Consider the following 57,671-nt stretch of genomic DNA (forward strand, 5'->3'; position numbering starts at 1 on the left):
ACACCTGATCCAAAGAATTGAATTGTAATATTATACAAAATCTATACAAATTACGCTAAATAAAAAACGCAATCACTTAATTATAAGTTGATTGCGTTTTTGTTTGGTGGAGAAGATGGGGCTCGAACCCACGACCTCTTGACTGCCAGTCAAGCACTCTAGCCAACTGAGCTACATCCCCGACCTTGTACTTTTTAGCGAGTTTTGCTTTCGATCAAAAGTTGCGCTAACATACTCATTTTTTTCTGATAAATCTCGGAAATTTCATTATTTATATAAAATTCCATATTGCTAATTGGGATGCTGTAAGGCAACGACCAGGCTCTTAGTGCTTTAGCCACATTATCCAAAGCTTGAATCCCTTGCATGGCTTGATTGCCACCCGACCAACACGTAAAACCAACTACTTTATTCGTTAAATACGCAGGTGTATCTCGGGCTGTTAGTTCCAACCAATCTAACGCATTTTTCATCACACCTGTCATACCCCCATGATATAAAGGTGTTAACCAAATCAAGACATCCGCAGAACGGAAGGTCTCTATAAAGCGGTTAACATCTTGAGGCGGGGTTTCCATGTGTTTGGCTTGGAATATAGGGATCTGATAATCAGATAAGTGTACTTGTTCTACCTCTAGGTCAGCCTTTGTGAATTCGTCCGCATAGAATTGAGCAATACGTCGAGACGTTCTAAAAGATTCTTCATCCAAAGAACCATTAAATATTAAAGCTTTCATAAAACTATTTCGTGTTTTTTTATGGCTTACAATTTACAATAAATATTTGGCACCTTGTATTTTTTAAAAGCCTAAAAAATAAGTGGTGTTATTCAGTTAGAAACTGTTTAGGAATAAACCCAAACATCAATAACAATGTATTGTCTTGGTATAAATTGAGCGTTTGTTCAGCTACATCAAAAGAAAAGGTCTGACCATCTAAGAGTTGAATGAATTCTTTTTCAATCTGTATTCTGTTGTCGTTGAAGGAACAATTTGTTTCTGCAACCTCTAAATTGACAAATTGAATCTTATTCAAAGCCGTATTAATGGCAATCTTACCCGTAAAATAGCCACATCCCGTATAGCCAGAAACTGTATTGTTTTTAAAGTCAAACGTGAGATAAGGATGATACACTCGATCGCTATTTCCTTTGAGTTGAATGAGCTTCCAAGCGTGTTTTTCAATGTAATTAAGCAGCGGATTTTGCGGTTGGATTGAAAAAATAAAAGTTTGTTTTTTTTCATTTACCACGGTTAAGACCGATTGATCCGTAGAAACACGCAGCCTCTGATCACTTATCCCTTCTAAAAATTCACGTTCAAAGTGATTTACATTTTTTGTACAGGACTTATCATTGGCGATAATCACCCCCGTTATAAGTTGGGTATCGTGTTTTCTTTCTTTGATTTGTTTAATAGGCAAAATGTAGTTGTTGCATCCTGAGAACCCTTTTATTTCATTTTTTACGGTGTTGATTTGTAGGGTTGTTTGCCTTTGAATAGGGAGGAACGTATGCGTCGTTTGGGTCAATACCCAAGTGGTATTCAGTATAGAATCTTGAGGTATTTGCGCCATGCCTGTAGCAATCCGAGTTAATATAAAGAGAAGTAAAAAGTAGTATTTATTCATCGAGGCAGTAGTTATGTGTTTTTAGGCATTTAAAGATAGTGAATTAACTCATGCTAAAGAAGATAAAATAATACTTAACAGCACCCTAACATTTAGACTACCCAAACGAGGAAAGCTGAGGTTTAGGATATAAAACGGTATTTTATCTTTTAATTTATCGGTTATAAATTGTGAGAGAAGCATAATTAATTGTAATTTTACCTCCCAAACACAACTCTTTTTATATGGATCCAAAAGTATTACTTACTTCAAAAGAGATTGATATTATTCTTCATCGTTTGGCCTGTCAGTTGGTAGAAAATCATTTAGACTTTTCTCGTACGTTACTGATTGGTATTCAACCCCGTGGTAAATATCTAGCAAAGCGCATACAAGCTATTTTAGAAGCGGAATACAATATTTCAGATATTCCCTTAGGCTATTTAGATATTACCTTTTTCCGCGATGATTTTAGGAGAAATCAAAAACCACTTGAAGCAAATCGAACTGAAATTGACTTTCTTGTTGAAGATAAGAAAGTAGTTTTTATAGATGATGTTTTATATACAGGACGAAGCATTCGTGCAGCGCTTACAGCGATTCAATCGTTTGGTCGACCTGCAGAAATAGAATTATTGGTGTTAATAGACCGAAGATTTAGCCGTCATTTGCCTATTCAACCAGATTATAGAGGAAGGCAAGTAGATGCTTTTGATGAGGAATCTGTACGCGTACATTGGTCGGAGGATGGACTAAGCGATTGTATCTATTTGGAGGAATTTGACAATAATTAAACGGAAAATCTAGTTGAAGTAATGAAAGAATTAAGTGTAAACCACCTATTAGGAATAAAATATATAAACCAATCCGATATTGATTTAATTTTTGAAACTGCCGATCATTTTAAAGAAGTAATCAATCGACCTATTAAAAAAGTACCTTCGTTAAGAGATATTACGATTGCCAATATCTTTTTTGAAAATAGTACGCGAACCAAACTGTCATTTGAATTAGCACAAAAGCGTTTATCCGCAGATGTCATCAGTTTTTCTTCCGCACAATCTTCCGTGAAAAAAGGAGAAACCTTAATCGATACCGTCAATAATATTTTAGCAATGAAAGTGGACATGGTAGTTATGCGTCATAGCCATCCTGGAGCCGCTTATTTTTTGTCTAAGAATGTAAAAGCAAGTATTGTCAATGCAGGAGATGGAGCCCATGAACACCCAACACAAGCCTTATTAGATAGTTATTCTATTCGCGAGCGATTAGGAGATGTAGCTGGAAAGAAGGTGGTAATTGTAGGCGATATTCTTCACTCACGTGTGGCCTTATCCAATATTTTTGCTTTGCAAATGCAAGGAGCAGAAGTAAAAGTATGCGGGCCGAAAACATTAATTCCAAAATACATCGAAAGTTTAGGCGTACAAGTAGAATCGAATTTGCGAAAAGCCTTAGAGTGGTGTGATGTAGCCAATATGTTACGCGTTCAAAATGAGCGTTTGGATTTTAGCTATTTTCCCAACACAAGAGAATATGCCCAACAATTCGGATTGACTAAAGAACTATTAGATTCATTAGATAAAGAAATTGTTGTCATGCACCCAGGTCCTATTAATAGAGGGGTAGAAATTACTTCCGATGTTGCGGATTCACAGCAATCGGTTATTTTAGATCAAGTAGAAAATGGCGTTGCTATTCGAATGGCTGTTATTTATCTTTTGGCATCCAAAATAAAATAGGTATTTTCGTCTATAAAAATAAAGAGAAAATGAAAGTTACAGAACAAGGACATACGAAAGTAATTCAGATTGGAACGGATACAATAGCTGGATTAATACAAAAAATAACAGCGCAATACAGTGTTTTTAGAACGTTTAATCTTGCGATTGATTTAACTACATCCCAAGAGGAAATAACGGAAGAAATGATAGAATTGATCGAAGAATTGGCTGTTGAGCACATGGAAACCGCTAATAAATCGTTTGTAATTATAACTTCAGAAGTCAATTTTAATGATTTTGACGGTGATTTGATTGTTGTACCTTCCAAACAAGAAGCTTTCGATTTAATTGAAATGGACGAAATTCAACGTGATTTAGAATTATAAAGAAGTAAAAAAGGCTTAAGTAATTAAGCCTTTTTCTTTTGTAGGCTGTAGGCTTTTTTGTAACTTACAAGCATAATTATAAAATTTTGACCCATTGAAACTTACTATATTAGGTTGTTATGCAGCAACACCAAGAACAATGACAAACCCAACATCACAAGTTTTAGAGCTGAATGGGCATATGTTTTTGATTGATGCAGGCGAAGGTACTCAAATCCAATTGCGCAAGAAAAAAATTAAGTTTCAGCGAATCAATCACGTTTTTATATCTCATTTACACGGCGATCATTTTTTTGGTTTGATCGGTTTAATATCGACGTTTTCTCTATTGAATAGACAAAGTGATTTGCATGTCTATGGTCCGAAGGGAATCAAGGAAATTATCTTATTACAGTTGCGATTGAGTAATTCCTATACGGGGTACAATCTCTATTTCCATGAATTGACAAGCAAAGAGAGTGAAGTAGTCTTTGAAGATGAGCAAGTTGTCGTTCGAACCATTCCTCTAGATCATCGCGTATATACCAATGGGTACTTATTTGAATCTAAACCAGGAGATCGAAAGTTGAGAATTGGTGCTATTGAAGATTTGGGGATTGAAAGGTGCTATTATTCAAAGATTAAACAAGGAGGAAATATTACCTTAGAGGATGGTACAGTTATTCAAAATGATGCGATTACGTATGACCCTGAACCAACCGAAAGTTATGCTTTTTGCTCTGATACCTACTATTCAGAAGCTATTGTTCCTATTATTCAAGGTGTTGATGTCTTGTATCACGAGAGTACTTTTCTAGAATCAGAAATTCACTATACCGAGCGAACCAAACACTGTACCGCTAAGCAAGCGGCTGCAATTGCAAAAATGGCACAAGCAAAAACCTTAGTTTTAGGACATTATTCTACGCGATATACCGATATAAGTCTCTTTAAAACAGAAGCAGAGGAAGTTTTTGATGGAGCAATTTTGAATGCAGATGATGGTGTTATTTTTGAATTTAATTCCTAAACCAAAACAATGAACGATTTAAGTAATTATAGAAAATCATACGAAAAACAAGTTTTACTCGAAAGTGAAGTTGATTCAAATCCACTCATGCAATTTCGCCAATGGTTCTGCGAAGTAGAAGACTTTGGCGGGGTAGAAGAAGTAAATGCAATGACGGTTTCTTCTTTGGGTTTAGACGGATTTCCAAAAGCGAGAATCGTCTTATTGAAATCCTACGATGAAAATGGATTTGTGTTTTTTACCAATTACCATTCTGAAAAAGGAAGAGCCATAGCGGCGAATCCACAGCTGTGTCTGTCTTTTTTTTGGCCTTCGATGGAACGTCAGGTGATTATTAAGGGAATAGCAAAAAAAGTAACAGAAAATCAATCCGATACTTATTTTGATAGCCGACCTTTAGGTAGTCGTTTAGGTGCTATTGTGTCCAACCAAAGTGAAGTGATTGAATCCTATGAGCAACTCGCTCAAGAGTTAAAAACGTTGGAGCAAATCACAACGGAAGATCAGGTTCATCGTCCCGAATACTGGGGGGGTTATTGCGTTGAACCTGTAAGCATTGAATTTTGGCAAGGTAGACCAAATCGCTTACATGATCGAATCCGCTATACCCTAACCGAAGATAAATTGGATTGGAACATAGAACGTTTAGCCCCTTAAAAAGAGAAATAAAATGAAAATACAAAAAATAATACTCCCACTTCTTGTCGTAGGCTTTATGATTTGGGCTTTAATGGAACAAGCGTCAACACATCCTCGACTATGGGTGCAAGTGATAGGCGTTGCTTTTTTCTTTTTGGCGATGGCTCGTCTGATGCAAAAAACACCAAGTAATGCCCCTAAACAAGCTTTAACTGTTCATTCAGACAAAAAAGCAACGCAAAGTGAAACAGAAGAAGAATATTCGATAACCGAGGTAAATAAAAAACCCTAATTGCAAGTAAGATGTTAAGTAAAGGAGATTTTGTACAAGTATTGGATGAAAACGAAGAAGGCGTTGTCATTAATTGTATTGGTGACCAAGTTACCATTGAAACAAAAGATGGTTTTGTATTGAATTACAAACCATCCGAATTGTTGAAAATAGCAAATGAAGATAAGGTAGATTTTAAATCTGCCAGCACAAGAGGATCTGTTTTAGAAGCTTTAGAAAGTAAAGTAGAATCCCCAAAGCGATCATTTACCAAAGAAAAAAAATCGCGTAAAGATGAGTTTATCTTAGAAGTTGATTTGCATATTGAAAAGTTAACCAAGGACTTTAAGCGCATGGAGAAGCACGATATGTTGACTTTGCAATTGGACACGGCAAGAGGGCAGGTTGAGTTTGCAATTCGCAATCGCATTCCTCGTATTGTATTTATACACGGCTTAGGAGAAGGGGTATTGAAAGCAGAATTAGAGTATTTGTTTAGTCGATATGCAGAAGTGATAGCCGAAGACGCCAATTACCAAAAATATGGCGGTGGAGCTACTCAAATTTATATCAAACAAAATCCGAATCGATAAAAAAAACCGCAAATATTTGCGGTTTTTTTAGGTAGGTATGGATATTTTTTATTTTATAAAATAGTACCAAAAGGCAATATTGTTTTATGAAAAGTCAAATTGTCATATAAAGCTTTGGTAAATACAATATTTCGCAATGTGATTTCGTGAACTAATTTAGGTTCAGCGCCTTCAGCAGGATTAGTCCATCTTGTTTTAATCACAATATCACCTGAGGTAGCTGTCCAATTCTCTACTAAACGATTGTTGTTTGCTGGTGTATTTCCCGGAATATCCCCATCGTTTTCACAAACTTCGGTTAAGTTAATTCCCGCACGGGCATATTGTCTGTAAACTAACGGATTTTCTGCGGTTAGAGGAATTGATTTCTCACCTGCATCCGTTGGAAAATCGGTTGAATTTAGCTGAACTAACATCGCTTCTTTGTCCGAAAGTGTTACCCACTGGGTTTGACACGAATTAATCGTTTTTAAGCTGTTATCGCTATTTAAAAACTTAAATCCTAAAGTGTTAGAATTGTAATTGTTGGTTCCAAAAGGCATGCGGTCGTATTTGATACTCGTTTCGCCATCTTGAAAATTGGCATTTAAAATAGTGAAATTGTATTGGTACGTCAAGCTCACGCTGTGATCGCTAATTAACTCTGTGTTGTCGTTATTTTTGATAGACACCATGCGTTGTGTACGCAGTGTAGCCCCTGGTGACGCAATGATTTCTTCCGTTACATTGGGAGTACTCGGTGCTGGAAAAGTACAAATGGAAGTGTTTTGAACCTTGCCATTGTATTTTCTATAGGTTAAACTGGTTGTGGTTCCATTTATTTCAGTATCTATGACTTGAATACTTTCATCACGCATAATATTATCCATATCTGCGATTAAAATAAAAGCTTCGGTATCTTTTAACTTGTAAAAAACTTTAGCCCCATCTCCTGTATCGGCACAACGGTTTACGGTTGTTACAGTAGAAAAATCAATATTAGTATAGGTCAGCTTGCCATCGTCGCAAGCACTTAATCCAAGTAAGAAAATAGCCGCAGTCAGGGTATAAACTTTTTTCATAAAGTAAATATATCAGTATCGTGAGTACAAAAATACTTTTTTTATCTTAAGTAAGGACATTTAAGAACAGATATAGGTTATTTAATTATCTTTGATAACGTTAAAGATAACTTAAAATAGCCGCGAGTCATGATGAATTCACCGATAACTAAAACAAATTATCCTGCTTTATATACTTTAGTAACTGTATTCTTTTTCTGGGGATTCTTTGCCGCAGGGAATAGTATTTTCATTCCTTTTTGCAAAGCTTTTTTTGATTTAGACCAGTTTCAATCGCAATTGATTGATTTTTCTTTTTATACCGCCTATTATTTCGGTGCACTCTTGCTTTTTTTAGCTAGTGCATGGAAAAAGAGAGATGTTGTAAGTAATTGGGGCTATAAGCGATCAATTGTGTACGGCTTATTGTTTTCAACTGGTGGTGCAATAGCGATGATTTGGGCCGTTCAAATCAGTGTATATGTAGCTTTACTAGTGGGGTTGTTTATTGTTGCTCTAGGTTTTTCACTCCAACAAATTGCGGCCAATCCATTTGCTATTTCACTAGGAGATCCTAAAACAGGTACGAGTCGGGTGAGTTTAGGAGGTGGAATTAATTCACTGGGAACAACGATTGGTCCGTTACTAATGGCTTATGCGCTATATGGTAGTGCAAAAACATTGACGGATGATCAAATCCAACATTTGAGTTTAGGTTCAATGACTTTTTTATATGGGGCTGTGGGAGGCTTATTTCTATTAGCAGCACTGATGTTTTTCTTTTCAAAAAAAATACCCGATAGTAGAAGTGCAACGGAAATAAAACCACCCAAAAAAGCGATGGGATTATTAGTAGGTATGACTATTTTATTAGTTGTTATTTTTATTCCTGTTTTTGGGACCTATAAAAGTGACGCGTATTTGAAGGTTACAACCTTACAAAAGCAACAAGAAGCATTGATTACTGCGATGACTGAGGAACAAAATCTCGAGATTAAAACGGCAAATGAAGCAACGGTAAATCAGCTGAAACACGAAATAAAAGAGACTTTAACGCCTATTGAAAATAAACGTATTTATTTATTAGGAGGGGCTTTAGTTGTGATTGTTGGTAGCATCTGTTTCGCGTATTTTACAAGTCAAAAAAACAAAGAAGGCTGGGGAGCGATGCAGTATCCACAATTGCTGTTGGGGATGCTTGCTATATTTGCTTATGTAGGCGTAGAGGTTGGTATAGGAAGTAATTTAGGTGAACTTTTGAAATTGGAAGAATTTGGTGCACTACAAGCGGTTGAAATTGCCCCTTATATATCGATGTATTGGGGAAGTTTAATGATTGGGAGATGGGCAGGTGCTGTAAGTGTTTTTCAGTTGAGTAAAAGAAACGAGTTATTAGCACTAATTACGGTTCCCTTTGTTGCTTATATCGTTATTTTAGTTGCAAATTATTTCGCCGGTAATGAGATTGAACACTTATATTACTATAGCTTATGTGTGGCAATTCAAGTAGTCTTCTCTTTTTGGAGCAAAAATAAATCAACGCGTACGATGGTGCTGTTTAGCTTATTAGGCTTATTAGCGATGATCGTCGGACTCTTCTCTACTGGAATGGTCGCTATTTATGCTTTTTTGGCTGGTGGGTTGGCTTGTAGCGTGCTTTGGCCTGCTATTTTTAATATTTCAATTATGGGCTTAGGAAAATACACCGCTCAAGGTTCTTCTTTTTTGATTATGATGATCTTAGGTGGTGGAATATTGCCACCAATACAGGGTAAATTAGCTGATATTATTGGAATTCATGAGTCGTATGTAGTTAATGCGGTCTGTTTTGCGTATTTACTGCTATTTGGTATGATTGCTAAAAAAGTTTTGCAAAAACAAAATATAGCCATTGATGATATTGATTAAAAAACGAAGAAAAAAGTATTTTTTTCATTGGTAAATTAGCAGATAGTATTGGAATTCATGAGTCGTATGTAGTTAATGCGGTCTGTTTTGCGTATTTACTGCTATTTGGTATGATTGCTAAAAAAGTTTTACAAAAACAAAATATAGCCATTGATGATATTGATTAAAATGTCAACTAGTTATTTCGTTAGCTTTTTGTACATACAATGTTGAGACCCTTTGATGCCTTGATAAATTCTACCTGAATCACAATACCCTGTTTTTAAGTACAGCTGATACGCATTGGTATTCTCGTAATTAACGCCAAAAACAATTTCCTCAAGGTTTGCGTACTGTTCTTTTATAAATTCAGGAAGTAAAAGCAGCATGGATTTGGCTATTCCTTTTCCTTGAAAATTGGGCATGATAGATAAAGCACGTAATAAGATAGACTCTTTTGTATGGGTGTAAATGAGTCGATCATCTGACAGATCCAGGGAGAAAAATCCAACGGGCTCTTCTTGGTATAGAATACAATATTGCTTGCGAAGCGTGTTTGCCATGATTTCTGGATTGGTCAAAATGTATTTAGGAGCTAGAGCAAAGCTTGACTGTTGCTCATCTAATTCATAAGATACTAAAGCGTCAAAATAGTTGACTTGATAAGGAACTAGCGTAATCATGTTGTTTAACAATTTGGTTTAAAATGTATGAGCCTTACTGATTAGGTTAAATGTGGAATATGAATAGGGTTTTCTTTGAATAATTTTTGAGACATCGTATCTGGAAAGATATCTAGTAATCCTTTTTCGAAGTCATCACCAATTGCACAAGCTAAATCAACAAGTGTAATTTTTTCCATTTGAACATCCGAAGACATGGTAGAATCTACATAGCCAGGATATACGCCAATTAAATCAATCGAAAGGGCATCCAATTCAGGGCGCAAAGATTGTGTAAGTAGATGAGTAGCCGATTTTGAGGCACAATACGTTGCTATTCGCTTGATTATTGTAGCGCTACCAATGGAAAGAATATTGAGAATATAGGTTCTGTCTTGCTTTTGTAAGACAGGCAAAAAAGCATTAATCATATGAATGACTCCAATATAGTTGATCTTCATTTCTACCAACGCTTTTTGTCCGGCTTGTTCACCTATAAAATCAGATTTTAATTCTACACCCGCATTATTGATTAAGATATCCACATCGTTGCATTGTTCCACTGCTTTATGTATGGATGTTTCATCTGTTACATCTAATAAAACAGGAATGATTTTAGTAGGGGAAATGGTGGCTAACTGTTGTAGTCTATCCAATGCTATTCCCGTAGCATAGATTTTATGCGCTTTTCGGTTTACCATTTCTTTGATCAGTGCTGTGCCTATTTCACCATCTGCACCTGTTAGTAAAATGACTTTATTTTCAAATGTTCTTTGGTTCATCTTTTGATCTTTAGCTCATAGTTAGTAATCCGTTTTATCAGTACGGGCTATGCCGTTGACTAGTTTAGATAGAAAATCAAGCTGCAAGGTAAAAATAAATTTAGAAGATTGATTCGCTAGTTACAATAAAAGAAGAAAGAGTAAGTTGAATGATTGATTATAATCAACACCAAAAAGAAAACTGGTATTCTGGAAATAAATAAGGAATCGAGTTTTTTATTGTTTTTTATTTTATAAGGAATGTGAAAATACTTGATTATTTTTAAATAATCTGAGTATGTTTTGAATGAGAAATAGTTGAAGAATTGAGAAAAATAATACTTTTGTTACCTGAAAACAAATCTATTTCGTTTAAAAGAACAATAAAAATGAACATAAAGCTAGTTATTTCAGGATTATTCCTGGTTTATTCTATCGTGGGGTATAGTCAAAAATCACAACCTAAGCCTTCTTATTCTATTACAGATTCTTTAGTTTTGAAAAATTTCACTACACCTACGGTTAGTTTTTGGGAAAAAGATGCGGTGAAAATTAGTTTTGTACCGACTTTGTTATTTGGAGCGTCTGCGGCAACTTGGAATAGTAGAGAAGACATAAGAGAAAAAAGAAATCGATATATTCCTTCGTTTAAATACCACTATGATGATTATATGCAGTATGCCCCAGCGGCAGTTACATTTGGTTTAAAAGCGGCGGGGGTAAAAGGACGAAATGAAGTAAAACGCTCTACTTTGACCTATGCAACGAGTGTTGCTTTTATGGTTCTTTTAGTTAATGGTATTAAATACACTGCTAAAGTAGAACGACCGGATGGTTCTTCCAAGAATTCCTTTCCCTCAGGGCATAGTGCTAATGCGTTTAACAATGCTGCTTTTTTGGATAAAGAATACGGATTGGTCAATCCGGCCTATTCCATTGGAGGATACAGTGTGGCTACCATGACTGCTGTAGGACGAGGATTGAACAATAAGCATTGGGTGTCAGATGTATTTGCGGGGGCTGGAATAGGAATTCTTTCCTCTCAGTTAGCATATTTCTTTGTCGATAAAATTTATGGAAATAAAGGAGATAACTTAAGTATACTTTCTCAGTTGGAAAGCAATGAAAATCCTTCCTTTTTAGCAATGAAATTGGGTGCGGCAAGTGCTTTTGAAAGTATTATCGAAGATGAAGAAGAGGAAACGCTAGCCAAAATGGGATGGGAGGCAGGTTTAGAAGGGGCCTATTTCTTTACCAAAAACTGGGGAGTTGGTGGACAATTTACAGTAGCGGGTTTCCCCTTTAATAAAAGCAGAGTGTCTGTTCCTGTAGATGAAAATACGCCCGAATATATTAAAGATGCAAACATAGTAACCGAATCTCTAGGGAATCTTAATCTAGGAATAGGTCCTTATTATGCCGTTCATTTTTCCGATCGTTGGAACTTGATGATTAAAGGACTAGTGGGATATAGCGTTGCAGCAAATGGACGTGTTGTTTTAAAAATTAATACAACTGATGAAAGCGTAACTCCAGAAGAACAGGAAGAAATTGTTTTGGCTTCCTATAAACCTAAAAATGCCATTCAATTTACTACTGGATTGGCTTTAACCTATAATTTTGCTTCTAATCTCGGCGCAACTATTTATTCTGATTTTAACCATAGTCAATCAAGATATACGTATCATATGAATAAAGATTTTATAGATTCTGATACACCAGAAGTTTTTGTAGAGCGCAGTCCATTTAACTACATGACTTTGGGAATTCGACTAACTGCTTATTTTTAGCGCTCAATGATTAAACTTAGGCTAATCTGCGTTTTCTTGATTTTTGATAATGTTTTGAGCTTGTATTATATGCCTTAAGTTGTGAAAAATAACAATTTTCAAGGTGTCTCCTAAGCGTAATTTAATCCATTTGCTAATAGAAATTGACGTTTTAGTTTTGTTTAAATTAACTGTCTTCGCTTGTTCCAAAAGGGCAATAAGACTGTCTTGTTGCTGAATGAAAACAGTTAAAACATCCCGATTTAAATGGCTATTGCTAGGATTCATTGTTTTAAATGTCTTCATTTTGTTGAGGTTGGCTTTTGGCAACATACTTTTAGCAAAGTAATTACCTAAATATCCGCTTTTGAAAATAGAGGATGGGGTTTGGTATTGTGATGTATTTATTTTGATGGTAATTTCGGGAATGTAAAAATAACCATAGCGATTGAGGTGCTCTATACATTCTAAAATACTCCAACTAGCAGGACGAGGCCTTGTGTGGAGCAGTTGGTCTGGAAGTTTTTGAAACGATATCGCTTCTTTTTTGATCTGATGGGTTAACTCGAGTAAGTTTGAAATGAATGCAGTCGTCTCCATGTTTTTTTTTACAAAATTCACTCTATTTTTCAACGTAACTATTGATTCAAGTCAAGATTTTTTTAATCGAGATAGCGTTTCTGCGGACATACCTAGGTATGCAGCAATGTATTTGTTGGGAATTTCTTGAAATAAAAGCGGACTTCTTTTTAAAACACGTTCGTATCGCGCTTTAGGTGATTTGATAAGTAAGTCTTTTTCGCGTTCCATTTGTTGTAAGATTAGATTTTGTAAAAGCATTTCCCATATCAGCTGATTGTTGCTGTTGCTGTTTATAAATTGAAGGTAATGTTCTTTGTGAATAACTCTTATTGTTGTTTTCTTTAGTGCTTGTATATAAAATTCTGTTGGCTTATTCGTGATAAAACTATCCAAAGCTGCGATAAAATTGTTGCGGTAACCAAATCGAATAAGATGTTCATGATCATCAAGTAGAATAGAAATTTTTAAACTACCAGTTTCAATATAATAGATATTTGTGTCAATACTATGGGCGAGTGTAAGGTATTCATTTCGCTTTAAAGTGATTGTCGCATCCCAGTAATTTCCCTGTTCGAGGTTGGTGTATAAAGAAGTAATGATGTCCATCAATAAAGGTGTTAGAGGAGGGGAAGATACGTTTTAAAGGATTAAAAATAAAAAGATATACGATATAGTATGATAATAGGGAATTGATTTTGACATTATCTTTTTTGTTTTCACTACATTTGTATATTAAATAAAAAAGAGAACTTTTTAAAGCTACTTTTTAAAGGAGAGTAGTAGTAATTGCTATAATTAAATTGCGTAATGAAACAAATATATCTGGATAATGCCGCGACTACTTCTGTTCGACCAGAAGTAATTGAAGAGATGGTGAAAGTATTGAGAAATGATTTTGGTAATCCCTCATCCACGTATTCAATTGGTCGGCATGCGAAAGCGTTAATTGAAGGAGCAAGAAAAACCATTGCGAAACAATTTAATGTAAATTCTTCCGAGATTATTTTTACTTCATGTGGAACAGAGGGAAACAACTGGATTTTGCTTTCTGCTGTACGCGATTTAGGAGTAAAGAGAATTATTACGACCAAACTAGAGCACCATGCCGTTTTAAATACAGTCAAACACTTAGAGAAAACCTATGGTATTGAGGTTGTATTTTTAAATATCAACCCAACCAGTGAGATTGACTATGTACAGTTAGAGGATCTTTTAAAAGATGAGATCAAAACACTAGTTAGTTTAATGCACGTGAATAATGAAGTTGGTACAGAGTTAGATTTGGAAAAAGTAGCGAATTTGTGTGTCGCACATGAAGCACTTTTTCACTGTGATACCGTACAATCCGTAGGGAAGAAAACATTAGATTTAGGGGTTTTACCGATTGATTTTATTGTTGCAAGTGCACATAAATTTCATGGACCTAAGGGAATCGGTTTTACTTTTATACGCAAAAAAAATGTGGTAAAACCAGTGATTTACGGTGGCGAACAAGAAAAAGGCTTACGCGCGGGAACTGAAGGGGTTCATCAAGTAGTTGGTATGGCAAAAGCCTTGGAGATGGCCTATGATTTATTAGAAGATGAAAGTGCGTATATCGCCAATATAAAAGCCTACTGTCAACAGCGTTTACAAGAAGTATATCCAGAAGTGAAGTTCAACGGAAATAAGATTGGATTTTACAATATTCTAAATGTATTATTGCCCATGACCCAAGAGAAAGCAGCGATGATGTTATTTCAATTGGATATGAAGGGAATTGCTGTGTCTAGAGGAAGTGCATGTCAATCAGGAAGTCAAAAGCCTTCCCATGTTTTGGCACAGTTCTTAGACGAAGAAGATTTAAAGAAACCAAGCTTAAGATTGTCATTCAGTCATGAAAATACTAAAGAAGATATCGATAGACTAATTGAGCTTCTACAAGAAATTTAAGAAAAAAATCTACTAATTCCAATTAGTAGATTTTTTTGTTTTCCATTTATTCAAAAAACAAACAAAAAAGAGGTAAAAAAATGTTAATGTAAAAAGCTTTGTTTTACAATAACATTCGCATTAAATTTGCACAAACAACACACTATTTATGAGTTCAAGTAATAGATACGCACTTCGCGGAGTTTCTGCTGAAAAAGAAGATGTACACAATGCAATCAAAAACATAGATAAAGGCTTGTTTCCGAAAGCATTTTGTAAAATTATTCCCGATTATTTAACAGGGGATGAGGCCTATTGTCTAATTATGCATGCCGATGGAGCAGGAACAAAATCATCATTAGCTTATATGTACTGGAAAGAAACAGGAGATATTTCTGTTTGGAAAGGGATTGCTCAAGATGCTTTAATCATGAATATTGATGATTTATTGTGTGTGGGTGCGACGGATAATATCTTGTTATCTAGTACAATTGGACGTAATAAAAACGTAATTCCAGGTGAAGTTATTTCAGCTATTATAAACGGAACAGAAGAATTAATTCAAGAATTAAAAACCTTTGGTGTTACGATTCATTCAACCGGTGGAGAAACCGCAGATGTAGGAGATTTAGTGCGTACCCTAATTGTAGATTCAACTGTTACAGCGAGAATGAAGCGCAGTGATGTTATTGACAATGCCAATATTCAAGCGGGAGATGTAATTGTTGGATTAGAATCTTTTGGACAAGCTACGTATGAAAAAGAATACAATGGCGGAATGGGAAGTAATGGACTTACTTCTGCGCGTCACGATGTATTTGATCATGCTTTAGCAACAAAATATCCAGAAAGTTATGATGCTTCTGTACCTGAAGAATTAGTGTATTCTGGCAAAGTAAACCTTACAGATGCAGTGGCTAATTCGCCAATCAATGCTGGAAAATTGGTCTTATCTCCAACGCGAACCTATGCCCCTATCATCAAGGCACTATTAGGTCAATACAAAGCCGAAGATGTGCATGGTATGATTCACTGTAGTGGAGGAGCACAAACTAAAGTTTTACACTTTGTAGATCAACTACATATTATCAAAGATAACTTATTTGAAGTTCCCCCTTTATTTCAATTGATACAAGAACAATCTCAAACAGATTGGAAAGAGATGTATCAAGTATTCAACTGTGGGCATCGTATGGAATTATATGTAAATCCTGCAATTGCAGAAGACATTATTGCCATCGCGAATAGCTTTAATGTGCGAGCACAAATCGTAGGTCGCGTAGAAGCTTCCGAAGATAAAAAATTAACGATTCAGTCAACATACGGAACATTTACTTATTAAAATGGGACGTTTATTAGCTATTGATTTTGGTCAAAAGAGAACAGGGATTGCGGTAACCGATGAGTTGCAACTGATTGCATCAGGCTTAACTACGGTGAATACAACGGAACTGCTGTCTTTTTTAAAAAACTACTTTCAAACCGAAAAAGTAGAAAAGGTAATTATTGGTGAACCCAAGCGATTGAATAACGAGCCCTCTGAGGTAACACCCGTTTTAAATGCCTTTGTTGAAGTTTTTAGAAAAACTTTTCCTACACTACCCGTGGAGCGGATTGATGAGCGTTTTACCTCTAAAATGGCCTTTCAGGCCATGATTGATAGTGGTTTGAAGAAGAAACAAAGACAAAATAAAGCCTTAATAGATGAAATTGCTGCTACAATAATCTTACAAGATTATATGACGCAAAATCGCTTTTAGAGCTTTTTTGTAAAAATTAAATAAAAAAAAACTGTTTTTCCTGTAGATAAAAATTAATTTTGTAAAAATAAATATTCGATATAATGTCAAGTATACAGAAATCTGAGGTTGATGTTGTTTTAGTAGGAGCTGGAATCATGAGTGCCACGCTAGGAATCTTACTAAAAGAATTAAATCCAAATCTAAAAATAGAAATCTTAGAACGTTTAGATCACGCCGCAGCTGAGAGTTCAGATGCCATGAATAATGCAGGTACAGGACACTCTGCATTTTGTGAATTAAACTACACACCAGAAAAACCCGACGGTTCTATTGATGCTACAAAAGCGATTAGTATTGTAGAGCAATTCGAAGTGTCAAGGCAGTTTTGGTCATACTTGGTAAATAAAAAAGTACTAAATGATCCGAATAAGTTTATCAATTCTGTTCCCCATATGAGTTTTGTTTGGGGGGAAGAAAATGTAAACTTTTTGGAAAATAGATATAAAGAACTTCAAAAATATCCTTTGTTTCAAGGGATGGAATTCTCAAAAGAGGAGGAACAAATTAAAACTTGGGCTCCCCTTTTAATGGAAGAAAGAAAACTGGACGATGTGTATGCAGCCACGTATATGCCGATCGGAACAGATGTGAATTTTGGTGAATTAACGCGTGAACTCTTTGCTTATATGACAAACGAAGAAGGCGTTTCTTTGCATTTCAATCATCAAGTAACGGATATTAAACGCAAAGGAAATAAATGGAAGGTTACTGCTAAAGATGAAATTACAGGTGATCACAAAGAAGTGAAAGCGAAGTTCGTTTTTGTTGGTGCTGGGGGTGGAGCGATTTTATTGTTGCAAAAAGCTGATATTCCTGAAAGTAAAGGGTATGGTGGTTTTCCAGTAGGTGGTGAGTGGTTGGTATGTAGCAACCCTGAAATTGTAGGAAAGCACATGGCAAAAGTATATGGAAAAGCATCTGTGGGTGCTCCTCCTATGTCGGTACCCCATTTAGATACGCGTTTTATTGATGGTAAACATTCACTTTTATTTGGGCCGTATGCGGGATTTTCAACTAAATTCTTGAAAAAAGGCTCTAATATGGACTTGTTCAAATCTTTGGAATTGAATAATATTGGTGCGATGTTAGGTGCAGGAATGAGAAACTTAGATTTGACTAAATATTTAATCGGTCAAGTTTTACAATCCGACAAATCCAGATACGAAGCTTTGCGTGAATATTTTCCAGATGCAAAAGAGGAAGATTGGACAGTAGAACATGCAGGACAACGCGTGCAGGTTATCAAAAGAGATAGAGACGGTAAGGGAATCTTGCAGTTTGGTACAGAAGTAGTAAACGCAGCAGATGGCTCAATTGCAGCTTTATTAGGTGCTTCTCCAGGAGCATCAACGGCTACAGCTATTATGTTGAAATTGGTGAAAAACTGTTTCCCAACAGAATTTAATTCACCTGCTTGGCAAGCAAAGTTTAAAGAAATGATTCCTTCTTTCGGACTTAAATTAAATGAACATCCAGAAATGGTTGCTGAAATAAGAGAAAATTGCTCTAAAGTTTTGAAGATATTTCCAAACAATTAAGCAAAAAATATAGATAAAAAAGCCCTTTTATTTGATAAAAGGGCTTTTTTATTTGTCAAAACTAATTGCTAAACCCTTGATAATCACTTGCTAGTAAGGTCTTTCAGATCAAGCGTACTAGTAGGGAATTAAAAAAATATCTTTTTTGCGATTTTACTTTTCGATTCATAATTCCCGCTTTTGTACTGGATTTTTGAGCCTCAAAAAAATAGGATTGTTGCCTAAAACAACAAGGTTTGGATTGAATTAACATACGAAATTAGCTCATCCCTTTCTTTTAGGTATTAATTTTATTTATTGTTTTTATAGTAATGATAGATTTTATTTATTTTGTTATAATATATAGATATCCCTATTTGAGTTGTAAGCGTTTGATAGTTAGTATATTTGAATTGAAGATAACAAGATAACACTACAACTATGGAAAAGAAAAAATTAACAACAGCATCAGGAAGACCTTACGTAGAACATGAAAATTCTATGACAGCAGGTGAAAGAGGACCTATATTATTGCAAGATTATATTTTGCATGAAAAAATGGCGCATTTCAATAGAGAGCGAATTCCCGAGCGTGTAGTTCATGCAAAAGGATCTGGAGCTTTTGGAACCTTTACTGTAACCAATGATATTACGTCATTTACCAAAGCAAAATTATTTGGTGAGATTGGAAAACAAACCAAAGTGTTTTTGCGATTTTCAACCGTTGGAGGAGAAAAGGGATCTGCGGATTCTGAAAGAGATCCCCGTGGATTTGCCGTGCGATTTTATACGGAAGATGGAAATTGGGATTTAGTAGGGAATAATACCCCCGTATTCTTCATTAAAGATGCTAAAAAATTTAGTGATTTTATTCACACACAAAAACGCCATCCACAGACGAATTTAAAATCGGCTACGATGATGTGGGACTTCTGGTCTTTAAATCCTGAAAGTTTACACCAAGTTTTGATTTTGATGTCTGATCGTGGTACACCCGCGGGCTATAGACATATGCATGGATTTGGTAGCCATACTTTTTCCATGATTAATGCGGCTAATAAACTAGTTTATGTAAAGTTTCATTTTAAAACCGTACAAGGGATTAAAAATTTATCTGGATTTGATGCGGATCGAATGAGAGCCATTGATATGGATTTCGCACAACGCGATTTGTTTGAACATATTGAAAAAGGCGATTTTCCACAATGGAACTTAAAAATTCAGGTGATGACAGAGGCGGAAAGCCGTACTGCAAAAGTAAATCCTTTTGATGTTACGAAAGTATGGCCTCATAAAGAGTACCCTTTACTAGATGTTGGCGTATTGGAACTAAATGAAAACCCACAAAACTATTTTCAAGACGTAGAACAAGCGGCTTTTGCACCTACTCATATTGTTGATGGAATCGGTTTTTCACCAGATAAAATGCTACAAGGACGCATTCTTTCTTATCCGGATGCACAGCGTTATCGCTTAGGTGCTAACTATGAGCAAATACCTGTAAATCGCTGCCCATTTGCAACGAATAATTATCAAAGAGATGGTGCTATGCGCATGGATGGAAATGGGGGAAGTGAACCCAACTATTACCCTAATAGTTTTGATTCGATGGTGATTGATGAAAACTATAAAGAGCTGCCTATGGAATTAGGGAAAAATGTTGTGGCGAATTATTACGATAGAAATGGAGTAAAAGAAGACGATCACTTTACACAGCCTGGAAACTTATATCGCCTTATGACTGAAGAAGCTAAAACAAGTACCGTCAATAATATCGTGGGGGCTATGGCTGGAATTGGCGGAGAAAAACGCGATGAGATTATCTTACGTCAATTGTGCCACTGGTTTAGAGCAGATGCCGAATTAGGGATGCGTATTGCAAAAGGATTAAATGTCGACATAAGTCAATTTATGTAAAATAAAATAAAGCCCCACTAATAATAAAGCGAATTACCTCAATGTAGTTCGCTTTTTTTGATTAAAATAATGTTTTATGGCGTAAATTCATGTTAATAAATGGGGTATAGTACGTTACAAAAATGTTGGAGTTCCTTTATTTACTGGATTTTCAACTTTAAAAGTAGATAATACTCAAATGAGTGGCAACGTTAAATCTTCTAGCAATTGAAAGTGGGAACTACGGTGTTTTATCAATGGAGTCCTACCGAAAAAAGCACCTTTAAATCTGAATTTGGCATTTATGGGTTAAATTTTAAATCATCTGCCAGTGGAATTAAGATTAGATCGATGTCTGGAACTAGGTATTTAACGGGCGTAGAATATCAATATAACGCGGCTAAAGGGTTTCGAGGTGTACTAGGGGTGCATTATCCCTGGAATTCCTAGGATGTAAATACGGTTCCACAGTATCAAAATTACTTTGAACAAGCTCGATTTATTCAATATCCCTTGGATTTAATTTCTAAGTAAAGCAAGACTATTTTAAAAATAAGCTTGCTTTACTCGTTGCCTTGTATCTTTTTTAGCGCTCTATTCAACGTTCTAGTAGTAATGCCTAAATAAGAGGCCATATCTTCTTTAGAAATAGCGACTTGATTTTTTTCTTGCAGTACGATTAACTTTTCTAAAGCGTGCTCAACCGTGTATAATTGTTGAAACGAAGCTCTTTCGCTGGTGTGATATACCCGTAGCGCTTCTACAGATAGTAGCACATTATTGAAGGTAATATCTGTTTTGAGTAAGTGATCAAAAATGGACAAAGGAATCACATAGGCTTCTACGTAAGAAAGAGCCTCCACAGAGCACAAACAAGGCATTTTGCCCAAATACTCAATTTCCCCCATTATTTCCCCTCTACTAAGAAACTCAGGGATATATTCTTTGCCATTCTCTTCCGTAATAAAACATTTGGTTATTCCTTCGCGAATAACGATTATTTTAGTAATTTGCTCGCCTTGGGTTAGAAGGATATCTTTGGGGTTATATTGTATTAATTGGATTTTATCAGCTATAATATCCTTATGCGCCATGGATTCTACATAGGATAAAAAATCAAGATTTATTCTTAACATATATTTATCATTAGAAGGACAAATGTCCTAGTATAGATTGAAAATAATAGGCAATTTTGCTCTGTTCAAATGTATGAATTAAATGTTAGCGATGTGTTGCGTTAAGATAGATTTAAATAAAATGAACGCAAAAACAAGATAGTAATACAAGTAGTAAAAACAGAAATGAAGTGTGTAAGTGATAATTAATATTCTGTTTTTACGTATACAATATCGTGTTGGGGTATAGTTAATATACCTATAACTTTGTGTTGGTTTTCTAACAATAGTTTGAAAACAAAAAGTGTGGTTAGATTAAAAAAAAGGAAGATTTTGAAAAAAGATCTTCCTTTTTTTGTTTTTGGCGATTACTGTGTAAGACGAGGCCTCCTTATTGCATGTTTCCACCATACTAACCGTCTCGTCTGTCATCTGAGTGTAGTGAAGCATCCCACCAGTTATTCATCGTTTGTTACTACTAGTAGATACCTTCTATCCAAATCAATCCATCAAATACAGAGACCAACTTTTTCACTTGATCCCCTAGTATTCAACAACCGGTCTAGGCACTTTTTTAGAACCGGATGAATTCGTTTTTTTAGGGGAATGATACTTTTGGCGCTTCATTAATAAAAACAGATGCAACGATGAAAGAGAGTAAAGCGACAACTAGAAACAATTGGACAAAAGAAGAAATTAGCAAAATTTTCAATTTACCTATTATGGAGCTAATCTATCAAGCAGCAACAATTCACAGGCAATACCACAATCCCAACGAAGTTCAAATTAGTACCTTATTATCCATTAAAACGGGAGGCTGTCCTGAGGATTGTTCCTATTGTGGACAAGCAGCCCGGTATCATACCGATATCAAAGTACAGCGCTTATTGGATGTTGATACAGTTGTAGCGCATGCAAAAAAAGCGAAAGCAAATGGTTCATCTCGATTTTGTATGGCCGCTGCTTGGAGAGAGGTTCGAGATAACCGAGATTTTGACCAAGTAATCGAAATGGTAAAAGCAGTGAATGCCTTGGATATGGAGGTTTGCTGTACCTTGGGTATGTTGACCGAGAACCAAGCCAAACGCTTGCAAGAAGCCGGTTTGTATGCGTATAATCACAATATCGATACCTCAGAATCCCACTACAAGGAAGTTATTTCAACCCGAACGTATGAACAACGATTAAATACAATCCAGGCTGTTCGAAAAGCAGGGTTGACCGTTTGCTCTGGAGGTATTATAGGATTAGGAGAAACCAATCAAGATCGAATTTCGCTCTTATGGACTTTAGCAACTATGGAAAAACACCCAGAATCAGTCCCTATCAATGCGTTGGCAAGGGTAAAAGGTACACCCCTAGAACAAATGCCTAAAACGGATAGTTGGGATATGGTTCGAATGATTGCTACGGCCCGTATTAGTATGCCTACAGCTAGGGTTCGTTTAAGCGCAGGCCGTTTAGAAATGAGTGAAGCGGAACAAGGATGGTGCTTTTTAGCAGGTGCGAATTCCATTTTTGCTGGCGAAGAGCAAACGCTATTGGTTACACCGAATCCCGCATGGAGTCAAGACCAACTCTTATTTCAAAAATTAGGGATTAATCCTTGCTTTTTTGCCGATAAATAGTAGTAGAAAAGGGTATAATTAAAATTGCTAAAAAAAAAGTTCCTGTTTTTATTAAATAGGAGCTTTTTTTTTATTTATCCTTAGTTTGGGTATTTTTAGTAAATAATCACAACTAATAGCCCCTTTAGTTTTGGTTTATTTTTACTAGGAATTACTTTATGTTATAAAATGTTTATTGATAGGTTAGCAAAAAGACAAGGCGAGTAATAAAAAACAATATGTTAATATAATGATAATATTTAGATTTGTTTTAAATAATAGGCTTGTAAATATTTGATTTTAAGTAGGCTGTATTTTGAGAAATTAATCTACTCTAATAGCTGTAAAGTATCGTAAATACTGATGATATTTGTCAGTTTTACACAATGATTTATCAAATACTTTTGTGAAATAATAATAACTAAGAAAGACGTCTTTTTGAAACTTAATTTATTGTTTTAACTATTGATTTTTAATATAAATACTTAATTAGGTTAAAATATGATTTATGTTGTAAAAATTAATAAAAAAATCGTTTGTTAACTTTTTTTTCTTAAATTTATATACAATAAAGTATTTAGTTTAAAACAAAAATTAAAAGTAACTATTGTTTAACCCCTTAATAGACTATGTTATGAAAAAAGTTTTAAAATGGACGTTGGCTGTCCTGATGGCGGCCAGTCTTGGATCGCTAGTAAGTAGTTGTAGTAGTGATGAAAACAACAATGAAATGGAGAACAAATCCATGAAAGTGGTAAAAGAGGACAATTTAGAGAAAAATTGGATTGTTGCTCATTTTGATTTCAATGAATCATGTAAAGGTGCTAAAAAGCTGGCCTATCAAGTTTCATCGGTACATATTTCACTAAGTGGAAATGCGTTTAATGCTGTAGATCAATACAGTTTAAAAGAAGACAAAGGATCATGGGTATTAGACAATAATGTAATTGTTGTATCTAGTGAAGCATTTGGTCCAAAATTTCAGTTTAAAATACGTGAATTAAAGCACAATTCTTTGATTGTAGATGTAATTGGCCATGAGGATTTAAGTGCTATTGAGTTAGTTTCTTTTGATAAGTAAAAAGCTTGAAAAGTAGTAGAAAAAGCTTAGAAAAAAGTTGGGAGGACACGAATGCTTTTGTAAGTTTACAGGAAGAATAAAGTACTATGGGAAAAAAATATTTCATTGCTAAAGACAATCAAAAGTTAGGTCCTTTTACGATAGCAGAAGTAGCAGAAGTGGGAATCACAATTCAAACCTTGGTTTGGTACGAAGGATTACCCAATTGGACAGAGGCAAGGTATATAGGAGAATTGCAATTAATTTTGCACTATGATGTATCCCATCAACCCATAAGATATCAGCCAAATGCGACAGAAGAAAGAATAGGTAATATAGTGTATCATGCCGATAATGCACGTGTTACACTCTTTACACCTGAAGGAGAAATTTATTATGAATATGCGGGTTTTGGAGATCGCTTAGCTGCTTTTTTACTCGACCGTTTAATTTGTTTCTTTTTGATTATTTTTCCTATTATCGGCGCTTGGTTGTATTATGCACTTTTACATTCAAGTGATGGACAAGCTACCGTTGGACAAAGAGCGATGAATATCAAATGCTTGAGTGACGAAGGAAATCGAATTGATTTTGGACAAGCTACCGGCCGATTTTTTATGTCAATTATTTCAGGCTTCATATTCGGAATTGGGTATTTCCTGTTTTTTGGAAGTGCTAAAAAACAAACCTTACACGATAGTGTTGCTAAAACAATCGTTGTGAAAGAAATTGGAAGAAGAAAATACAACTTTTAAATCTAAAAATAGAAGCTAGCCTTTTTGCTAGCTTTTTTTTTGCAATTTTTTTAAAGGCTTTTATATACCTTACCTAGTAAATTAAAGATACAGTAGTACATTTGTACAATTCAACGTGCGATTCTTCATTTTGAGTAAAAAATCCCAACAGAACAGCAATGCGGTTTTTATTTTTGACAAGATAACTAGAGAGAATGAAAAATAATAATACAGAACAGTCTTTATTTACAAAGCATTATCGGCTGATAGTAATTCCTGCTGTTTTTGGGTTATACCTTTTTTCTCATTTTCTGTTGAATCCTTATGATCCAGAATGGTATGACACAATTGATCAAGCTGGACTTTGGCAATCGGGTAGCATGATTTTGGTGTATTGTACGCTAATAAGTGAAATAAGCTTGCGATTGAGCCATGTTTTGAATAAGGCATTACCCTGGAATACATTCGCAGCATGGCGTGTGATTATTCAACTACTCTTATTGGTTCTGTTTATTTTTATTGTGTATTGCCTATTGAATATTGCCTATCTCGTTTGGCCTCCCTTCAAGACTGGAGAAGTATTGGATTTGGAAGCTAAGATTGATATTTGGCAATCCCTGTTGATTAGTATTAATACGGGAATTTTTATCAGTGTCATTCACACCGGATATTTCTTAATCAAAAATTGGAATAATTCAATGCTGGATGCAGCGGGTCTGAAATTGAAAGCCGAACAATTGGAGCGCATTGCCAGTCAAGCGGAATTGGAAGCCTTGAAAATGCAATTAGACCCCCATTTTCTCTTTAATAATTTTAGTACGTTATCTGAATTAGTTGTGGAAAACCAGCAAGTAGCGGTCAAGTTTATTGATCACTTAGCTTTGGTTTATCGCTATATGCTCTCCAATGCGCGTAAAAACTCGATTAGCTTAAAAGAGGAACTAAGTTTTGTAGAATCGTATTTTTATTTGATTAAAGAAAGGATGGGGCGTAAAGTTAATTTGAATATTGATATCCCAGACTCCGTTCAACATACCAATGCTGTAGCACCTATTGCTTTGCAACTCTTAGTTGAAAATGCCGTAAAACACAATACCGCTTCTAAAGATTCGCCTTTGTATATTCATATTCAAGTGGTTGATCAATATGTAATTGTTCGCAATAATTTGCAAAAATTGGTGGTAGAGTTACCTTCTTCCAAAGTGGGACTGACTAATATTATTGATCGGTATCGTTTGTTGAGTCAATTAGAGGTTCAAATAGAACACAATGAAATAGAATTTATTGTAAAATTGCCATTGTTAGCTGTAAGAGATATAATGTTCACAAATCAAATAAAATAAGGCAATGAAGGTATTAATTGTTGAAGACGAAGAAAGAAATGCAAATAAACTTAGGCGTCTTTTGTATCAAATTGAGCCTGATATTCAGGTTCTTGATGTAGTTGAAAGTGTACAAGCTTGTGTGAATTGGTTAAGGAATCATTCTTCTCCAGATTTAATCTTTATGGATATACGACTGGAGGATGGTCTTTGTTTTGAAATATTTGAGCAAATAGAAGTCACTATTCCTGTTGTTTTTACCACTTCCTATGATGAATATGCTTTAAAAGCGTTTAAAGTAAATAGCATAGATTATCTTATGAAACCCGTCCAAGAGCAAGATCTGATTCAAGCTTTAAAGAAATACAAGCGTTTAAATGCAATCGAACTCAATGCTTCGATTAAAAATATTTTAGGGAGTTTAAATCCAAAAGAGATTGCCTATCGATCTCGTTTTTTAATTCCTTATAGAGATGGCTTTAAAACGGTTAAAATTGAAGAAATTGACTATATCTATTCTGAATTGAAGATTACACATTTAGTATTGAAAGACAAAAGTGCTTTAATCCTTAGTCAAACCATGGAAGAAATAGAAGAAGAATTAGATCCCTTATCTTTTTTTAGAGTTAATAGACAACATATTTTAAATATTGACAGTATTTCCAATATCCAAAATTACTATAATGGCAAGCTTAAAGTTACCTTAGTACGCGACACACAACGTGAAATTATTATTAGTCGAGAAAAGGCACCCCTATTTAAAAATTGGTTGAATTCATAAGGCTGTTTCGATAGCTTTTTTTAAGTTTGGCCGATCCATTTGTTTTATTGGGAATTAAGTGCAAAGAGAAATAGTAGGCAAACATCCACACCCCAGGTTCTACTCCTTTATTGGAGCAGTAGAAAAATAAAAACAAACCTTATAGAAAAGAACTTTAAAATCGTTTGATTGTTATTTATATTTGTAGTTCTTAATTGGAATTGAGTTATGAAGAATACAAAAGTTAGAGCGCAACAAATACTAATGACAGTGGGCTGTATTGTTTTTTTGGTTTGGGTAGGAATTCGTGGGATGAATGAACGCAAAGGAGATACAAAAGAGACTGATACAGCGGTAGAAAAGTTGTCTTTGGCTTCTGAAGGGGTACAGGTCCAAAATACAACAGAAGAAATTGTAGTTGTTAATCAGGTTTATGCCACACAAATCGCTCAACTACCGTCTATGTATATTCGCGCAGATAAAGCGGGAGAATTAGTGCAATTAAAGGTAGATATTAATAGTCGCATTGAAATGGGACAAGAAATAGCCTTGCTACGAGTGGCTAAAGCAGATACAATTGGTTTAGGCAACGTAAATAGAAAAGTGAAAGTAGCCAAGCAAAATGTAAAAGATAAACTAGAGCAATTATTGGCCATTGATCGCGGTGAAGGAGGAGGAGATGCGAAGGAAAAATATGAAAAACAGTATGCTTTATACAATGAGGCAAAAAAGGAATTAGCTGAGTATGAAGGACAGGAGAATAAGTTAACCACATCTTCTCCAGTTAAATATATAGAAACTACAATCAAAGCACCTAAAGAAGGAATTGTAAAACAAGTTTTAGTAGGCGCGGGTAGACCCATTGAGCTCAACCAGCCTCTTTTGACTATTCAAAGTGGCGCGTCGAAGGTAGTTCAAATTGAAGTTACAAGTGAAAACTATTTGTTAGTTAGAAATCATCTTCCGCAAGTAAGAGCCAAAGTGATCTTTAAAGATAATTCATCGTATCAGCTGCCTGCTTCTGTCGTTGCTTCATTGAATCAAAAGTCAATTAGCGAAGACGGAAAAATTAGAATAACTTTTGATGTATCCGCTATTCCTAATATAACCGATATTCAAAAAATGGAACTCAGCATCTTGAATATTCCCACCAAAGTTTTGGATGAAAGAGCTCTTTTTATGCGTGGAGATACAGCGTATATTTGGACGTTAGGCGAAGAAAATCGCCTTGAAGCAACACCCGTTAATGTTGTAAAAAAGGAGAAGGGAAAAATCTATGTTCAAAATAGCAATGTAACTACTTGGAATCGCGTACTTGTAGGGGATTTAAGAGGAATAAAAGAAGGAGAGAAGTTTGTAGAGAAGAACTAAAATTATACAACATATTCCAAAAATTATGTAATATTCCTTTGAAGAGAAGTTGATACCTTCGCTGTATATATGAAGAGAATATTAGTCATACTACTTAGTTTGATGTACTTATTTTTAGCCTCAGGCTTTAGTACATATCAGCACATCTGTAAAGGGTTTGTGCAGCAAACAAGTATGACTTCTGTGCAAGGAGAAAAAGAGAAGTGCGCATTTTGCATAAAAGAAGGAAAAACAGTTAATGATCCTAAAAAGAACTGCTGTGAAGATAAAGTTGTACAAGTAAAAACAGAAGTACAGCAGTCCAATTTTAAAAATCTTACTTTTTCGTTTTATGTAGATGCGATTTTACATCGTTATTTTGGGGCAGTTTATGAATTTGTAACTGCACCTCAAAAGACGTTTATTCCCTATGCATACTACCTATACCAAACAAAGGAAATCCCTTTGTATATCAAGCATTGCGTCTATAGAATTTGATTAAAAACAATAGTAAACTTCTATCCTATCTATTTTGAGATAGCATAGAAAGAAAATATTGTATAATTAATCAGTTCCAATCACATGAAAATTAATAGGATAGCCCTGTTTGTCCTATTTGGTACAGTATCTATGCAAGGCCAAGAGCTAAAATTAGATGCTGCATTAAAACAGGCTATAGAACAATATGACCTTATAAAGGTTAAAGAAGCAATACTTTTTGCTTCTCAAGAAAATACAATGAATAAAAAGGGAAATTACTTTCCTGACTTAACTTTCGGCGCCCAACAAAGTTATGGTACGATAAATGCACAAAATGGGCCTTTATATGCGTATGGAGGATTAGGTTCGGCAGCTACCTCAATGCCTTTAGCTGAACAAAATTGGAACGCTACTTTTGGGTCTTTGTACTTTGCCAATATCAATTGGACTCTTTTCTCTTTTGGAAAGACAAAAGAGGGAGTAACAATGGCTAAACAACAGCAACAAGTTAGTCTTAAGGACTTAGAGCAAGAAATTTTTCAACAACAAGTAAAGGTAAGCGTAACCTATTTAAATCTTCTAGCCTCCCAACGTATTAAGTATGTACAACAAAAGAATTTAGAGCGTGCTCGAGTATTCCACGAAGTTACGGCTGCCAAAGCCAAAAGTGGTTTATTGGCCCAAGTTGATGAACGTTTAGCAAAGGCCGAAGTAGCCTATGCTGAAACACTGCATATTAAAGCATACGATAAAGAAATCGAATTTAATAAGCAATTAGCCGTTTTATTAGCTGAAGACACTAAAGAGTATGCCTTAGATCAAGTATTTGTCAACAATCAACCTCTTCTAAGGGATGAGAATCTTCTTACTAGGGAAAACCACCCTATCTTACAATGGCAAGAGAGCAAAATAGCGCAGAGTGAATCTATGGAGCGCTTAGTGACAAAAGGCAGTTTGCCAAGTTTAAATCTATTTGGCGTCTTACAAGGCAGAGGCTCTGGATTTGAATGGAATTACGTACAAGATAATACGGCCTATTCTTCCTCTTATAGCGAAGGAGTTGGGATTGATCGCAGTAATTATTTAGTTGGACTCCAATTAACTTGGAATATTTCTGATTTTTTTAGAACTTCTTATAAGCGTAAACAACAAGAATACATCACCAAGAGTTTTGAACATGAATTTGCTCAAATGGATAAAGAACTTGCAAATCAAGTGACTTTAACAAATGAAAAATACATCAATGCTCAAGCTGTCTGGACACACGCTAAAACCCAATTAGAAGCGGCAGATGTAGCTTTCAAACAGCAGAAAGCGCTGTATGATAATGGACTGAGCAATTTAGTAGATTTTACTCAAGCATTGTACACCTTACAACGTGCTGAGATTGACTATGAAATTGCCCAAAACAACGTATGGCAATCCGTATTGTTACAAGCATCTGCTTTTGGTGATATTCACTATTTTTTAAACGCTATTCCCCTAAAATAAGATCGTATGAATTTAATTCGATTTGCCTTGCGCAAACCAATAGCTATTATGGTATTGGTACTAGGACTATTGTTCTTTGGAATAAAGTCTTCTAAAGAAATTCCAGTAGATATACTTCCCGAAATGAACCTGCCTGTGGTTTATATTGCCCATTCTTTTAATGGGTATACACCACAACAAATGGAAGGGTATTTCACTAAAATGTATGTAAATATGATGCTTTTTGCCAATGGTATTAAAAGTATCGACACCAAAAATACACAAGGGTTAACCTTGATGAAAATAGAATTTTATGAAGGTACAGATATGGGAGAGGCGATTGCTTCAATCTCAGCTTTGTCTAACCGTTCCGTGATTTTCTTACCTCCGGGGGCACCACCTCCATTTATTATTCGTTTTGATGCTTCCTCTCAACCCGTTGGTCAGTTAGTATTCCGATCAGAAACAAAAACGAATAATGAACTACAAGATATTGCAAATTTTGCTGCTCGCCCGTTCTTAATTAAGATACCAGGCTTAACTACAGCACCACCATTTGGAGGTTCGCCTCGTACCATTGAGATTAATATTGATCCCAATAAATTGCGTACCCATCAAATGAGTCCTGAGCAAGTAGTAGAAGCCATTAGTAGACAAAATGTAACCATGCCTTCAGGGAATGTATATGTAGGAGATAAAAACTATTTAACACCCACCAACAATACCATAAAAACAGTGGAAGAGTTTGGTAGTATTCCCTTGTTTAAAGGACAAGTAGATAACGTGTTTTTAAGAGATGTAGCTACGGTAAAAGACGGAGCCGATATCACAACAGGATATGCTTTGGTAGATGGAAAACGCTCAGTGTATATCAATATTGCCAAATCGGGAAAAGCGTCTACCTATGATGTAGTTCAACAATTGAAAAAGTCAATCCCTCATATTCAGAATAACTTGCCTGATGATGTAAAGATATCCTATGAATTTGATCAATCTGTCAATGTAATTAATGCCGTAAAGAGTTTAATTGTTGAAGGGGTATTAGGAGCCTTATTAACTGGATTGATGGTATTGTTATTCTTAAGAGATCCTAGAGGTGCTTTAATCGTAATTACAACTATTCCGATTGCCATTATTTCAGCCGTGTTATTTTTAAAGCTGTTTGGGCAAACCATTAATATTATGACCTTATCTGGTTTGGCCTTAGCTATTGGTATATTGGTAGATGAAAGTACAGTGACGATTGAGAACATTCATCAACACTTTGCGCTGGGAAAAACCAAGGTTCAAGCCATTTGGGATGCGTGTAAAGAGATTGCCTTTCCAAAGTTATTGATCTTATTCAGCATTTTGGCTGTTTTTGCACCCGCTTTTATGATGACGGGAATTCCTGGTGCCTTATTTATGCCGTTAGCGATGGCCATCGGATTTGCGATGACCGTATCGTTCTTATTGTCTCAAACGTTTGTACCAATTATGGCGAATTGGATTATGAAATACAATCCAGAGAAACACGGTATTCCAGAAGAGGCTAAAGGATTTGACAAATTTAAAAATAGAGTAGTAGCGGGCATTGAGAAAGTGATGCCAATGAAAAAGATCATTGTAACAGGATCCGTTGTATTGGCGTTGTTATCTGCTGCATTTATGTATCAAAATATAGGAAAAGATGTATTGCCTACCGTTAATTCAAGTCAAGTACAAATGCGTATTACAGCACCAGAAGGGACACGTATTGAGCATACAGAAATGAAAGTGAAAAAGTTATTAGCCGAGTTAGAAGACCTATTCGGAAAAGATAAAATAGCTATTTCCTCTGCTTTTGTGGGTCAACATCCTTCTTCTTTTGCTGTGAGCCCTATTTACCTTTATAATGCTGGTCCACATGAAGCATCCATGCAAATTGCATTTAAGGACTTTAGCGGTAATACAGACGAATTAAAAGATCAAATACGCACGCGTATTAAAGAGAAATTACCAGAGTTAAAATTGACTTTTGAGCCTATTGAACTGACGGAAAAAATCTTAAGTCAAGGAACCAATACGCCAATTGAAATTCGCATTTCAGGGATGATGCGCAAAATGAATATGATGACTGCGAATAAGCTATTAGCTAAAATAAATGAAATTGACTACATGCGCGATCAAAAGATGCCCATCTCTATGAATTACCCTTCTTTTGAGATTAATATTGATCGAGTTCGAGCGGCTCAATTGGGGTTAGACGCGATGGATATTGCAAAATCATTAGTAGCAACAACAGCTTCCTCGCGGTATACAAATCGAAATATGTGGGTAGGGGGTATGATGGGAATTGCCTATGATGTTCAGGTTCAAATGCCACAAAATCAATTGGGAAGTAAAGCAGAACTAGAAAATATTCCGTTGGGTAAAAATGCGGACCGTCCTGTATTGGGTGATGTTGCAACCATTACAGAAAGTAAAGCTTTGGCAGAAAGCTATAATGAAGGAACCATGGGATATGTCTCTGTAATTGCAAATGTTCATAAAACAGATTTAAATAAAGCGAAGGACGATGTTGAAAAGGCCATTGCATCATTAGGAGAATTGCCAAAAGGAGTAAATGTGGAATTAAAAGGAATGTCACCTGTATTGGATGATACCATGCTTAGTTTAGCAAATGGATTATTAATTGCTATTATCGTTATTTTCCTAATGTTAACGGCTAACTTCCAATCGTTTAAAGTATCCTTTGTGATTTTAACGACAGTACCTTTTGTAATGCTGGGATCTTTAATCTTGTTAAAAATAACAGGATCAACCGTAAACTTACAATCCTATATGGGGATTATTATGTCCGTTGGGGTATCGATTGCCAATGCCGTTTTGTTGATTAACAATGCAGAAACCTTGCGCAAAATTGGATGGACATCCACTGCCGCAGCCATAGAAGCAACCAAATTGCGTATTAGACCCATTGCTATGACTACGCTAGCTATGATTGCCGGTATGTTACCTATGGCGATAGGACATGGAGAAGGAAGCGAGCAAGTAGCTCCTTTAGGAAGAGCAGTTATCGGTGGATTACTGGCTTCTACGGTTTCAGTGCTTGTAATTTTACCTATGGTTTTTGCTTGGGTGATGAATAAAGTAAACATACAATCCCCATCCTTAGACCCAGAAGATCCAGAAAGCATTTACTATTTACCTACTGAAAACAAATAAGAAAGATGAAAAGAATTTATATAGCATTAGTTAGTCTTGTTGTAGTAACAGCAGCATGTGGCGATAAAAAGACATCCGAAGTAAAAGAAGAAAAAGGAGGGATGACAATGAATAAGATGGAAACCCTTGCCATTGAAAAAAGTAACCCCGAAGTACCTTTAATTTTACCTGGAGAATTACGTGCAGATCAACGAACAGAGTTGTTTGCTAAAGTCAATAGTTATGTAACGGATTTACGTGTGGATATTGGAGATCTTGTCAAAAAAGGGCAAGTGTTATTGATATTGGAAGCCCCTGAAATTCAAGCGCAAGTAGCTAGTGCTCAGTCGAAATGGAAAGCACAAGAAGCGATTTATATTGCAACTAAGGCAACCTATGATCGTACGGTAAAAGCCAATCAAACTGAAGGAGCTATAGCACCAGATTACTTAGAACAAGTTACCGCTAAGATGTTAGCAGATAAAGCGCAATTAGCTTCTACTAAATCCGCTTATGAAGAAATGAAAAATATAGAGGAGTATTTAGTCATTCGCGCGCCATTTGATGGAATGATTACTGCTCGTCAAGTCGATAAAGGCGCTTACGTTGGGCCTATGAGTAAACTTCCCCTTTTGCTTGTAGAAGATATCCGTACACTGCGCTTGAATCTATCTATTTCTGAAGCCAATACGCCCTATATTAAACATGGCGATACCCTGAAATTTAAAGTTAGAACCCTGCCACAAAAAGAGTTCGCAGGTGTTGTAACCAGAAAAGCAGGAAGCTTGGATTTAAAACTTCGAGCGGAACAGATTCAAGTAGATATTAGCAATAAAGAACAAGTACTAAAACCCAATATGATTGCTGAGGCGACTCTTAAGTTACGCAGCCAAGAACCTACTTTTTTTGTACCTAAATCTGCTTTGGTAGAAAGTAATCTCGGTTTGTATGTTATTGAGGTAAGAAATGGAATTGCTTATCACATCCCAGTAGCAAAAGGAAGAGTAATGCCTATGACTGTTGAGGTTTTTGGAGCACTAACGCCGGGTATGACTATTCTAAAAATGGCTACAGAAGAAATAATGAATGAACAAAAAATAAAATAAGAAATGAAAACAAGAATTAAAACAAGAATTAAGACAAGTATAGGAGTATTCGCTTTGAGTGTATTGACACTAGCCTGTGGAGAAAAGCAAAAAGAGGTAGATACTAAGGCTGAAGCAGCTTTGGAGCAAGTGAAGCAAGAGATGGATCAGGCCAATACTGCACCGGTGGTTTCTACAGATCAAAAGTATAAAAAAGGAGATGCTGTTCCGAGTGAATTAGTTTGTATGGTAAATGATGCCTATATGGGTAAAAAACAACTAGAAGTTGAACATGAGGGGAAAATGTATTACGGTTGTTGTGCGATGTGTCAAACGCGTATTCCAGAGGATGAGGGTGTTCGAAAAGCAATAGATCCCTTTTCCTTAGAAACTGTAGATAAAGCAGAAGCGTATATTGTCTTGATTGGAGATAATGGCGAAATAGCTTATTTTAAAAATGAGGAGAACTACAAGCAATTTGCAGCGGCAGCACAAGTTAACTAATTTATTTACGAGCAACAGAAGTCTCTGCTGCTCTATAAAGAGTAACTATGAGTAAGGATTTTACTTTATATATAAAAAATATGGTTTGTCCTCGATGTATTGTTTTAGTAAATACAGTGTTAGTTCAATTGGAGGTTAGGGTAGAAGGCGTGCAATTAGGTGAAGTGCAGTTGCTTTCTCCCTTATCCATTGCTAAAAAAAGGCAAATTGAAGAACGATTTCTGCCATTGGGATTTGAAGTACTTGAAGATCCTAGATTAGTTGTCGTAGAACAGGTTAAAATTAAGATTATTGAATACGTACAAACAGAAAAAGTGTTGCGAATGAATTTATCTGATTATTTAGCCACTACGACTTCTTTAAATTATGCACAATTGGCCAAGTTATTTGTTGGATATACCTCGCTTACAATTGAAAAGTTCTATCTCTTGCAACGCATTGAAAAGGTAAAAGAATTGATTTCATATGGCGAGTTATCTCTCGAAGAAATAGCCCAAAAACTACACTATAAAGAGGCGAGTCATATGAGTAAACAATTTAAAAAAATAGTGGGTATTTCTCCTTCTATGTACAAAAAAAATCAAAAATATGAACGAAAGTTTTTAGATGATATTATTACTTGATTACTGAATGCTATGCAAGTACTTTGTATAGTTTTACTGGTTTGTTGACGAAAAGAGGGCTGAAAAGCCCTCTTTTTTAATGTGAATTGTCCTAGTTTTACTCCTAGAAAGCGTGTAAGAATACCTGTAGTATTTACTAGTTTTGTATTCAATTAAAAGCATTCATTATGAGTTATATGTTGAGTTTACTAGTATATGCGATTTTTATAGGTGTAACTGCAACCCTTTTTATGGATTTATATGCCCTTTTTAATAGAAAAGTATTTAAAATTCCTTCCTTAAATTACGCTTTCTTAGGCAGGTGGATCGGCCATTTTAAAAATGGTGTTTTTAGCCATAATACCATTGTGCAAGCACAACCCATTTCAGGAGAAAAAGCAATAGGTTGGGGCGCCCATTATTTGATAGGCGTTACATTTGCCTTTGTTCTTTTAGTTATTTGTGGTGTAGACTGGGTAAATCATCCAACACTGATTCCCGCTTTGCTAGTCGGTATTTTAACAACCGTAGCCCCTTATTTTATGATGCAGCCCGCTTTTGGCTTTGGCGTAGCGGCTTCTAAAACACCCAATCCTAAAGTAGCGAGAATGCGCAGTTTAGCAACCCATACTATTTATGGCATTGGCTTATATCTAGGCGGTATGTTATTTCATTTTTTATTTGTTGTGAATTGAGAAATACGACAAATTTGTAGAAAGTGTCAAAGGATGTCTTTATCTTTAAATAAACAAGGAGAGCATGGGAAATAAGGGTAATATCAAAGAAATTAATACGATCGAAGAGTTCAAAACACTTTATTTTACGAATGGAGAAGGAAATATTGTACGCGAAGAATGTTGTACGATAGCCTATACTACGGGGGTCAGTTTTTTAGAGATTTTTACGTTGGAAAATTTAGTGCAACTCCCTCGTTTTCATGAAAAGCAACAGATACGTCAAAAGTTTTATACGCTGGTTTTAGTTACGGAAGGAGAAATAGACGAAATTATTGGGTATTCCAGACATACCTTTACAGCAGGAGATATGTTTTTTATAGCAGAAAATCAATTACATTATATTCAAAGTTGGAGTGAAGAAGTCAAAGGATTTATGTGTTTATTTGATTCCGATTATTTCTTACTTTGTTTGAAGCATCAGATTAAACTGAGTAGTTTTCCTTTTTTTCAATTGGGCCAGTTGCCTTTCGTAAAATTAACGGAACGAGAAGTGAGCATGATGGAACATTTGTTCTGGAAATTAAACAGCGAAAAATGCCAAAGGCAAACCTTTAATGATGATCTATTGGTACGTATGTTTTTGAATGTGATTTTACTAGAAGCGGAACGCATTTACACGCATAAAAAAGCAAATGTCCCTTTTGTTTTATCTCGGAAAGATCAATTAGTGGCTCGTTTTCAGTTATTGGTTAATCAGAAGATTATACAGTTGAAAAAAGTGAGTGAATTTGCTGGTTTACTTCATGTACATCCTCATTATTTAAATGACGTTGTCAAAGAAATAACCGGTTTTCCCGCTAGTTTTTTTATTCAAAAACAATTGATTGATGAAATTAAATCCCGTTTAATTCAAACGAATGACACCGTGGCAATGATTGCTGGAGAGTTAAATTTTACGGAAGAATCTTACTTAGGGCGATTTTTTAAAAAACAAGTGGGGTTAACGCCCATTCAATATAGGAAAAAACATAAACACCAGTAGAACAGTTACTTAAAAAAAAACCTATTTTGCGGTTATTTGTGGGGTAAAAGGGACCAAAAGTGTTGGAATATACCCTAAGTTGATTCGTGTTTTTGAATAAATAATGAAACTTCGTGAGGGAGAGGTTTTCTTTTTATTGAAACGTTTCATCTTTTTATATAGGAAGTAAAAGCGTTTGTTTTTACGTTAAGTTTTAGGCACAAAGCAATTGCTTTGTGCCTAATTTTTTTTGTATAATATAAAGCAGATAAAACTTGGGTTTCCCTATTCTTACGCGTAATTTTGTGCCAAATTTTATTAAAATGAAAAAAGGATTTTATATTGCATTGGTTCTCATTTTAGGAGTCATGCAGTCATTTGCACAGACTATTAATGATTTTAAACTATTAAAAGGAGAACAAGCAGTTGAAGTTGTATTTAGGTATGATCAGCTACGAATGATGAAAGAAGAATATACAGAGGAAGAGTATAAAGTTGTACATATGGCGAATTTAGAACGAAAAGTACCTGGATCGAGTGAAGGGTGGTTGAAAGAATGGAATAAAGCGAAAAAGGAACTTTGGGAACCTCGATTTATATCATTTGCGAATAAGTATAGCAAAGGGAAGGTTAAGTTTTCAAGATACGCACCTACTAGCAAGTATATTATGTATGTTGATGTAACCTGGATTTATACAGGATGGGATGCAGGAATTATGAACCAAGCAGGTAAAGTTTCTTCAACGCTGACTTTAGTGCGTAGAGATAGTCCAGCGATTATTATGGCAAAACATGACTTTGATTCAGTAAAAGCAAATCAGTCTGGATCAAACTTGAACAATGAAATTAGAGTTGCAAATGGATTTGAAAAAACAGGAAAAGATTTTGGAAAAAAAATAGCAAAAAGTATCTAATTCACCTTATCATACTACTCAAAAAAAGGTTTAATTCTTAGAGTTAAGCCTTTTTTAGAATTCCTACTACTTATTTCGCTTAATCAAACTTTGGAACATTTGAATTTTGCGTATTTTTATAAAAGAAATGGAGGCACATGCATTAGATTTGGATACAAAAGAAAGAATACTTGAAAAAATGGCTATACAAGAAGAGAAGCAGAAATTTATACAATTAGACCAGTCAACGATTGATAACGAGCATATTTGTTGTGCAATTTCGGATAAAAAAAGTGCTGAAGGGTATCAGTTGAAAAAGGACTGGCTTAAAAGAGAATTTGACAATGGGTATGTCTTTCGAAGAATTGATGAAAGAGCTAAAGTGTTTATTGAATACGGACCTGCAGAAAAAGGTTGGGTACCACTTACAGCTCCTAATTATCTGTTGATTAATTGTTTTTGGGTATCCGGACAGTACAAAGGCAAAGGCTATGGGAAACAATTACTTCAGCTGGCAATTGACGATGCTAAACAAGAGAATAAAGCTGGGTTAGTGACTGTGGTCGGTACAAAAAAATTCCATTTTATGAGTGATACAAAATGGCTACTCAAACAAGGATTTCAAACCGTAGAAACAACGCCTTCGGGATTTAGCCTATTGGTTTATAAATTTGAAGAAAGTACGGATAACCCCAGCTTTAATGAGAGTGTAAAAGCAGGAAGCTGTCCAACAAAAACGGGTATTGTGGTTTATTATTCCAATCGCTGCCCTTTTTCCGAATTACACGTGAATCATTCCTTAGTTGAAACGGCCAAAAAAAGAAACTTACCACTGACAATACTTAAGCTTGAAACGGCTGAACAAGCACAACAAGCACCAAGTCCCGCTACTATTTTTAGTTTGTTTTATAACGGAGAATTTATAACTACAGATGTAAGTAGTTGCATGGATAGTCGCTTTGATAAAATTGTTGAAGCCCAAAAAAAGAAATGAGTGACTAAGAGCTACTGGTTACTAGTAATCTTTTGTTGTAAAAAAAATAAGGACTAAACAAGAGCAGAATGAAACGATGAATTAGATTTCAAATTCTTTTAATTCTTCGATTTTTTGAATTCCTTTTTTTGTACAAGTGATTCTGAATCTTTTGTAATCGGAATCATCATGGTGTTTAATTTGCATGATAAAATTCAAATAATACACTTTCGCAGTGTAAATTCGAGTTGTTTTTTCTAAACCTTCCGCATTTTTAAATAAAGTATATAAAGGGGTTTTAGGATTAGCCATACGTTGAATAAAACGCGTAAAGTTAATTTGCAGAATATCATTGATACCTTTAAAGTTATAATCTTCGTTTCCATCTAGTTTATCTCGATTGATACTCACTCTTTTTCGATACAGTAAGATTTTTTCATCGTGAATTCTATTTTCCAATTCTACGAGAGAAGTGCGATTTCTAATTTTCATAATCGAACTCGGAACTTTGTGTTCGGTAATAAAGTCCATACTCTCTTTGATATTTCCAATTTTTTGCTCTTTTATACTTATTTCGGTATTGTGATCAAAGTGTTTATTGCCAAGTTTACCCGCAAAGTAGAAGCGCATCAGTTCTTTAATGCGATCTTTAAGCATATAACTAATAACAAGTGCTACAAATAGAGGCATGGTAAAGTTGCCGTATTTTTGCTGAAAAGAAAAAGCAATTCCCGTAGCAAAAATCATGGAAACACCTGCGGCTACACTATAATAAATTTGTTCCGTCCAAACGCCATCTTTTTTGGTATTAGACTTGATTGAAAGTACATTCTCTACATACTTATCCAATATACTTTGTTTAAAAGCATAGCGTTGATTGTTTTGCTCATCTGATTTAGTAACAACTAAATAGCCTTTTTGCTCTTTGTGTTTCCATTCTCTTTTGATGAACTTTAAGTTGGATTGGATGATCGATTCGAACTTCTTCAAATCCTTTTTTTCTAAAAAATTGTTGAGAACAAAGGTATTCTGAATGATACAATTGCTTAAAAATTCATCGGCAAAAAGAAATAATTCAAAGGCTTTAGGTTCGATAATGGGCGAATTAATAAGCTGCTGAAGCATTCTAAATTTATTTCGTATTACCTTCATATTTTGAAGGTAACTGTGGCATAAGAAATCCGTATCTTCTTTCATGGAATTTGCTACAATATGCGCGATAGTATCTCGGGTAGCACTTTTAAATATGGCAAGGAAAATTTGCAGTTCGTATTCATAATTCTTAAAGGAAGTACGTGTATTTTCAACAAGCATACTTTCAATACTATTGGATAAATTAGTCAATGGAGATCGATGCTCACCTGCAATATCATTGAGGAGATAGATAGGCGTGATTAACCGTACAGTAGACTGAATATCACTGTAGAATTGTTCTTTGGAATAGGTATTTCTGTTAATGTCAATACTATTGGGAATAAATAGCCAGGTATTAACTTCAAAATCGTTTTGTTTGATTTTTTTTCTTGTGAGAAACTGTATTTTGAACTCAACAGAATAGCGGTCGTATAAATTTGAAATAACTTGAATCATATGTTTTTAAAAAAATAAACCATTAGTATATCCCAACCATTTTAATACGGTTTCTCCCCAGATGATAATCATAACCCAAGAGATACACATCATTGCAAATCCAAATTTAAAGGTATCACTCCAACTGTATTGGTTGGTTGTATAAAGTAGTGCAGCGGGTTTACTATTAAAAGGCAACACATATACATGTTCGATTAATAGAGCCACCGGAAAAGATAAGCTCAGTACGGAATAGCCAAATTTTTGAGCTACACCAATGGCAATTGGCACAAATATTAAGGCACGCATCGTTTTGGATTGGAAAATAAGCGCACTAAATAGCATTAAAGCAGTCAGTACAAAATAAAGCACCCAGAACGGCGTATTTTGATCGATAGCAAAGAAATTGAAGACAACATCTACTAACGTATTGGGTAATCCTGTAGCGTCTAATCCAGCTCCTAAAGTATATGCACCAGCAGAAAACAGCATTAAATGCCAAGGAATATCAACATCATTCCATTTTACAACACCAATACCGGGAAAAAGAGCAACTACAGCTCCCATAAAGGCAACGGCAGTTTGATTGATTCCATGTTGTTTATCTGTTGCCCAAAGAAGTAAAACTCCTAAAAAAATTGCAATAGCCTTGTATTCAGCGATAGTCATTTTACCCATAGCCTTATATTCAACTTTAAGCTTATCTAAGCCACCTTCAATTTGGGGTCTATTTTCTCCTTTTTTCAAAGGGAAAATAAGTTTAGATCCAACAAACCAGGCAATTAGTATTAGGATAATAGCTAAGGGAAAGGCCGCAATAAACCAGTCTTGATAACTAAATAATTCCCATCCCATGGCTCCTGCAATTAAAGAAGCAGCCAATAGATTCGCACCTGATCCAGTTAAAAATCCGGAAGCTCCAATATTGATCTGAAATAGGTTTTGCATCACTAAGTTTCGACCAAAATTGTTTCTATTTTCACCGCCTGTGGCTCCATAAATGGCTGCAATAACCATGAAGATAGGGAGTAAAATAGTTGCTTTTGCAGTTGTTGCTGAAATAAAAGCAGATAAAACTACGTTGATGACAATGAAACTAAAAATTACCCAGAAAGAGTTTTTTCCGAATCGAATGACAAACCAAAGGGCAAATCGCTTTGCGGCTCTTGTTTTTACTAACATACTCGCCAGTACAAAAGATAAGATATTTAACCACATAACGGGATGTCCCAACTGCGCATACGCAACTTTATCAGTGGTAACTTGCGTCAGAACAATGGCTAATATCAGTAATAAAGAGGTTAAATAATTGGGGATAGCTTCTGTTATCCATAGGATGATAGCAGCAACAAAAATGGCTAGCATGGCGTAGTTAATTCGAACGAATTGCTCATGCCCAATAGCATCGAATCGCTTTAAAGCTCCACTTGCAAGTGAAGTAGGATCTAGGGTTTCTAAAAAAGAAATAGTTGAGAAACAATAGATAGCTACAAAGGCAAGTATAGCCAAAGGGATTCCAATTTTAGCCATTATTTTCTCTACACGGCTCTTATCCATTTTGGGTAATTTCTCAATCGAGTAATTATTCATGTCTAAGAGATCTTTTGTATTAGGATCTGTCATTTTAAACTTATTTTTTTAGTTTGACTTTATGTAGTATTCCCGTTTCGTCACAGCCTATCCATACTATTTTATTTTTTCTATCAACAACAAGTGCTTCTGCTTTTTGTACAAATGGAATTTTTTGCTCATAGATAAGTTTGCCCTCTAGGGTAAACTGATATATTTTTTTCCCTTTTGAATTAGCAATCCACAAAGTTTGATCTGTATCATCATAAAATAGATCAGACAGATAACCGGGGTAATCTAAATCGAAATACGTAAGTGTATGCGTGTTAATCGCATATTTAAAAAGGCGTTTAGGTGCAAATTGATTGCCGATATACAGCGTATCTCTCCCAAAAGCGATTGCCTCAAGTCCTTTATTTCTTTTTAGATTGGGTATTTTTATTTTTAAGTAGGAGGCTAGTTTCTTTTCTTCTTTATTGTGTTTAAATACTTTCATTCTCGCCTCATCAACTACATATACATCCAAAGTGGAGGGATCTAGTGTTATACCTTCGAGATCACCGCCTTTTTTGTATATATTTTCTAGTATATTTCCTTCAGAATCTATTTTATATATTTTTCCATAATCACTGACCGCGTAGAAGTTTTTTTGCGTTTCATCGAAGATTAAACCACTAAATCCTTTGATTTTGGTAGGGTATCTACTTATCTCATCTGGATGTATGCTAAAAGAATCTTCAAGAGCCACTTGGGCTCTTGAAGACTGTATAAAGGTGAAGAATAGTAGAAGTGAAATATTGAAACTATTGTTTATTTTCCCCAATTTTTAAATGGATTTTTCATCAACATTGAATTGTAATATTTTACCTGACCTGTTACTTCTTCTCCTAGCCAATTGGGCTTAGTAAAAGTCGTATTGACATCAGCTACTTCTAATTCAGCGACTGTTAATCCTTCATTCTCTCCGTGAAATTCATCGATTTCATAGATAAACCCATCAATATTGGCTAAATGCCGAATTTTGTCAATTGCGCCAGGTTCACAGATTTTTAGTAATTCATTAGCTTCTTCAACTGGAATTTCTTTTTCCCACTCATAGCGACTAAGACCAGAATCGTTGCCAATTCCTTTAATGGTGATGAAACCTTGGGTGTCTTTTACTCTAATGCGCACCGTTCTTTCTGGCACGGAGCTTAAATAACCTTGTACGATACGTGTACTTTTAAAAATGTCTTTTTTAAAGTCTCCTTTAACAAGGAATTTGTGTTCGATTTCTTGTGCCATAATTAATTTGCTAAGGGTTTATTAATCATTCCAATTATTCGTTTGATCGCTTGTAGGTAGTTGATGTTTTCAACTCCTGTTAAATGCGTATCAACCATTGTTTTTTTAATGTCTTCTATTTCTGTAGATTCGCTGTTGATACTTAGCACTTTTGCTCCATTGATCAATACATTTGCTACTTCACATAAGGTATCATTAACCATATATCCGAAACGTTGTTTATGTACTTTTACAGCCCTTAAATCAGGGTGCTCCTCAACCATTTTTATAAACTCTTCGCAGGTATACGTATCTTTAGTTAGTTTTGGAAAGTCAACCATAAAAGCAGGTATTACTTCATTTTCTAAAACTTCTTTGCGAATTGGAAATTCCCCTTTCATTAAAGGATTCCATTGTTCTAATCCATCTACTGCCGTTACAAAGGTTTTGATATCCATTTTGCCATCTCTAATTTTGGTATTATTGATATCATTTTTGTTAGATAAAATGTATATTTCATCACTTTGGCGTTCCCAAACTTTTTCAGGAACAGGTGTTGAAAATCTAGCCATTCTCTTGTGAGCCTCATCAAAGTTTTGACCAAATGATCTAAATTCAAATCTTGGTTTTGAAATTTCACCAATCGCAAATTTTTCTTTTTTTTCCATATTGATTTTAATTTTGAGGGATTATATCTCCGTTTTCTGCATTTTTTTCTCCAATAGTTGGTTCTGCAATTTTCCATTCACCTTCCGCATGAGGAATGATTTGATAGGAATGAGGTGAAACATCACTAATTGTTGAACCTAAAGCTTCTTCATCTCCTCTTAAGAATAAACCAATAGATTTTCCATTAGGAGCGAGAAGTTCGAATTTTAAGACTTGTTTATTTGAAATACCACTGTTTCCAGATAAATTCGGGTTGTCTGGATTTTTTTGGATGATTACAATATAGGCACCTGGAGCTATTTCTCCACTTTCAGAGGTACCTATCCACCAATCACCGTCATTGTTTTTGATTAATTTGAACCCTTCTAAGGAGAAGGCTACGTTGCCATTATTATACAATTCAATGGATTTAGATGTGGCATCAATTTCATTTAATACGATTGCACTGTAATCAATCACTTGATTGCTAACTTTATAGGCTTGTTTTTTGGACTTCGCAGTTAGGGCTATTGTATTAGTGGCTGTTACAAAAAAATCTACTTTTGTTTTGTCGGGTTGAGCCGGAATCACTGCGGTATATGTATTTGCAGCTCCTGCTTGCATATTTAGAACAAAGTCTTCATTTTTAATCGAATAAGTAAGATCTACCGTTTTGATTCCTGCATAATCTTTTACAATTGCTGTTACCGTTACCTCGTCAGTATCTGTTACATCCCCAGGTAAAAAGGTCACCGCTTCGATAGTAGGAGGTCCTTGAACTATTTCGTCCTTTACACAGGCAGAAATGCCAAGTAGTACTAAGAATAGAATAAATATTTTTTTCATATAAGTAATGTATTAGAAAACGATTTCAACTCGGAACGAAAGCATGCTGTAATCAACTCCACCTTTGTTTTTTGATTCAGTTACTAGCGTAGGATCTTTTGTAGGGTTGCCACTTGCATCATGACCAACAAACAAACTTCCTTTTCCATTGGCATAGCGGTCGTTGTTGTTGTATTGGTAGTTCAACATTAGTTTCACGTTATTGTTGACATAGTAATTTAGTCCGATACCGTAGGTTTCTCCAGAACCGCCATAGATATCTTTGCTGTTTAAATCTAAATAGTCATAGCGCAAAGCCAACTCCAAATCGCCCCATTTCTGTCCGCGCTCAACTTGAGAAAATTTACCACCCCAATAATCATAGGTTTGTTTTCCTCCAAAGAGTAAGTAACTCGCTTGAAAATAGTGTCCTTTAAAGTTTTTCGTTCTTTTATCTACTGTTTCAGGAGCACTCGATTTGATGTGTGTATCGTTTTGAAGAAAAGCCGTTTCTACTCGTAAGCCTTTATAGGATCCAGCTAATTCAAAAGTGTAGATTAAATCATAATCAACTTCTTGGATAAGCCCCGTATCTAAGTATTTTTTTCGGTTAATGGAAGTACTGTTTCTTGTACTGAAACGCGATGCCCCAAATTTAGCTGGATCGACATCCGTTTTTGGTGTGCGGTACGAAAGACCTGTACCAATATGTAAAGCTATATCCTTGTGATTATATAAGGGTTGGAACGTTAATTTTCCTGTATAAGACATGCCTTGATTTCTTCCAAAATCTTTGTTGTTATCATCCACATAGTCCGCATCTTGTCCTTCTCCCACTTGCTGAAAGAAGATACCTCCCGAGGCATAGATCCAATTTTTTTGGTATTTGGCATTAATACCTAGCGATCTAGAAGGAGCAAGAGCTTGCGCTGACATGGGTCTTTCCATAAACTGTTGATAGCGCGATGAGGTATTTCGAGATAAAGAAAAGTTCTCTTTAAAATTACCCACTTGTAATTCCGTATTTGCAAAACCTTCATAGCGGATGATTGCATCTTTCAGTTCGACTTTCCCATCTGCAAAATTTAAGTCTAATTCTCCATACCACTCTTTGGTAATGTAGGTTTTGATAGCTGCTCTCCCGCGTCTTACGCGTGCGCCATTTCCAATAGGATCATAATTTCTGTTTTCTCCCCAGAAAGCCGCTCCATCAATATTTATACGGAAATCAAACCAAAGTTTATACTCTTCATTTAAAGACTCGAAGATTAAAATACCATTTCTTGCTTCTGTTTGCAAAGGGATTCGATTAACTTCGATACCATACTGGTTGTATCGCAGGGAGTCCTTTTCCACCTGTGCGTATCCACATACTCCTACTATAAGGAGCGATAGCGTTATTAAAGACCTATTCATAAAGTTTTTGTGTTAGGATTTCTTTTTCTTATAACATAATAATCGGGTTCAATGTTAAGCTATTATTAAGTTATAGTGAAGTTAGCGTTATTAAATGAATATTGTTTTTTATATAAATAGCAAATAGTTCGTTTTGTTTTTGATTAAAATTGAGTAATCTCATGTTAAATTCTGGTAGATTATAAATTAAAGTAAAATTTTTTTAAATTTTTGTTCTTAATTTCCAATAAAGCTTAATTGTATGTTTTTTTGCAGAGGGTGTGATTTATTGTTTATTGATTATTAGGGAGTTATGTTTTATTATCTAGGTTTGTGTGTATTTATCTATGTTAAAAAATTAAATTGTTGAAAAAAAAGAGGGAGCTCACTCTTTTTTATTGATTAAAAAAGTAAAATTTCTCTTGTTTTTTAGTGTTTGTACGTTAAATCCTATTAACCTAATGGGATATGTTTTAATATTTTACTATATTTAGTATAATTGCGTATAAAATATAAAAAATGGACAAATTAATTATCGATTGGCAACAGATGCCTACCTATAATACCGTTATGGCTGTTGCTACCGGAGCAGCCTTATTGTCTTTAGCGGCTATAGGCAAAAGTTTGCTTTACAATACCAAAGTAAATCCCAAAGGATGGGCAATGAATTTATTTACGTTGGCGCTTATTCTAGTTACTACGGGGTTACATATGACCGTAACATGGCCTTTAGCCAAATACTTCCCCTTTGACAATATCATTTTTGGAGAACCTTCCTTGGTGTTAGGTGCGATGTTGTTACCAATTGCTTATTATTTCTGGAAGAACGAGAAGGAACTTATTGATAGAGAGGATCGCCTACAATTGGTTGCTGCAAATTTTAGGCACTTCAAATACTTGATGATAGGAATCGGATTGGGTATGATTGGTATTGCCTTTGCGGGTGTCATTTATCAATTATTTGCTGCGCCAAAGGAAGAGCCTATATCGGGAATGTTTGCTGACTATCCTATGTTTGAAGCCGTTTGTATTTCCCTTGTTTATGCGGGAATTGGTGTAGCAGCTGTCAGTACCCCTAAAATTTTAGAGAAATTTACAGCGGGGGAGTATTTTACAAATTTTTCTAAGTTTGGTTATTTTTTATTTGTTTTGGTAGGATGGGTATGGTTGCTTTTTGGCGCACTGAATTATTTTACTCATGTAGGTTTAATCGTTAATACCATGGGGTAATGAAGAAAGAGAGTAAGAAAGTATATCCTGTTAATTTTTCTCATGTAGGATTAACGGTACCGAATTTAGAAGTGAACTACTTATTAAGAGGATTACCTATTCCTGCAGGGAAACATCAGGTGGAGTTTAAATTTGAACCTCAAGTCATTCAAACTGGAAATATCCTGACATTGCTGAGCTTGGGAGGAATACTACTGCTTCTTTGTTGTGGAGTTTTTTATTATATAAAAAATGTAAACAATAGTAAATCAATATAATACATATATTAAAAGAGATAAAGAGGAGTACTTATATGCCTTCTTTATCTCTTTTTTATTTTATTTCTTTCATCTTTACTTGTATAATAGGCAGGTGTTTGATCGGAAAGCGAACTGAGTTGGCAATAAAGCAAAACTCACTTGCTTTTTTGTGTAAAGTCAATGCTTTTTCTTGCATATCTTGACTTTGAACGGTTACTATCGGATGTAAAGTAACTTCAGTGAATCGACCTCTACCATCCTTTTCTTCGATCATAATTCCTGTGACAGTATCCGTATAAGCTTCTACAATGATGTTGTGCACGGAACAAAAATGTAAATACCACAACATATGACAAGAGGAAAGCGAGGAAATAAACATATCCTCTGGATTGTGCTTGGTGGGATCTCCGCGAAAGTCTGGATCCGAAGAACCTTGAATGAGAGGTTTGTTTTCGATTTGAATTGTATGACTTCGTTCATAATGGGTATAGTGATCGGTTCCTATACCTTGGTTACCTGTCCATTCAATTTGGGCTTGATAGTGATGTTCTTTCATGATAAAACTAGTTTTGAGTGCAAAACGGTCTTATTCTTTGTACTTCTTTAAAAGTTGTAAAATAGACGATTCTCTTATTTGCATGTTGTTAATTTCAGTAGCTCATTTAGGTTTTTAATGTGTTGCTTCTTTCAAATTTTTCCATGTGTAGTCAAAGATATCTAATATACTTCAATTTTTTCCAATGTATTTTGTTTCTATTAGATCATTAGGATAGAGAAGGACACTGTCATCGTAATTCTGATAAAATCGGCTGTATCATTTCAGTTTTGGTCCATCAAAAACCATTTCAATTAGGCGAATCGAAGTTGTTAAGCGATTTATTTAGAAATAAGTGAAGAGCTTCTCCAATGTATTGAAGAGAAGCTTTTTTGTATATACTATCTAGTCAAGAGTGAAAAACATTATCCAAACACCCCGTTGATCTAGTTTTTCGTCATTTCGTGTTTCGGATTTTCAAATATATCTTGTGTTAATCCACTTTCTTTCACTTCACCTAAGTACATAAGATACGTATTATCAGCGATGCGTTGTGCTTGTTGCATGTTGTGAGTTACAATTGCAATGGTGTATTTTTCTTTTAAATGAAGAATTAGTTCTTCAATTTTGATTGTACTCACTGGATCTAAAGCGGAACAAGGCTCATCCATTAAGATTACTTCTGGGCGAAGTGCAACGGCTCTAGCGATGCAACGGCGTTGTTGTTGTCCTCCGGATAAGCGATGAGCAGGCATTTTTAGGTCGTCCTTAACTTCGTCCCACAAAAAGGCTTCAGTCAATGCTTTTTCAATAACGCTTTTATCGTGGGGGTAGGTTGTTTATTTTTAAGCCGTAGGCGATATTGTCATAAATACTTTTTGGAAATGGATTGGCTTTTTGAAAAACCATTCCAATGCGTTTTCTAATCTCTGTTACGCGTTTGTTCTTAGCTCACTTCACAATCCTCTCGCTCCATTCATATCAACCATAGGTCCATACAAGACTCAAATAGAAGCCAAGCATAGCCCGAAAACAAAAAAAATAAGAGGATAACCTTGGGGGACATCCTCTTATCGATTTATTACAGTAAAAAAGTGCTATGCAGTTTCCTATTGCGTTACTTTTTCAAATATAAAGGTAGCATACATAGTATTCGGCGATACTTGAATTTTTGTAAGATTGCCTTGAGCGAAATTATAGTGTAACGCTAAATGATCTGCTGTCAATTTTTCTATCTCAAATTTTTTAGGGCTGTGCTGCTCAGTTGTATCTCTCCAATCTTCATTGATGTATACCTCCTCAGACGCTGCTTTCCATCTGCCGTCATATTCGTCTTTAATGACGCATTGATTTCCAGAGAGCGTGTACGTATTAAATACAATTTTATCATTTTCTAAGAAGTAAGCTGTCGCAGTAGAACAGGTTTCATTAGATTTTACTTCTTCTTTCACGATAGTGTTGTTTACATCGTATTCAATGGTCTTAACATGGCGCCATTTGCCCAATAACTGTCCCGTACTAGTACCTGTATTTCCATTGTTTGTACCAGTTTCTGTACCAGTTTCTGTTCCAGGAACAGAAGGAGTTTCACTTTCTGTGTTCGATTTAATTTGGTTGTCATCACTAGAACAGGCAACAACACCCATTAGTAGACAAAGTACTAGACTTCCTTGAATCAAAATTTTTTTCATAAGTATGTATTTTTGGGGACGAAGGTAATCTATTTTTAACATATAGATAATGATTTTATTGTGTATTATTATGTTGATAATTAGGTTATTACATAGTGTAAATGAGAAATAATGAATGGTGTTTATTCTCATAATGTGAAAAATACAAGACACTGAGATATTAGGTCTACTGTTTGCGAAAAATGAGAAGATATTCTTTGAAAAAGATTTTTTTTATTTTTTAAATAAAAGTGCGTAAACGTCATCGGATTCACGTCATCTTGTGTCTTGTTAGTAGGAGGTTAACTGTTTCTTTAGGTATTGTAGAACTTCATGTAAAATTTGTTCATTCGATTGATTTTTAATACGATACTTTTTTTTCATTTTAAAGAAACCTATAAAAGTACAACTAGTATACTCTCGTATTTCTATCCTATAGTTTTAACCCATTCGCACTTCTAAATTCGGTCGGAGAACAGTTTACAAATTGTTTAAAATACTTAGCAAAGGTCACAGTTGAATTAAAACCACATTCATTCGCTATAACTTCGATTTTATAGTTGGGTTTGTCTAACAAAAGTTGTTTGGCATGGAGTATCCTATGATAAGCGAGTAGCGTATAAAAATTGGTATAGAGTTCATTATTAATTTGATAAGATACTTTGTGAATGGGAATATCAATCGTTTGACTTAATATCAAAATTGTAAAGTTGCGTTTTAAAAATAAATTTTTCTTGTTTTCAAAAAAAGTAAGAATCTTTTCTGCGGTTTCGGAGGACTTCGTTTTTTCTGAAAATATAGAATAAAAATAGTCTTGGTATTGGAATTTAAAAGAAGTAATTAAGGTTAATACAGCATAAATCAATAGATATAATTGCAAAACAATGAGGTGAAATTCAATTAGCGCGTTGAAATAGTGTAAAGAGGGGATCCCTAGATTTAGCAAATAAGTTAGTATAACCCAAAAGATGATTGCAAGGGATAGATGATCCAAATAGATAGGAAAGTACCTTTCATGTTCTGTGTTTTGTTTGCTTTTAAAGCGGTATGAAGTTTTTAGGAAAGCGATTAATGTCAATACAAAGGATAGCGAGAAAAAGAGAGGCTGATTGATAGCATTTAGGCTATAGAGCAGGAGTAATACTACTTCAAAAAGTATAATAATTGCCTTTTCTTTAAGATTTAGGGGATTAACGACAGTTAAAACAAAAAATAGAAGTAAAAAAGTATAAATACTTAAAAAATAATAATTTAAGTTAAATATTAGTATAATGCTAATTAATGTTGATATTATACTAAAAGGATACTTTTTTTTAATATATAGTATATAGTTGCTCATCCTAATCGTTTTTTTATACCTTTAAGGTATAATTATTTATTTTAATCTACTTAATTTTTTTAAAAAAAAATCTCAAACTGTTATTTGTTATTAATTTTTAACAATTAAAATCTACTTAATATCTAAATTTTTTGATTATGTATGCTGTTGTATTTACCAGTTTCGTTTTGATTCTAATTAGTTTAAATGAGGTATTTCTATCTCTTAATTTAGAACCTAAAAACGAGGAACTTAAAGGGTTGAAATTTTTACGTAGATTAGGTTATATTGTCGTTGGTCAATTGCTTCTTTTTATTTTGCAATATGTTTTTTATTATGATTCGTTTAATTTTCCAATTGGTGTATTGTTATTTTTCTTTCTTGGTCCTTCTCTTATTTTAATTATAAGAGGTGATTTTCCAGGAAATCGGATAGATTTTTTTGATCGATATACAAGAAATCCGTATTTTAATTCGTTTTATTTCGTATTAATTTTTATACAAATATTTTTAACAACCAGTAATTTCGTATTGAATCATACACTTTGGTATTTGATTTTGTCTGCTTGTATTTCTTTCCATCTTTTATATTATGCGATTAGAGGGTTCTTTTTTTTAAGAAATAAATTAAATGAGACCGCGATTAAAAAAGAAGATTTTAAAAGAATTAAAAAACTGTCTTACTTAAATGGTTTTTTGTTTGCTTTTACTTTTATTATTTTAGTCTTTACTGTTCTGTATCCAACGAATTATACCGTCTTTTATTTGTTTTCAATTTTTTATTTGACCTGGTTTTACTTGGTTATAAGTGTTTTTAGATGGCGCATTTCTAAACCTATTTTTAGGATGAAAAAGGGAAGTAAGAATCTAAATAAACGAGAAGGAGAAGGGCAAGAAATAATCAATTTAAGGCAAAGTTATTTTCTGAATTGGCAGATTTCAGAAGCTGATTATTTGTTTGAAATAATCTTAAAAAAGGAGGACAAAACGCCCAGGGAACAAGTGAAAAATAAATATGAAAAGGTCAAATTAAATAGGCAGTCCTTAGTAGAAATAGATAAAAAAGTAAAAAAGACAATTCTGAAGGAACAGGCTTTTTTAGATTCAAATTTTAAGATTACAGATTTAGCACTCAAAACAAAAGTTTCACGTTATTATTTATCTCAGTATTTTACCTATATACACAACTTGACGTTTAGAGAGTATATCAATTTATTGCGAATCAATGCTATTTTAGATTACATTCTTACATGTGAAGAGAAGGATAAACTTACAATCAATGAACTTTTTTTTCGCAGTGCCTTTAATTCAAAAACCTCTTTTTTTCAAAATTTTAAAAATATTACAGGGATGACACCAGCAGATTATATACAGGCAAATTTAGATTTTGTCGATGTTACGTAAGGGTTTGATTCCCTGTTTTTTAGCGATTGTAAGCCTAATTTAACTAAGATATAAGTCTTGAAGGTGACGGAGTAAGTGATTACTGTAGTCACCTTTTTTTGTGGGTTAAAATAAATAATAGAGGACTAGGGAGCTAAAGTGATCCACTTGGAAAGGACTTTCTTTAGGTACTAAATTTCGAAATACTCCATGTTTTTTCAATCAGAATAGTAAAAAAGAAGAATAGGTATAAGATGTTTAGAGGGAAATTTCTGTTTGAAATTGAGAAAATCAACTTTAGATTAATTAGGACGCAGGTTTATTCCGTTGGATTTGAATAACTAAAAGAATAAATCTCCATTTTCTACTAGGATTAGGTATTGGAATGTTAAATCCTGAAAATTATAAAAATAATACAATTTAGTAAAGTGTGATTTTGTTAGGAAGCAAGCTATTATAGAAAAGACAGGAGAAAGGAGTTTTAAAACAAAAAAATCTCATTTTTTCTTTTTATTGCAATTTACATTGCTTTATCTATCAATTTTAGTAGTTCAATCTTGTTAGGATATTCTTTCTGGCTATGAATAGTAATTCAGTTTTGTTAGTATTTGTGTTTAAATAACAAATAAGTACTTGATTTGGTTTTCATATTTTAAGTTTTGTTATACAAAAAGCAATAAATTATGAAAAAAAGATTATTATGTGTGGCAGCACTATTGATAGTGATGTCAGTAAAAGCTCAAGTTGGTATTGGAACCAAAACACCAAACAAATCTGCTGAATTGACGATTGTGTCTAAGAATAAAGGACTCTTAATTCCTAGTATTTCTTTATCAGGTACAACTGATACTACCACCATATCAAATGGTAATGTTGAGAGTTTATTAGTGTATGCTAATCTAAAGCAAGGAGATATTGAGCCAGGGTTTTATTATTGGAATAAAAATAAATGGGTTCGCTTGGTTTCGGATGTCGATGTAAGTAATATTGTTATCAATAATTTTGAAGAAATAATAAAAAATGAAAATGTTCAAAATGTATTAAATACTTTAGGAGGAAATGTTTTCTATGATGGTACTCGATTCGAATACTTAGATCGCTCAGGTTCTAAAATAGAATTGCTTTTTCAGGCAATAGTTAAAGCCAATGAAACAATAACTACTTTGGCAGCCAATGCCAATGGAACGTATACCTATAAATCAGAAAATGATACGGAAGTTACGATTGACATTCCAGCTGTTGTAGTTCAAAACTTTGAAACGATTGTCAATACTAACTCAGAGTTTGTAAAAAACATCATTGAGCAAATCGCCAAAGACGTAGAGGGTAATGTAACGTACAACGGAACGGACTTGGTGTATAAAGATGCTAGTGGAACTGAACAAATTGTCGATTTAAGTCAACTAATCAAAGCCAATGAAACGGTTACAACTCTTATCGCTAATGCCAATGGAACGTACACCTATAAATCAGAGAATGATACGGAAGTAACCATTGACATTCCAGCAGCAGTAGCGGAGCACTTTGAAACGATTGTCAATACTAACTCAGAGTTTGTAAAAAACATCATTGAGCAAATCGCCAAAGACATCGAGGGCAATGTAACCTACAACGGAACGGACTTGGTTTACAAAGACGCCAGTGGTGCAGATCAAATTATCAACCTAGCGCAACTAGTAAAAGCGAACGAAACAGTTACAACTTTGGTGGCCAATGCCAATGGAACGTATACGTATAAATCAGAAGACGATACAGAAGTAACGATTGACATTCCAGCAGCAGTAGCGGAGAATTTTCAAACGATTGTCAATACTAACTCAGAGACGGTAAAGAACATCATTGAGCAAATCGCCAAAGATATCGAGGGCAATGTTACCTACAACGGTACGAACTTGGTGTACAAAGACGCCAGTGGAACTGAACAAATCGTTGATTTATCCCAATTAGTCAAAGCCAATGAAACAATAACTACTTTGGTAGCTAATGCCAATGGAACCTATACGTATAAATCAGAGAATGATACAGAAGTAACGATTGACATTCCTGCATCGGTAGCGGAGAACTTTCAAACGATTGTCAACAGCAATTCAGAGACAGTAAAGAACATCATTGAGCAAATCGCCAAAGATATAGAAGGCAATGTTACCTACAACGGAACGGACTTGGTTTACAAAGATGCCAGTGGTGCAGATCAAATTATCAACCTAGCGCAACTAATCAAAGCCAATGAAACGGTTACAACGCTTATCGCTAATGCTAATGGAACGTACACCTATAAATCAGAAAATGATACAGAAGTTACCATTGACATTCCAGCAGCAGTAGCGGAAAACTTTGAAACGATTGTCAATACTAACTCAGAGTTTGTAAAAAACATCATTGAGCAAATCGCCAAAGACATCGAGGGCAATGTTACCTACAACGGTACGAACTTGGTGTATAAAGATGCTAGTGGAACTGAACAAATTGTCGATTTAAGTCAACTAGTAAAAGCCAATGAAACGATAACTACTTTGGTAGCTAATGCCAATGGTACCTATACGTATAAATCAGAGAATGATACAGAAGTAACGATTGACATTCCTGCATCGGTAGCGGAGAACTTTCAAACGATTGTCAACAGCAATTCAGAGACAGTAAAGAACATCATTGAGCAAATCGCCAAAGACGTAGAGGGTAATGTAACGTACAACGGTACAAACTTGGTATACAAAGACGCCACTGGCACTGAACAAATTGTTGATTTATCCCAATTAGTCAAAGCCAATGAAACGATAACTACCTTGGTAGCCAATGCCAATGGAACCTATACCTATAAATCAGAAAATGATACAGAAGTAACCATTGACATTCCAGCAGCTGTAGCGGAGCACTTTGAAACGATTGTCAATACTAACTCAGAGTTTGTAAAGAACATCATTGAGCAAATCGCCAAAGACGTAGAGGGCAATGTAACCTATAACGGAACGGACTTGGTTTACAAAGACGCCAGTGGTGCGGATCAAATTATCAACCTAGCGCAACTAGTAAAAGCGAACGAAACAGTTACAACGCTTATCGCTAATGCCAATGGAACCTATACGTATAAATCAGAGAATGATACAGAAGTAACCATTGATATTCCAGCAGCAGTAGCGGAAAACTTTGAAACGATTGTCAATACTAACTCAGAGTTTATAAAAAACATCATTGAGCAAATCGCCAAAGACGTAGAGGGGAATGTAACGTACAACGGAACAAACTTGGTGTATAAGGATGCCAGTGGAACTGAACAAATTGTCGATTTAAGTCAACTAGTAAAAGCCAATGAAACAATAACTACTTTGGTAGCTAATGCCAATGGTACCTATACGTATAAATCAGAGAATGATACAGAAGTAACCATTGATATTCCAGCAGCAGTAGCGGAAAACTTTGAAACGATTGTCAATACTAACTCAGAGTTTGTAAAAAACATCATTGAGCAAATCGCCAAAGATATAGAGGGTAATGTAACGTACAACGGAACAAACTTAGTGTATAAAGACGCTACGGGAACTGAACAAATTGTCGATTTAAGTCAACTAGTAAAAGCGAACGAAACAGTTACAACGCTTATCGCTAATGCCAATGGAACCTATACGTATAAATCAGAGAATGATACAGAAGTAACCATTGATATTCCAGCAGCAGTAGCGGAAAACTTTGAAACGATTGTCAATACTAACTCAGAGTTTATAAAAAACATCATTGAGCAAATCGCCAAAGACGTAGAGGGGAATGTAACGTACAACGGAACAAACTTGGTGTATAAGGATGCCAGTGGAACTGAACAAATTGTCGATTTAAGTCAACTAGTAAAAGCCAATGAAACAATAACTACTTTGGTAGCTAATGCCAATGGTACCTATACGTATAAATCAGAGAATGATACAGAAGTAACCATTGATATTCCAGCAGCAGTAGCGGAAAACTTTGAAACGATTGTCAATACTAACTCAGAGTTTGTAAAAAACATCATTGAGCAAATCGCCAAAGATATAGAGGGTAATGTAACGTACAACGGAACAAACTTAGTGTATAAAGACGCTACGGGAACTGAACAAATTGTCGATTTAAGTCAACTAGTAAAAGCGAACGAAACAGTTACAACGCTTATCGCTAATGCCAATGGTACCTATACGTATAAATCAGAGAATGATACAGAAGTAACCATTGATATTCCTGCATCAGTAGCGGAAAACTTTGAAACGATTGTCAATACTAACTCAGAGTTTGTAAAAAACATCATTGAGCAAATCGCCAAAGACATCGAGGGTAATGTAACGTACAACGGAACAAACTTAGTGTATAAAGACGCTACGGGAACTGAACAAATTGTCGATTTAAGTCAACTAGTAAAAGCGAACGAAACAGTTACAACGCTTATCGCCAATGCCAATGGAACCTATACGTATAAATCAGAGAATGATACAGAAGTTACGATTGACATTCCTGCATCAGTAGCGGAGCACTTTCAAACGATTGTCAATACTAACTCAGAGACAGTGAAGAACATCATTGAGCAAATCGCCAAAGACATCGAGGGCAATGTTACCTATAACGGAACGGACTTGGTTTACAAAGATGCCAGTGGTACAGATCAAATCATCAACCTAGCGCAACTAATCAAAGCCAATGAAACGGTAACTACTTTGGTAGCCAATGCCAATGGTACCTATACGTATAAATCAGAGAATGATACAGAAGTTACGATTGACATTCCAGCAGCAGTAGCGGAGCACTTTGAAACGATTGTCAATACTAACTCAGAGTTTGTAAAAAACATCATTGAGCAAATCGCCAAAGACGTAGAGGGGAATGTAACCTATAACGGTACAGACTTGGTTTACAAAGACGCCAGTGGTGCAGATCAAATCATCAACCTAGCGCAACTAATCAAAGCCAATGAAACGGTTACAACGCTTATCGCTAATGCCAATGGAACGTACACCTATAAATCAGAGAATGATACGGAAGTTACGATTGACATTCCAGCAGCAGTAGCGGAGCACTTTGAAACGATTGTCAATACTAACTCAGAGTTTGTAAAAAACATCATTGAGCAAATCGCCAAAGACGTAGAGGGCAATGTAACCTATAACGGAACGGACTTGGTATACAAAGACGCCACT

General features: G+C 35.0%; 53 protein-coding genes, 1 tRNA gene and 1 pseudogene (1 of these 55 running past the window's edge). 35 read left to right on the forward strand and 20 right to left on the reverse strand.

All coding sequences use genetic code 11. The annotated features are described in order from the left end of the window. Positions 1–104: 104 nt before the first annotated feature. The 3 genes from ACMHJ2_RS14135 to ACMHJ2_RS14145 form a co-directional block, all read right to left on the reverse strand. Positions 105–181: transfer RNA gene (locus ACMHJ2_RS14135), tRNA-Ala, on the reverse strand. 13 nt (positions 182–194) lie between these two features. Next, positions 195–737: an NADPH-dependent FMN reductase gene (locus ACMHJ2_RS14140; RefSeq protein ID WP_413513515.1), complete on the reverse strand. Its 543-nt coding sequence runs from the start codon at positions 735–737 to the stop codon at positions 195–197. Positions 738–825: 88 nt separating this feature from the next. Beyond that, positions 826–1,629 (reverse strand): META domain-containing protein, encoded by an 804-nt coding sequence (locus ACMHJ2_RS14145; protein WP_413513516.1) that lies wholly within the window; start codon positions 1,627–1,629, stop codon positions 826–828. 224 nt (positions 1,630–1,853) lie between these two features. Here ACMHJ2_RS14145 and pyrR point away from each other — a divergent pair, with 224 nt between their 5' ends. From pyrR to ACMHJ2_RS14180, 7 genes are all read left to right on the forward strand, one after another. After that, positions 1,854–2,402: a bifunctional pyr operon transcriptional regulator/uracil phosphoribosyltransferase PyrR gene (gene pyrR / locus ACMHJ2_RS14150; RefSeq protein WP_413513517.1), complete on the forward strand. Its 549-nt coding sequence runs from the start codon at positions 1,854–1,856 to the stop codon at positions 2,400–2,402. A gap of 21 nt (positions 2,403–2,423) precedes the next feature. Beyond that, on the forward strand, positions 2,424–3,350 hold the full coding sequence (locus ACMHJ2_RS14155; RefSeq protein ID WP_413513518.1) for an aspartate carbamoyltransferase catalytic subunit: 927 nt from the start codon (positions 2,424–2,426) through the stop codon (positions 3,348–3,350). A 29-nt stretch (positions 3,351–3,379) separates the two neighbouring features. Then, complete coding sequence (locus tag ACMHJ2_RS14160) at positions 3,380–3,718, forward strand: ribonuclease Z (protein WP_413513519.1); 339 nt, start codon at positions 3,380–3,382, stop codon at positions 3,716–3,718. A gap of 94 nt (positions 3,719–3,812) precedes the next feature. Continuing rightward, entirely contained in the window at positions 3,813–4,727 is a 915-nt protein-coding gene (locus tag ACMHJ2_RS14165; RefSeq protein WP_413513520.1) for a ribonuclease Z, read from the forward strand. Positions 4,728–4,736: 9 nt separating this feature from the next. After that, positions 4,737–5,384, forward strand: coding sequence for a pyridoxamine 5'-phosphate oxidase (gene pdxH / locus ACMHJ2_RS14170; protein WP_413513521.1), 648 nt, complete (start codon positions 4,737–4,739; stop codon positions 5,382–5,384). A gap of 13 nt (positions 5,385–5,397) precedes the next feature. Next, positions 5,398–5,658: a hypothetical protein gene (locus tag ACMHJ2_RS14175; RefSeq protein ID WP_413513522.1), complete on the forward strand. Its 261-nt coding sequence runs from the start codon at positions 5,398–5,400 to the stop codon at positions 5,656–5,658. An 11-nt stretch (positions 5,659–5,669) separates the two neighbouring features. Continuing rightward, the gene (locus ACMHJ2_RS14180) at positions 5,670–6,230 is read left to right on the forward strand and encodes a DNA mismatch repair protein MutS (protein WP_413513523.1); all 561 of its coding nucleotides are present in this window, start codon (positions 5,670–5,672) and stop codon (positions 6,228–6,230) included. Between the two features lie 53 nt (positions 6,231–6,283). Here the strand turns inward: ACMHJ2_RS14180 and ACMHJ2_RS14185 are convergent, their stop codons facing one another. After that, complete coding sequence (locus tag ACMHJ2_RS14185; RefSeq protein ID WP_413513524.1) at positions 6,284–7,291, reverse strand: hypothetical protein; 1,008 nt, start codon at positions 7,289–7,291, stop codon at positions 6,284–6,286. A 132-nt stretch (positions 7,292–7,423) separates the two neighbouring features. Here ACMHJ2_RS14185 and ACMHJ2_RS14190 point away from each other — a divergent pair, with 132 nt between their 5' ends. Next, positions 7,424–9,178 carry an MFS transporter gene (locus ACMHJ2_RS14190; protein WP_413513583.1) on the forward strand — a complete coding sequence of 585 codons (1,755 nt, stop codon included), beginning with the start codon at positions 7,424–7,426 and terminating at the stop codon, positions 9,176–9,178. 179 nt (positions 9,179–9,357) lie between these two features. Here ACMHJ2_RS14190 and ACMHJ2_RS14195 read toward each other — a convergent pair whose 3' ends face one another. Both ACMHJ2_RS14195 and ACMHJ2_RS14200 read right to left on the reverse strand, forming a co-directional pair. Then, positions 9,358–9,840 (reverse strand): GNAT family N-acetyltransferase, encoded by a 483-nt coding sequence (locus ACMHJ2_RS14195; RefSeq protein ID WP_413513525.1) that lies wholly within the window; start codon positions 9,838–9,840, stop codon positions 9,358–9,360. A 41-nt stretch (positions 9,841–9,881) separates the two neighbouring features. Continuing rightward, positions 9,882–10,601, reverse strand: coding sequence for an SDR family NAD(P)-dependent oxidoreductase (locus ACMHJ2_RS14200; RefSeq protein WP_413513526.1), 720 nt, complete (start codon positions 10,599–10,601; stop codon positions 9,882–9,884). A 368-nt stretch (positions 10,602–10,969) separates the two neighbouring features. Here ACMHJ2_RS14200 and ACMHJ2_RS14205 point away from each other — a divergent pair, with 368 nt between their 5' ends. Beyond that, positions 10,970–12,370 (forward strand): phosphatase PAP2 family protein, encoded by a 1,401-nt coding sequence (locus ACMHJ2_RS14205; protein WP_413513527.1) that lies wholly within the window; start codon positions 10,970–10,972, stop codon positions 12,368–12,370. A gap of 21 nt (positions 12,371–12,391) precedes the next feature. Here the strand turns inward: ACMHJ2_RS14205 and ACMHJ2_RS14210 are convergent, their stop codons facing one another. Further along, positions 12,392–12,949, reverse strand: coding sequence for a DinB family protein (locus ACMHJ2_RS14210; RefSeq protein ID WP_413513528.1), 558 nt, complete (start codon positions 12,947–12,949; stop codon positions 12,392–12,394). A 51-nt stretch (positions 12,950–13,000) separates the two neighbouring features. Beyond that, the gene (locus ACMHJ2_RS14215; RefSeq protein ID WP_413513529.1) at positions 13,001–13,537 is read right to left on the reverse strand and encodes a Crp/Fnr family transcriptional regulator; all 537 of its coding nucleotides are present in this window, start codon (positions 13,535–13,537) and stop codon (positions 13,001–13,003) included. Positions 13,538–13,738: 201 nt separating this feature from the next. On the opposite strand from ACMHJ2_RS14215, the gene ACMHJ2_RS14220 reads away from it, so the two are divergent. The 6 genes from ACMHJ2_RS14220 (at position 13,739) to ACMHJ2_RS14245 (ending at position 20,507) form a co-directional block, all read left to right on the forward strand. Then, on the forward strand, positions 13,739–14,863 hold the full coding sequence (locus tag ACMHJ2_RS14220) for a cysteine desulfurase family protein (protein ID WP_413513530.1): 1,125 nt from the start codon (positions 13,739–13,741) through the stop codon (positions 14,861–14,863). Between the two features lie 148 nt (positions 14,864–15,011). Continuing rightward, on the forward strand, positions 15,012–16,184 hold the full coding sequence (locus ACMHJ2_RS14225; RefSeq protein WP_413513531.1) for an AIR synthase related protein: 1,173 nt from the start codon (positions 15,012–15,014) through the stop codon (positions 16,182–16,184). 1 nt (position 16,185) lies between these two features. After that, positions 16,186–16,602 carry a Holliday junction resolvase RuvX gene (gene ruvX, locus ACMHJ2_RS14230; RefSeq protein ID WP_413513532.1) on the forward strand — a complete coding sequence of 139 codons (417 nt, stop codon included), beginning with the start codon at positions 16,186–16,188 and terminating at the stop codon, positions 16,600–16,602. Between the two features lie 83 nt (positions 16,603–16,685). Beyond that, a complete protein-coding gene (gene mqo / locus ACMHJ2_RS14235; protein WP_413513533.1) occupies positions 16,686–18,182 on the forward strand; it encodes a malate dehydrogenase (quinone) in 1,497 nt (498 codons plus the stop codon). Positions 18,183–18,602: 420 nt separating this feature from the next. Beyond that, positions 18,603–20,078 carry a catalase gene (locus ACMHJ2_RS14240; RefSeq protein WP_413513534.1) on the forward strand — a complete coding sequence of 492 codons (1,476 nt, stop codon included), beginning with the start codon at positions 18,603–18,605 and terminating at the stop codon, positions 20,076–20,078. A 207-nt stretch (positions 20,079–20,285) separates the two neighbouring features. Then, positions 20,286–20,507, forward strand: coding sequence for a hypothetical protein (locus tag ACMHJ2_RS14245; protein ID WP_413513535.1), 222 nt, complete (start codon positions 20,286–20,288; stop codon positions 20,505–20,507). 113 nt (positions 20,508–20,620) lie between these two features. Here ACMHJ2_RS14245 and ACMHJ2_RS14250 read toward each other — a convergent pair whose 3' ends face one another. After that, complete coding sequence (locus tag ACMHJ2_RS14250) at positions 20,621–21,193, reverse strand: Crp/Fnr family transcriptional regulator (RefSeq protein WP_413513536.1); 573 nt, start codon at positions 21,191–21,193, stop codon at positions 20,621–20,623. Positions 21,194–21,819: 626 nt separating this feature from the next. Between ACMHJ2_RS14250 and bioB the strand changes: the two genes are divergently transcribed. The 16 genes from bioB to ACMHJ2_RS14330 all read left to right on the forward strand — a co-directional run bounded on the left by bioB (position 21,820) and on the right by ACMHJ2_RS14330 (position 38,896). After that, positions 21,820–22,800 carry a biotin synthase BioB gene (bioB, locus tag ACMHJ2_RS14255; RefSeq protein ID WP_413513537.1) on the forward strand — a complete coding sequence of 327 codons (981 nt, stop codon included), beginning with the start codon at positions 21,820–21,822 and terminating at the stop codon, positions 22,798–22,800. Between the two features lie 613 nt (positions 22,801–23,413). Further along, positions 23,414–23,860 (forward strand): hypothetical protein, encoded by a 447-nt coding sequence (locus ACMHJ2_RS14260; RefSeq protein ID WP_413513538.1) that lies wholly within the window; start codon positions 23,414–23,416, stop codon positions 23,858–23,860. Between the two features lie 86 nt (positions 23,861–23,946). Then, positions 23,947–24,594, forward strand: a complete 648-nt coding sequence (locus tag ACMHJ2_RS14265; RefSeq protein ID WP_413513539.1) for an RDD family protein — start codon at positions 23,947–23,949, stop codon at positions 24,592–24,594. A 194-nt stretch (positions 24,595–24,788) separates the two neighbouring features. Further along, on the forward strand, positions 24,789–25,916 hold the full coding sequence (locus tag ACMHJ2_RS14270) for a sensor histidine kinase (RefSeq protein WP_413513540.1): 1,128 nt from the start codon (positions 24,789–24,791) through the stop codon (positions 25,914–25,916). A 4-nt stretch (positions 25,917–25,920) separates the two neighbouring features. After that, positions 25,921–26,676, forward strand: coding sequence for a LytR/AlgR family response regulator transcription factor (locus tag ACMHJ2_RS14275; protein WP_413513541.1), 756 nt, complete (start codon positions 25,921–25,923; stop codon positions 26,674–26,676). A gap of 207 nt (positions 26,677–26,883) precedes the next feature. Further along, on the forward strand, positions 26,884–28,026 hold the full coding sequence (locus tag ACMHJ2_RS14280; protein ID WP_413513542.1) for an HlyD family efflux transporter periplasmic adaptor subunit: 1,143 nt from the start codon (positions 26,884–26,886) through the stop codon (positions 28,024–28,026). A gap of 69 nt (positions 28,027–28,095) precedes the next feature. Next, on the forward strand, positions 28,096–28,503 hold the full coding sequence (locus ACMHJ2_RS14285) for an HYC_CC_PP family protein (protein ID WP_413513543.1): 408 nt from the start codon (positions 28,096–28,098) through the stop codon (positions 28,501–28,503). Positions 28,504–28,587: 84 nt separating this feature from the next. After that, positions 28,588–29,976 carry a TolC family protein gene (locus ACMHJ2_RS14290; protein WP_413513544.1) on the forward strand — a complete coding sequence of 463 codons (1,389 nt, stop codon included), beginning with the start codon at positions 28,588–28,590 and terminating at the stop codon, positions 29,974–29,976. Between the two features lie 6 nt (positions 29,977–29,982). Next, positions 29,983–33,141 carry an efflux RND transporter permease subunit gene (locus ACMHJ2_RS14295; RefSeq protein WP_413513545.1) on the forward strand — a complete coding sequence of 1,053 codons (3,159 nt, stop codon included), beginning with the start codon at positions 29,983–29,985 and terminating at the stop codon, positions 33,139–33,141. Positions 33,142–33,146: 5 nt separating this feature from the next. Beyond that, positions 33,147–34,226 carry an efflux RND transporter periplasmic adaptor subunit gene (locus tag ACMHJ2_RS14300; protein ID WP_413513546.1) on the forward strand — a complete coding sequence of 360 codons (1,080 nt, stop codon included), beginning with the start codon at positions 33,147–33,149 and terminating at the stop codon, positions 34,224–34,226. Between the two features lie 3 nt (positions 34,227–34,229). Beyond that, the gene (locus ACMHJ2_RS14305) at positions 34,230–34,709 is read left to right on the forward strand and encodes a hypothetical protein (RefSeq protein ID WP_413513547.1); all 480 of its coding nucleotides are present in this window, start codon (positions 34,230–34,232) and stop codon (positions 34,707–34,709) included. 47 nt (positions 34,710–34,756) lie between these two features. Beyond that, positions 34,757–35,332: a helix-turn-helix domain-containing protein gene (locus ACMHJ2_RS14310; protein WP_413513548.1), complete on the forward strand. Its 576-nt coding sequence runs from the start codon at positions 34,757–34,759 to the stop codon at positions 35,330–35,332. 167 nt (positions 35,333–35,499) lie between these two features. Then, positions 35,500–36,006, forward strand: a complete 507-nt coding sequence (locus ACMHJ2_RS14315) for a DUF2938 domain-containing protein (RefSeq protein WP_413513549.1) — start codon at positions 35,500–35,502, stop codon at positions 36,004–36,006. A gap of 64 nt (positions 36,007–36,070) precedes the next feature. Further along, positions 36,071–37,030 carry a helix-turn-helix domain-containing protein gene (locus tag ACMHJ2_RS14320; protein WP_413513550.1) on the forward strand — a complete coding sequence of 320 codons (960 nt, stop codon included), beginning with the start codon at positions 36,071–36,073 and terminating at the stop codon, positions 37,028–37,030. A 302-nt stretch (positions 37,031–37,332) separates the two neighbouring features. Then, positions 37,333–37,923 (forward strand): hypothetical protein, encoded by a 591-nt coding sequence (locus ACMHJ2_RS14325; RefSeq protein WP_413513551.1) that lies wholly within the window; start codon positions 37,333–37,335, stop codon positions 37,921–37,923. 106 nt (positions 37,924–38,029) lie between these two features. Next, positions 38,030–38,896, forward strand: a complete 867-nt coding sequence (locus ACMHJ2_RS14330) for a GNAT family N-acetyltransferase (protein WP_413513552.1) — start codon at positions 38,030–38,032, stop codon at positions 38,894–38,896. A gap of 81 nt (positions 38,897–38,977) precedes the next feature. On the opposite strand, the gene ACMHJ2_RS14335 is transcribed toward ACMHJ2_RS14330, so the two are convergent. Genes ACMHJ2_RS14335 through ACMHJ2_RS14365 form a run of 7 tightly spaced genes read right to left on the reverse strand, consistent with a single transcriptional unit; the run spans position 38,978 to position 46,165 of the window. After that, positions 38,978–40,465 carry a hypothetical protein gene (locus ACMHJ2_RS14335; RefSeq protein WP_413513553.1) on the reverse strand — a complete coding sequence of 496 codons (1,488 nt, stop codon included), beginning with the start codon at positions 40,463–40,465 and terminating at the stop codon, positions 38,978–38,980. 6 nt (positions 40,466–40,471) lie between these two features. After that, positions 40,472–42,067 carry an SLC13 family permease gene (locus ACMHJ2_RS14340; protein ID WP_413513554.1) on the reverse strand — a complete coding sequence of 532 codons (1,596 nt, stop codon included), beginning with the start codon at positions 42,065–42,067 and terminating at the stop codon, positions 40,472–40,474. Between the two features lie 7 nt (positions 42,068–42,074). After that, positions 42,075–42,836, reverse strand: a complete 762-nt coding sequence (locus ACMHJ2_RS14345) for an SdiA-regulated domain-containing protein (protein WP_413513555.1) — start codon at positions 42,834–42,836, stop codon at positions 42,075–42,077. Next, entirely contained in the window at positions 42,824–43,297 is a 474-nt protein-coding gene (locus tag ACMHJ2_RS14350; RefSeq protein WP_413513556.1) for a CYTH domain-containing protein, read from the reverse strand. The genes ACMHJ2_RS14345 and ACMHJ2_RS14350 overlap by 13 nt, the downstream gene beginning before the upstream one ends. Before the next feature lie 2 nt (positions 43,298–43,299). Continuing rightward, positions 43,300–43,944, reverse strand: a complete 645-nt coding sequence (locus ACMHJ2_RS14355) for a hypothetical protein (protein ID WP_413513557.1) — start codon at positions 43,942–43,944, stop codon at positions 43,300–43,302. Between the two features lie 7 nt (positions 43,945–43,951). After that, the gene (locus ACMHJ2_RS14360) at positions 43,952–44,770 is read right to left on the reverse strand and encodes a lamin tail domain-containing protein (RefSeq protein ID WP_413513558.1); all 819 of its coding nucleotides are present in this window, start codon (positions 44,768–44,770) and stop codon (positions 43,952–43,954) included. Between the two features lie 12 nt (positions 44,771–44,782). Further along, complete coding sequence (locus tag ACMHJ2_RS14365) at positions 44,783–46,165, reverse strand: OprO/OprP family phosphate-selective porin (RefSeq protein WP_413513559.1); 1,383 nt, start codon at positions 46,163–46,165, stop codon at positions 44,783–44,785. A gap of 498 nt (positions 46,166–46,663) precedes the next feature. On the opposite strand from ACMHJ2_RS14365, the gene ACMHJ2_RS14370 reads away from it, so the two are divergent. Together ACMHJ2_RS14370 and ACMHJ2_RS14375 are read left to right on the forward strand one after the other, a co-directional pair. Continuing rightward, positions 46,664–47,374 carry a DUF981 family protein gene (locus tag ACMHJ2_RS14370; RefSeq protein ID WP_413513560.1) on the forward strand — a complete coding sequence of 237 codons (711 nt, stop codon included), beginning with the start codon at positions 46,664–46,666 and terminating at the stop codon, positions 47,372–47,374. Further along, the gene (locus ACMHJ2_RS14375) at positions 47,374–47,631 is read left to right on the forward strand and encodes a hypothetical protein (RefSeq protein WP_413513561.1); all 258 of its coding nucleotides are present in this window, start codon (positions 47,374–47,376) and stop codon (positions 47,629–47,631) included. Before ACMHJ2_RS14370 ends, ACMHJ2_RS14375 begins: the two co-directional genes overlap by 1 nt. Before the next feature lie 55 nt (positions 47,632–47,686). Here ACMHJ2_RS14375 and ACMHJ2_RS14380 read toward each other — a convergent pair whose 3' ends face one another. The 4 genes and pseudogenes from ACMHJ2_RS14380 to ACMHJ2_RS14395 all read right to left on the reverse strand — a co-directional run bounded on the left by ACMHJ2_RS14380 (position 47,687) and on the right by ACMHJ2_RS14395 (position 50,698). Continuing rightward, on the reverse strand, positions 47,687–48,169 hold the full coding sequence (locus ACMHJ2_RS14380; RefSeq protein WP_413513562.1) for an OsmC family protein: 483 nt from the start codon (positions 48,167–48,169) through the stop codon (positions 47,687–47,689). 425 nt (positions 48,170–48,594) lie between these two features. Further along, a pseudogene (locus ACMHJ2_RS14385) lies at positions 48,595–49,099 on the reverse strand (phosphate ABC transporter ATP-binding protein); the annotation flags it as partial. A gap of 158 nt (positions 49,100–49,257) precedes the next feature. Further along, complete coding sequence (locus tag ACMHJ2_RS14390) at positions 49,258–49,839, reverse strand: hypothetical protein (protein ID WP_413513563.1); 582 nt, start codon at positions 49,837–49,839, stop codon at positions 49,258–49,260. A gap of 412 nt (positions 49,840–50,251) precedes the next feature. Then, complete coding sequence (locus ACMHJ2_RS14395) at positions 50,252–50,698, reverse strand: helix-turn-helix domain-containing protein (protein ID WP_413513564.1); 447 nt, start codon at positions 50,696–50,698, stop codon at positions 50,252–50,254. Between the two features lie 596 nt (positions 50,699–51,294). Between ACMHJ2_RS14395 and ACMHJ2_RS14400 the strand changes: the two genes are divergently transcribed. Further along, the gene (locus ACMHJ2_RS14400; RefSeq protein ID WP_413513565.1) at positions 51,295–52,539 is read left to right on the forward strand and encodes a helix-turn-helix domain-containing protein; all 1,245 of its coding nucleotides are present in this window, start codon (positions 51,295–51,297) and stop codon (positions 52,537–52,539) included. Between the two features lie 662 nt (positions 52,540–53,201). After that, positions 53,202–57,671 carry the 5' portion of a hypothetical protein gene (locus tag ACMHJ2_RS14405; protein WP_413513566.1) on the forward strand. The gene runs 3,246 nt beyond the window's last position, so only the first 4,470 of its 7,716 coding nucleotides appear in the window; it begins with the start codon at positions 53,202–53,204; its stop codon lies off the right edge, out of view.

It is taken from the genome of Myroides odoratus (genome assembly GCF_965118575.1).
Classification (GTDB): Bacteria; Bacteroidota; Bacteroidia; order Flavobacteriales; family Flavobacteriaceae; genus Flavobacterium; species Flavobacterium odoratum_B.

Coding starts and splice junctions, on each gene's coding strand:
- ACMHJ2_RS14140 (WP_413513515.1), bottom strand. CDS start 737: ATGAAAGCTTTAATATTTAATGGTTCTTTGGATGAAGAATCTTTTAGA.
- ACMHJ2_RS14145 (WP_413513516.1), bottom strand. CDS start 1,629: ATGAATAAATACTACTTTTTACTTCTCTTTATATTAACTCGGATTGCT.
- pyrR (WP_413513517.1), top strand. CDS start 1,854: ATGGATCCAAAAGTATTACTTACTTCAAAAGAGATTGATATTATTCTT.
- ACMHJ2_RS14155 (WP_413513518.1), top strand. CDS start 2,424: ATGAAAGAATTAAGTGTAAACCACCTATTAGGAATAAAATATATAAAC.
- ACMHJ2_RS14160 (WP_413513519.1), top strand. CDS start 3,380: ATGAAAGTTACAGAACAAGGACATACGAAAGTAATTCAGATTGGAACG.
- pdxH (WP_413513521.1), top strand. CDS start 4,737: ATGAACGATTTAAGTAATTATAGAAAATCATACGAAAAACAAGTTTTA.
- ACMHJ2_RS14175 (WP_413513522.1), top strand. CDS start 5,398: ATGAAAATACAAAAAATAATACTCCCACTTCTTGTCGTAGGCTTTATG.
- ACMHJ2_RS14180 (WP_413513523.1), top strand. CDS start 5,670: ATGTTAAGTAAAGGAGATTTTGTACAAGTATTGGATGAAAACGAAGAA.
- ACMHJ2_RS14185 (WP_413513524.1), bottom strand. CDS start 7,291: ATGAAAAAAGTTTATACCCTGACTGCGGCTATTTTCTTACTTGGATTA.
- ACMHJ2_RS14190 (WP_413513583.1), top strand. CDS start 7,424: ATGAATTCACCGATAACTAAAACAAATTATCCTGCTTTATATACTTTA.
- ACMHJ2_RS14195 (WP_413513525.1), bottom strand. CDS start 9,840: ATGATTACGCTAGTTCCTTATCAAGTCAACTATTTTGACGCTTTAGTA.
- ACMHJ2_RS14200 (WP_413513526.1), bottom strand. CDS start 10,601: ATGAACCAAAGAACATTTGAAAATAAAGTCATTTTACTAACAGGTGCA.
- ACMHJ2_RS14205 (WP_413513527.1), top strand. CDS start 10,970: ATGAACATAAAGCTAGTTATTTCAGGATTATTCCTGGTTTATTCTATC.
- ACMHJ2_RS14210 (WP_413513528.1), bottom strand. CDS start 12,949: ATGGAGACGACTGCATTCATTTCAAACTTACTCGAGTTAACCCATCAG.
- ACMHJ2_RS14215 (WP_413513529.1), bottom strand. CDS start 13,537: ATGGACATCATTACTTCTTTATACACCAACCTCGAACAGGGAAATTAC.
- ACMHJ2_RS14220 (WP_413513530.1), top strand. CDS start 13,739: ATGAAACAAATATATCTGGATAATGCCGCGACTACTTCTGTTCGACCA.
- ACMHJ2_RS14225 (WP_413513531.1), top strand. CDS start 15,012: ATGAGTTCAAGTAATAGATACGCACTTCGCGGAGTTTCTGCTGAAAAA.
- ruvX (WP_413513532.1), top strand. CDS start 16,186: ATGGGACGTTTATTAGCTATTGATTTTGGTCAAAAGAGAACAGGGATT.
- mqo (WP_413513533.1), top strand. CDS start 16,686: ATGTCAAGTATACAGAAATCTGAGGTTGATGTTGTTTTAGTAGGAGCT.
- ACMHJ2_RS14240 (WP_413513534.1), top strand. CDS start 18,603: ATGGAAAAGAAAAAATTAACAACAGCATCAGGAAGACCTTACGTAGAA.
- ACMHJ2_RS14250 (WP_413513536.1), bottom strand. CDS start 21,193: ATGTTAAGAATAAATCTTGATTTTTTATCCTATGTAGAATCCATGGCG.
- bioB (WP_413513537.1), top strand. CDS start 21,820: ATGAAAGAGAGTAAAGCGACAACTAGAAACAATTGGACAAAAGAAGAA.
- ACMHJ2_RS14260 (WP_413513538.1), top strand. CDS start 23,414: ATGAAAAAAGTTTTAAAATGGACGTTGGCTGTCCTGATGGCGGCCAGT.
- ACMHJ2_RS14265 (WP_413513539.1), top strand. CDS start 23,947: ATGGGAAAAAAATATTTCATTGCTAAAGACAATCAAAAGTTAGGTCCT.
- ACMHJ2_RS14270 (WP_413513540.1), top strand. CDS start 24,789: ATGAAAAATAATAATACAGAACAGTCTTTATTTACAAAGCATTATCGG.
- ACMHJ2_RS14275 (WP_413513541.1), top strand. CDS start 25,921: ATGAAGGTATTAATTGTTGAAGACGAAGAAAGAAATGCAAATAAACTT.
- ACMHJ2_RS14280 (WP_413513542.1), top strand. CDS start 26,884: ATGAAGAATACAAAAGTTAGAGCGCAACAAATACTAATGACAGTGGGC.
- ACMHJ2_RS14285 (WP_413513543.1), top strand. CDS start 28,096: ATGAAGAGAATATTAGTCATACTACTTAGTTTGATGTACTTATTTTTA.
- ACMHJ2_RS14290 (WP_413513544.1), top strand. CDS start 28,588: ATGAAAATTAATAGGATAGCCCTGTTTGTCCTATTTGGTACAGTATCT.
- ACMHJ2_RS14295 (WP_413513545.1), top strand. CDS start 29,983: ATGAATTTAATTCGATTTGCCTTGCGCAAACCAATAGCTATTATGGTA.
- ACMHJ2_RS14300 (WP_413513546.1), top strand. CDS start 33,147: ATGAAAAGAATTTATATAGCATTAGTTAGTCTTGTTGTAGTAACAGCA.
- ACMHJ2_RS14305 (WP_413513547.1), top strand. CDS start 34,230: ATGAAAACAAGAATTAAAACAAGAATTAAGACAAGTATAGGAGTATTC.
- ACMHJ2_RS14310 (WP_413513548.1), top strand. CDS start 34,757: ATGAGTAAGGATTTTACTTTATATATAAAAAATATGGTTTGTCCTCGA.
- ACMHJ2_RS14315 (WP_413513549.1), top strand. CDS start 35,500: ATGAGTTATATGTTGAGTTTACTAGTATATGCGATTTTTATAGGTGTA.
- ACMHJ2_RS14320 (WP_413513550.1), top strand. CDS start 36,071: ATGGGAAATAAGGGTAATATCAAAGAAATTAATACGATCGAAGAGTTC.
- ACMHJ2_RS14325 (WP_413513551.1), top strand. CDS start 37,333: ATGAAAAAAGGATTTTATATTGCATTGGTTCTCATTTTAGGAGTCATG.
- ACMHJ2_RS14335 (WP_413513553.1), bottom strand. CDS start 40,465: ATGATTCAAGTTATTTCAAATTTATACGACCGCTATTCTGTTGAGTTC.
- ACMHJ2_RS14340 (WP_413513554.1), bottom strand. CDS start 42,067: ATGACAGATCCTAATACAAAAGATCTCTTAGACATGAATAATTACTCG.
- ACMHJ2_RS14350 (WP_413513556.1), bottom strand. CDS start 43,297: ATGGCACAAGAAATCGAACACAAATTCCTTGTTAAAGGAGACTTTAAA.
- ACMHJ2_RS14355 (WP_413513557.1), bottom strand. CDS start 43,944: ATGGAAAAAAAAGAAAAATTTGCGATTGGTGAAATTTCAAAACCAAGA.
- ACMHJ2_RS14360 (WP_413513558.1), bottom strand. CDS start 44,770: ATGAAAAAAATATTTATTCTATTCTTAGTACTACTTGGCATTTCTGCC.
- ACMHJ2_RS14365 (WP_413513559.1), bottom strand. CDS start 46,165: ATGAATAGGTCTTTAATAACGCTATCGCTCCTTATAGTAGGAGTATGT.
- ACMHJ2_RS14370 (WP_413513560.1), top strand. CDS start 46,664: ATGGACAAATTAATTATCGATTGGCAACAGATGCCTACCTATAATACC.
- ACMHJ2_RS14375 (WP_413513561.1), top strand. CDS start 47,374: ATGAAGAAAGAGAGTAAGAAAGTATATCCTGTTAATTTTTCTCATGTA.
- ACMHJ2_RS14380 (WP_413513562.1), bottom strand. CDS start 48,169: ATGAAAGAACATCACTATCAAGCCCAAATTGAATGGACAGGTAACCAA.
- ACMHJ2_RS14390 (WP_413513563.1), bottom strand. CDS start 49,839: ATGAAAAAAATTTTGATTCAAGGAAGTCTAGTACTTTGTCTACTAATG.
- ACMHJ2_RS14400 (WP_413513565.1), top strand. CDS start 51,295: ATGTATGCTGTTGTATTTACCAGTTTCGTTTTGATTCTAATTAGTTTA.